At 45.9% G+C, this 45064-nt stretch carries 43 protein-coding genes (1 of these 43 only partly in view); 12 read left to right on the top strand and 31 right to left on the bottom strand.

What is annotated here, in order from left to right:
* Nucleotides 1-273: 273 nt before the first annotated feature.
* The 7 genes from P5G61_RS27155 to P5G61_RS27125 form a co-directional block, all read right to left on the bottom strand.
* Nucleotides 274-480: a DUF5316 family protein gene (locus tag P5G61_RS27155; RefSeq protein ID WP_301249345.1), complete on the bottom strand. Its 207-nt coding sequence runs from the start codon at nucleotides 478-480 to the stop codon at nucleotides 274-276.
* A 91-nt stretch (nucleotides 481-571) separates the two neighbouring features.
* Nucleotides 572-1333, bottom strand: a complete 762-nt coding sequence (locus tag P5G61_RS27150) for a hypothetical protein (RefSeq protein ID WP_301249344.1) — start codon at nucleotides 1331-1333, stop codon at nucleotides 572-574.
* 212 nt (nucleotides 1334-1545) lie between these two features.
* Nucleotides 1546-1968, bottom strand: coding sequence for a hypothetical protein (locus P5G61_RS27145; protein ID WP_301249343.1), 423 nt, complete (start codon nucleotides 1966-1968; stop codon nucleotides 1546-1548).
* A 235-nt stretch (nucleotides 1969-2203) separates the two neighbouring features.
* Nucleotides 2204-3010 (bottom strand): phosphonate ABC transporter, permease protein PhnE, encoded by an 807-nt coding sequence (gene phnE / locus P5G61_RS27140; RefSeq protein WP_094937132.1) that lies wholly within the window; start codon nucleotides 3008-3010, stop codon nucleotides 2204-2206.
* Nucleotides 3007-3870 carry a phosphonate ABC transporter, permease protein PhnE gene (gene phnE, locus P5G61_RS27135; RefSeq protein WP_236703666.1) on the bottom strand — a complete coding sequence of 288 codons (864 nt, stop codon included), beginning with the start codon at nucleotides 3868-3870 and terminating at the stop codon, nucleotides 3007-3009. Before phnE (P5G61_RS27135) ends, phnE (P5G61_RS27140) begins: the two co-directional genes overlap by 4 nt.
* On the bottom strand, nucleotides 3867-4667 hold the full coding sequence (phnC, locus tag P5G61_RS27130; protein WP_301249342.1) for a phosphonate ABC transporter ATP-binding protein: 801 nt from the start codon (nucleotides 4665-4667) through the stop codon (nucleotides 3867-3869). The genes phnE (P5G61_RS27135) and phnC overlap by 4 nt, the downstream gene beginning before the upstream one ends.
* Nucleotides 4668-4835: 168 nt before the next feature.
* On the bottom strand, nucleotides 4836-5819 hold the full coding sequence (locus P5G61_RS27125; RefSeq protein WP_024628882.1) for a phosphate/phosphite/phosphonate ABC transporter substrate-binding protein: 984 nt from the start codon (nucleotides 5817-5819) through the stop codon (nucleotides 4836-4838).
* A 240-nt stretch (nucleotides 5820-6059) separates the two neighbouring features.
* Here P5G61_RS27125 and P5G61_RS27120 point away from each other — a divergent pair, with 240 nt between their 5' ends.
* Nucleotides 6060-7814: a bifunctional metallophosphatase/5'-nucleotidase gene (locus P5G61_RS27120; RefSeq protein WP_301249341.1), complete on the top strand. Its 1755-nt coding sequence runs from the start codon at nucleotides 6060-6062 to the stop codon at nucleotides 7812-7814.
* Nucleotides 7815-7971: 157 nt separating this feature from the next.
* Here P5G61_RS27120 and P5G61_RS27115 read toward each other — a convergent pair whose 3' ends face one another.
* From P5G61_RS27115 to P5G61_RS27105, 3 genes are all read right to left on the bottom strand, one after another.
* Nucleotides 7972-8982, bottom strand: a complete 1011-nt coding sequence (locus P5G61_RS27115) for a Gfo/Idh/MocA family protein (RefSeq protein ID WP_301249339.1) — start codon at nucleotides 8980-8982, stop codon at nucleotides 7972-7974.
* A gap of 63 nt (nucleotides 8983-9045) precedes the next feature.
* Entirely contained in the window at nucleotides 9046-9894 is an 849-nt protein-coding gene (locus P5G61_RS27110; protein ID WP_301249337.1) for a sugar phosphate isomerase/epimerase family protein, read from the bottom strand.
* 50 nt (nucleotides 9895-9944) lie between these two features.
* Nucleotides 9945-10559, bottom strand: coding sequence for a carbohydrate-binding family 9-like protein (locus tag P5G61_RS27105; RefSeq protein ID WP_301249335.1), 615 nt, complete (start codon nucleotides 10557-10559; stop codon nucleotides 9945-9947).
* Between the two features lie 215 nt (nucleotides 10560-10774).
* Between P5G61_RS27105 and P5G61_RS27100 the strand changes: the two genes are divergently transcribed.
* The 3 genes from P5G61_RS27100 (at nucleotide 10775) to P5G61_RS27090 (ending at nucleotide 13295) form a co-directional block, all read left to right on the top strand.
* The gene (locus tag P5G61_RS27100) at nucleotides 10775-11680 is read left to right on the top strand and encodes an AraC family transcriptional regulator (RefSeq protein WP_301249334.1); all 906 of its coding nucleotides are present in this window, start codon (nucleotides 10775-10777) and stop codon (nucleotides 11678-11680) included.
* 330 nt (nucleotides 11681-12010) lie between these two features.
* Nucleotides 12011-12592 (top strand): RNA polymerase sigma factor, encoded by a 582-nt coding sequence (locus P5G61_RS27095; RefSeq protein WP_301249333.1) that lies wholly within the window; start codon nucleotides 12011-12013, stop codon nucleotides 12590-12592.
* Between the two features lie 97 nt (nucleotides 12593-12689).
* Complete coding sequence (locus tag P5G61_RS27090) at nucleotides 12690-13295, top strand: DUF4179 domain-containing protein (RefSeq protein ID WP_301249332.1); 606 nt, start codon at nucleotides 12690-12692, stop codon at nucleotides 13293-13295.
* Between the two features lie 136 nt (nucleotides 13296-13431).
* On the opposite strand, the gene P5G61_RS27085 is transcribed toward P5G61_RS27090, so the two are convergent.
* From P5G61_RS27085 to P5G61_RS27065, 5 genes are all read right to left on the bottom strand, one after another.
* Nucleotides 13432-14460, bottom strand: coding sequence for a LacI family DNA-binding transcriptional regulator (locus P5G61_RS27085; protein WP_301249331.1), 1029 nt, complete (start codon nucleotides 14458-14460; stop codon nucleotides 13432-13434).
* A 258-nt stretch (nucleotides 14461-14718) separates the two neighbouring features.
* Entirely contained in the window at nucleotides 14719-16062 is a 1344-nt protein-coding gene (locus tag P5G61_RS27080; RefSeq protein ID WP_301249330.1) for an ABC transporter substrate-binding protein, read from the bottom strand.
* 70 nt (nucleotides 16063-16132) lie between these two features.
* Nucleotides 16133-16966, bottom strand: a complete 834-nt coding sequence (locus tag P5G61_RS27075; RefSeq protein ID WP_024628892.1) for a carbohydrate ABC transporter permease — start codon at nucleotides 16964-16966, stop codon at nucleotides 16133-16135.
* Nucleotides 16967-16978: 12 nt separating this feature from the next.
* Nucleotides 16979-17869 carry a carbohydrate ABC transporter permease gene (locus P5G61_RS27070; RefSeq protein WP_301249329.1) on the bottom strand — a complete coding sequence of 297 codons (891 nt, stop codon included), beginning with the start codon at nucleotides 17867-17869 and terminating at the stop codon, nucleotides 16979-16981.
* Between the two features lie 11 nt (nucleotides 17870-17880).
* Nucleotides 17881-18981, bottom strand: coding sequence for a Gfo/Idh/MocA family protein (locus P5G61_RS27065; RefSeq protein WP_301249328.1), 1101 nt, complete (start codon nucleotides 18979-18981; stop codon nucleotides 17881-17883).
* Nucleotides 18982-19622: 641 nt separating this feature from the next.
* Between P5G61_RS27065 and P5G61_RS27060 the strand changes: the two genes are divergently transcribed.
* Nucleotides 19623-21611, top strand: coding sequence for a DUF4832 domain-containing protein (locus P5G61_RS27060; RefSeq protein WP_301249327.1), 1989 nt, complete (start codon nucleotides 19623-19625; stop codon nucleotides 21609-21611).
* Between the two features lie 119 nt (nucleotides 21612-21730).
* Here P5G61_RS27060 and P5G61_RS27055 read toward each other — a convergent pair whose 3' ends face one another.
* Nucleotides 21731-22294 carry a TetR/AcrR family transcriptional regulator gene (locus tag P5G61_RS27055; protein WP_301249326.1) on the bottom strand — a complete coding sequence of 188 codons (564 nt, stop codon included), beginning with the start codon at nucleotides 22292-22294 and terminating at the stop codon, nucleotides 21731-21733.
* A gap of 177 nt (nucleotides 22295-22471) precedes the next feature.
* Here P5G61_RS27055 and P5G61_RS27050 point away from each other — a divergent pair, with 177 nt between their 5' ends.
* Complete coding sequence (locus tag P5G61_RS27050) at nucleotides 22472-23488, top strand: NADP-dependent oxidoreductase (RefSeq protein ID WP_301249325.1); 1017 nt, start codon at nucleotides 22472-22474, stop codon at nucleotides 23486-23488.
* A gap of 61 nt (nucleotides 23489-23549) precedes the next feature.
* Here the strand turns inward: P5G61_RS27050 and P5G61_RS27045 are convergent, their stop codons facing one another.
* The 5 genes from P5G61_RS27045 to P5G61_RS27025 all read right to left on the bottom strand — a co-directional run bounded on the left by P5G61_RS27045 (nucleotide 23550) and on the right by P5G61_RS27025 (nucleotide 30692).
* A complete protein-coding gene (locus P5G61_RS27045) occupies nucleotides 23550-25391 on the bottom strand; it encodes an ABC transporter ATP-binding protein (protein WP_301249324.1) in 1842 nt (613 codons plus the stop codon).
* Nucleotides 25372-27210 (bottom strand): ABC transporter ATP-binding protein, encoded by a 1839-nt coding sequence (locus P5G61_RS27040; RefSeq protein WP_301249323.1) that lies wholly within the window; start codon nucleotides 27208-27210, stop codon nucleotides 25372-25374. Before P5G61_RS27040 ends, P5G61_RS27045 begins: the two co-directional genes overlap by 20 nt.
* Nucleotides 27211-27487: 277 nt before the next feature.
* Nucleotides 27488-28390 carry a hypothetical protein gene (locus tag P5G61_RS27035; RefSeq protein WP_301249322.1) on the bottom strand — a complete coding sequence of 301 codons (903 nt, stop codon included), beginning with the start codon at nucleotides 28388-28390 and terminating at the stop codon, nucleotides 27488-27490.
* 381 nt (nucleotides 28391-28771) lie between these two features.
* Entirely contained in the window at nucleotides 28772-29503 is a 732-nt protein-coding gene (locus P5G61_RS27030; RefSeq protein WP_301249321.1) for a nuclease-related domain-containing protein, read from the bottom strand.
* A 277-nt stretch (nucleotides 29504-29780) separates the two neighbouring features.
* Nucleotides 29781-30692, bottom strand: a complete 912-nt coding sequence (locus tag P5G61_RS27025; protein ID WP_301249349.1) for an NAD(P)-dependent oxidoreductase — start codon at nucleotides 30690-30692, stop codon at nucleotides 29781-29783.
* A gap of 178 nt (nucleotides 30693-30870) precedes the next feature.
* Here P5G61_RS27025 and P5G61_RS27020 point away from each other — a divergent pair, with 178 nt between their 5' ends.
* Genes P5G61_RS27020 through P5G61_RS27010 form a run of 3 tightly spaced genes read left to right on the top strand, consistent with a single transcriptional unit; the run spans nucleotide 30871 to nucleotide 34626 of the window.
* Entirely contained in the window at nucleotides 30871-32004 is a 1134-nt protein-coding gene (locus tag P5G61_RS27020; RefSeq protein WP_301249320.1) for an endospore germination permease, read from the top strand.
* Nucleotides 31964-33466, top strand: coding sequence for a spore germination protein (locus tag P5G61_RS27015; protein WP_301249319.1), 1503 nt, complete (start codon nucleotides 31964-31966; stop codon nucleotides 33464-33466). Before P5G61_RS27020 ends, P5G61_RS27015 begins: the two co-directional genes overlap by 41 nt.
* Nucleotides 33463-34626, top strand: a complete 1164-nt coding sequence (locus P5G61_RS27010; protein ID WP_301249318.1) for a Ger(x)C family spore germination protein — start codon at nucleotides 33463-33465, stop codon at nucleotides 34624-34626. The genes P5G61_RS27015 and P5G61_RS27010 overlap by 4 nt, the downstream gene beginning before the upstream one ends.
* A gap of 98 nt (nucleotides 34627-34724) precedes the next feature.
* Here P5G61_RS27010 and P5G61_RS27005 read toward each other — a convergent pair whose 3' ends face one another.
* The 3 genes from P5G61_RS27005 to P5G61_RS26995 are packed head-to-tail and all read right to left on the bottom strand — an operon-like array spanning nucleotide 34725 to nucleotide 36902.
* Complete coding sequence (locus tag P5G61_RS27005; RefSeq protein ID WP_301249317.1) at nucleotides 34725-35099, bottom strand: hypothetical protein; 375 nt, start codon at nucleotides 35097-35099, stop codon at nucleotides 34725-34727.
* A gap of 30 nt (nucleotides 35100-35129) precedes the next feature.
* Nucleotides 35130-35423, bottom strand: a complete 294-nt coding sequence (locus tag P5G61_RS27000) for a WXG100 family type VII secretion target (RefSeq protein WP_301249316.1) — start codon at nucleotides 35421-35423, stop codon at nucleotides 35130-35132.
* A 36-nt stretch (nucleotides 35424-35459) separates the two neighbouring features.
* Nucleotides 35460-36902, bottom strand: coding sequence for a hypothetical protein (locus P5G61_RS26995; protein WP_301249315.1), 1443 nt, complete (start codon nucleotides 36900-36902; stop codon nucleotides 35460-35462).
* A gap of 141 nt (nucleotides 36903-37043) precedes the next feature.
* On the opposite strand from P5G61_RS26995, the gene P5G61_RS26990 reads away from it, so the two are divergent.
* From P5G61_RS26990 to P5G61_RS26980, 3 genes are all read left to right on the top strand, one after another.
* Nucleotides 37044-37322, top strand: a complete 279-nt coding sequence (locus tag P5G61_RS26990; protein ID WP_301249314.1) for a hypothetical protein — start codon at nucleotides 37044-37046, stop codon at nucleotides 37320-37322.
* Between the two features lie 356 nt (nucleotides 37323-37678).
* Nucleotides 37679-38209 (top strand): hypothetical protein, encoded by a 531-nt coding sequence (locus P5G61_RS26985; RefSeq protein WP_024628910.1) that lies wholly within the window; start codon nucleotides 37679-37681, stop codon nucleotides 38207-38209.
* Between the two features lie 538 nt (nucleotides 38210-38747).
* The gene (locus P5G61_RS26980) at nucleotides 38748-39080 is read left to right on the top strand and encodes a hypothetical protein (protein ID WP_301249313.1); all 333 of its coding nucleotides are present in this window, start codon (nucleotides 38748-38750) and stop codon (nucleotides 39078-39080) included.
* 84 nt (nucleotides 39081-39164) lie between these two features.
* On the opposite strand, the gene P5G61_RS26975 is transcribed toward P5G61_RS26980, so the two are convergent.
* From P5G61_RS26975 to P5G61_RS26945, 7 genes are all read right to left on the bottom strand, one after another.
* A complete protein-coding gene (locus P5G61_RS26975) occupies nucleotides 39165-39446 on the bottom strand; it encodes a hypothetical protein (protein WP_301249312.1) in 282 nt (93 codons plus the stop codon).
* Nucleotides 39447-39672: 226 nt separating this feature from the next.
* Nucleotides 39673-40245 (bottom strand): hypothetical protein, encoded by a 573-nt coding sequence (locus P5G61_RS26970; protein WP_301249311.1) that lies wholly within the window; start codon nucleotides 40243-40245, stop codon nucleotides 39673-39675.
* Nucleotides 40246-40610: 365 nt separating this feature from the next.
* Nucleotides 40611-41714 carry a toxic anion resistance protein gene (locus P5G61_RS26965; RefSeq protein WP_301249310.1) on the bottom strand — a complete coding sequence of 368 codons (1104 nt, stop codon included), beginning with the start codon at nucleotides 41712-41714 and terminating at the stop codon, nucleotides 40611-40613.
* 15 nt (nucleotides 41715-41729) lie between these two features.
* Nucleotides 41730-42452, bottom strand: a complete 723-nt coding sequence (locus tag P5G61_RS26960; RefSeq protein ID WP_301249309.1) for a hypothetical protein — start codon at nucleotides 42450-42452, stop codon at nucleotides 41730-41732.
* A gap of 149 nt (nucleotides 42453-42601) precedes the next feature.
* Nucleotides 42602-43642: an ATP-grasp domain-containing protein gene (locus P5G61_RS26955; protein ID WP_301249308.1), complete on the bottom strand. Its 1041-nt coding sequence runs from the start codon at nucleotides 43640-43642 to the stop codon at nucleotides 42602-42604.
* Nucleotides 43639-44466, bottom strand: coding sequence for an HAD family hydrolase (locus P5G61_RS26950; protein WP_301249307.1), 828 nt, complete (start codon nucleotides 44464-44466; stop codon nucleotides 43639-43641). Before P5G61_RS26950 ends, P5G61_RS26955 begins: the two co-directional genes overlap by 4 nt.
* Nucleotides 44463-45064, bottom strand: the 3' portion of a protein-coding gene (locus P5G61_RS26945) for a cysteine protease StiP family protein (RefSeq protein ID WP_301249306.1). It continues 550 nt past the right edge of the window; only the last 602 of its 1152 coding nucleotides appear in the window; its start codon lies beyond the right edge, outside the window; it ends in the stop codon at nucleotides 44463-44465. The genes P5G61_RS26950 and P5G61_RS26945 overlap by 4 nt, the downstream gene beginning before the upstream one ends.

Raw genomic sequence — 45064 nt, 5'->3', positions numbered from 1 at the left:
CTTTCATTCTACACGAATCAGGCTATGAGCCATTTTTTTATTTCAGTAGGGTGTCGCACTTCATATTACAATCCGTCGTACGTAAAAACTCTAAATATTAGTTTAATAATACCGCCTTAGACGACGAAAGTTTTGAAGGGCTACATCAAACCTACAAACAATAGCTATTTCGGAACACTCAGTCCAGTCTGTGATCCTGAAAGTATCGTATTAGCGAGTACGCGGTACCACCCGTATACGATGTGGCTATCTTTTATTCTAGCTATCTTGCCCTTAGCTTACTAAAGATATTAAGCCCGCAATGGCGAACGAAAGAGCTCCAGCTAAAGCAGAGAACGTGCCAATTTTTTTTTTAATATTACGTTCTTTTTCATGCTCTGAATGAAAATTCCCTCTTTGTTGTGATCCAGTAGTCCATGCTCCAAAGCAAAGACCTGAAACAAAAAGGAGTACTATCCCACAATAGATAAAAAAATTCATTAGTTGATTCTCCTTAAAAACAAAGATGTTTTCTTTTGTTTAATGGTTTAAGGGAAGCCATGGTTGGCTTCCCTTAAAGAAGTACAAAAAATTATAATTGATGAATGAACAGAAGCTTCCATTTTGAACTGGTTCCTCTACTAAGTGAAACCTGAGATGTAACGCCAAAAGTGAGAAGCGAATCTTTTACTACATATTTCCAAGAAGTTGGAGCATTCGCTTGAAACGCATCTAAAGTTGTATTAATTTGTCCACTGGTTTGCTGTACAAGAAATCCAGCATCAAATGAATTACCAGTAGCACCATAAGTATAATTTCGATCAGTCATATTAATTGTAGTGTCATGTCTATTCCATCCACCAGAAACTTTAGTAAGCTTGTAAGTGTTTAAATTATTCTGTACGACCTTGTCATACGTAATTGTAGAATACGCCACAACTCCTCCACTAGAGTCAGGTTGTGTTTCATAACTTGAATTAGCTGCCAAAACAGCGATATTTGTCGTGCTGAAAGTTTCAGTTATCTCGTTTCCTTTTTGGACTACTTTGATTCTTTGGGTTGTTTCATATTGTTTTTCCAACACAAGTTCATCTGATTCAGTACTTTGTGTGAGTGAGCGAGCATTCGCAATCGATTTATCGGGCTCTAATGAGATAATTGATTGTTTGGATTCGTTTACTGGAATATCTGTTATTCCTTTTTCAGCGCGTTCAATAAGGGCATCAATATCGGTAATTTGTTCTTCTTCAAACAGTACCACTACTTCACGGGATGGATCAGCAGAAACATTTAAACTACCGAAAATCATTGATACAATAACTAGTGTTGAAAATAATTTCGTTATTTTTTTCATTATTATTCCTCCATACAAATAAATTGTAAGTCAGAAGAAGTTACCTCATCCTCCCTTCACTTGTATTGACTTATGATAATAATATTAAAGGTCTAAAATGTAACAATATAGGTTCAAAATAACCAAATTAACAAATTAATAACAGTTCAATTATACTGCGCAATTATGAAAACAAAACGTAATTTAGCATAAAATGACATAAAATGTCGAATTTACTTCTGTTGTTTTTCTCCTAGGATCAGTTTCTCTTCTAAATTGTTACCATCAATATCTGTCCACTCAATGACAATAGTTTGGTCTTCATTGCTACTGACTTGTGAACCTTTTGTTCGCGTTATAGGGATCTTTATAGAACTTGAGGGTGAATCATCTTCCTGTTTAATTATTCTCCCTTCATTTATATTAATTTTATATCCCTTAATATCTTCCCAATCACCATTTTTATATAATATGGTGTACTCTCCGTTTTCCTCTTTTCCATTTGTTACTGTAGTATCTAATTCTCCACTCCAATTTTTACTCTCTCCCATGAGATTAATTTTTGTTTGCAATTTTGAACAACCAGTAAGAGACATGGCGACTACTAAAATAATTATAGATATAGACACCCACAACACATTTTTATTTTCTCTCATAATTCCCTCCATTATTAGATTTATAACTATACAGTATCATAATATGAGCCTATTTCTAAAACAGTATTTCATATAGGTTCAACATTTTGCTGATATTGACTTCCTATAAAATACAAAAAGCAGCACCTGCTATTGCATGGGCTGCTCTTCCGATAGATCAACAATGGATTGAAACTTTTCCATCAAGTCTTTTATAATATTCGTTTTTATTAGCAAGCAAACTTTACTCTTTTCTTTATACCAGCTTCTTGCGAATATATCCCGAGATCAGATCAATGATCGTAATCATCACGATAATACCCAGCAGGATAATCCCTACTCGCGGCCAGTTCCGTGTGCTGAGTGCGAAGATCAGTGGTGTACCAATCCCCCCTGCCCCGATCACACCCAGAATGGTTGCGGAGCGCACATTAATCTCAAACCGATACAACGTGTAATTCAGGAATCCTGGCAAAACCTGTGGCAGTACAGCAAACCACAGCTGCTGCATGCGAGTCGCTCCGGAAGCGAGCAACGCTTCAGAAGGACCATAATCAATATTTTCCACTTCGTCAGCGAATAGCTTACCAAGCATCCCGATGGAATGCAGTCCAAGTGCAAGTACACCCGCAAAGGAACCTGGTCCTACCGCTTTGATGAACAGCAAAGCCATGATGATCTCAGGAAAGGTCCGAATGAAGCTAAGAACCATTTTGCCCGTACCCGATACAGGACGGTAGCTGCTCATATTCCGAGCAGACCAGAAAGCAAAAGGAATACACAGTACAGCGGAAATGACGGTACCCAGCACCGAGATCGCCAGTGTATCCAGCAATCCTCGCAGCAAATCCTCTCCCTCAGGCAGATAGACAAAGTCCCAATCCGGGGAGAAAATCCCGGCGATAATCGCCTTCATGATCTGACCTGCGGTTTCCTTGAAACCGGTAAACGGTATACCGGCAAGTGCCCAAGCGTATACAAGTATAAGCAAGATTACAATGACCCAGCGAAGCGGGTTCTTCCGTGGTTTGCGCCGGATTACGCTCGTTTCATTTTTCATCATAACAATTTCTCCCGCAGCTTAGTACTTACATAATCAATGATCAGAACAATGACAAGGGTAAACAGAATGATTACACTCGTTTTGTCATATTCCAGGAATCCAAGGGTTGCTTCATAATACAGTCCGATACCCCCTGCACCGACCAATCCAAGAATCGCAGCAGCGCGCACATTAATCTCAAAGGCATACAGCACATAAGAAGTAAACTGGGCAGCCAGTTGTGGCACCACACCATAAATAATCAGTTGAATCCGGTTCATGCCGACAGCAGTCATCGCTTCAAGCGGTCCCTGATCAATCGTTTCCAGCGTTTCGTAAGTCAGCTTGGCAATCAGTCCCACCGAGAAGACTGCAAGTGCCAAGATACCAGGAATCGGGCCCAGTCCAAATACAGCAACGAACAACGCCGCCAGCAGCAGATCTGGCACGGTACGAATCAGGTTCAATACAAAGCGGGCCGGATAGTAGATCCAGCGGCTGGGCATCAAATTACCTGCACAGATGATGGATACCGGAATCGCGATGATCGCACCGATCGTTGTTCCGATCAGTGCCATTCGAATGGTCTCCAGCATGCCCTGAACGATATTATCAAAGTATGTCCACCGCGGAGGAAACATCTCCTTCAGCAGGTCCAGCATGTTCGGGAAACCTTCAATCAGTTCGCTGAAGCTGGCATCGGTCTGTTTGGCACTTGCCCACAGCAACAACAAGATGATGACCAAGGTGAGCAAATGTTTGGTACGCCCCGGAGGTTTGGGACGGTGGATAGTCGAACCTGAGCCTGTGCCAGGACGCTTTCCCTTCCCTGATTCGTTCTGTAATGATCCATCTATCGATACGTTTACGGGTTGCTTCATACCAGAACTTCTCCCCGCTGTTCCTGTACAGCCTGTTTATCCAGCAGCTCATCTGCCAGAATAGGTCTGCCATAAATTTCTGCAAAACGCTCATCCGTTGCCTCGGATACCGGACCATCAAACACCACTTCGCCTGCACGCAATCCCACAATACGGGTAGCATACTCTCTGGCCAGATCAATAAAGTGAAGGTTAACGATGGTTGTAATGCCAAGATCCTGGTTGATGCGTTTCAGATCATCCATAACTTGTTTCGTTGTCAGCGGATCGAGTGAAGCGACAGGTTCATCTGCCAGAATGATTTTTGCTTCCTGTGCAAGTACGCGAGCTATCGCTACCCGTTGCTGTTGACCACCGGACAATTGATCCGCGCGCGAATAGGCTTTCTCCGCAATGTTCACCCGCTCCAGTGCTCCAAATGCAAGTTCCGTATCCTCTTTTGGAAAACGGCCCAAAATGGTACGCATGGTGGAATGATATCCCACACGTCCAGCAAGCACGTTGCGAAGCACGCTGGAACGTTTCACGAGATTGAAGCTCTGGAAGATCATACCGATATCCCGGCGAATCATGCGAAGTGACTTGCCATGGGCTTTCGTAATCGACTTGCCATTAATCAAAATCTCCCCTTCACTGATATCATGAAGTCGGTTAATGGAACGCAGAAGCGTCGATTTCCCCGCACCAGACAAACCTACTACGGCAATAAACTCTCCCTGTTTAAATTTCAGGTTAATATTATTCAGGCCCTTAGTGCCGTTAGCGTATGTTTTTGTTACATTCTGAAGCTCAATCATGGCAGTAGTCCTTCTTTCATTAATATGGTATTTCACAGGGTCACGCTGTAATGGGACAAGCCAGCGCAGCGTATGTCACGCTGAACTGGCCTGTCCGCTAATACGATGAAGTTATCCAATGAAAAGATAAGCAATGCAATCATTAACTATCTTTCTTTTAACAGAAAACTACTCGGTTTTTACTTTCTCGTTGTATTGACGAACGATATCAAACTTGCTGTCATCTGATTCTACATAACCTTCGTGTGTGTAGATTTCTTTGATGATTTCGTGACCTTGTGGATCTTTACCGATGTCGATAAATGCTTGTTTAATTTTTGCTGTCCAATCTGCATTCATGTCTGTACGTACTGCGATTGTATCGTTAGGAATTGGCTCAGTGAACGCGAGTACACGAGTATCTTCAAATACAGTCGGGTAGTCTTTCGCTACAGTGTTACGGGCATCTTGGAAAATCGCTGCGGCATCAACGTCACCGTTCAGTACTGCCAATACGCCTTGGTCATGGCCTTTAACCGTGATTGGCTGTACATCTTTCAAAGGATCAAGACCTCTGTCGAGCAACAATGCTGCCGGCCATACATAACCAGCGGAAGAAGTTACGTTTTGGTAGGCGATTTTTTTGCCTTTCAGGTCTTCAACGGATTGGATCGGTGAATCTTTCTTCACAATAATCATGGATTTATACGAATCTGCCAGTTGCTCAGTAGGAGCGCCAGTCTCATCATTTACACCAAAACGTTGTGCCTGAAGGATAACTTCAGCTGCGCCTTTTTCTTTGGCAAGTACATAAGCCGTCGGAGGCAAGAAACCTACGTCCACTTTATTGGAAGCCATTGCTTCAATAATTGTGTTGTAGTCTGTGGATACGCTGACCTTCACCGGGATACCCAATTTGTCGCCCAGCAGCTTCTCGAGCGGTTTTGCTTTAGCTTCGAGTGTATCTGCATTTTGTGATGGAACGAATTGTACAGTCAGCTCAGTCGGCACGTAACCTTCAGCGGCTTTATCTGTCTCTGCCGTGTCGGTACTGGATGAATTCGAGCTCGTATCAGCCCCGTTAGCCGAACCTGTTGTACTACTGTTAGACCCACATGCACTTAGAAACAGAACCAAAATCAACAATGGTAAAAATAAAGCAGACTTCTTCAAGCGAACACCCTCCAAAGGATTTCTATTTTTCATTACTTGTCTACTATAGTCTTCGAATATTTGCGCGATGTGAAACGAAATTTGGAGTTTTGTAAAGTTTCCTGTCAGGCTGTCAGAGCGGCTTTGATCTGTTAGAATAGCCTCATTACAGTTGATGATACTAGTAGAATCAGTGAATTCCTTTGTACTCCGGCTGTGATTTGATATGTTTAAACTTATATATTTAGAGGAGATTGTAAAATGACATCCATAACAACTACGTCAAGCTTCGACATCATGGTAACCAGTGACCTGCATGGGGCCATTCGTCCCATACATTACAATACCAATGCCTATCGTCCAGCCGGACTTGCTTTGCTCGCTTCGCTGATCCGGCGTGAACGGGAGCGTTCACCCGAACTGCTGCTCGTGGATAACGGTGATCTGTTGCAGGGTTCTCCTTTGGCCTCGTATGCTGCGTCCTTTGTTTCAGATCACGAAGTGCATCCCTTCATTAATGTGCTAAATGAACTGGGCTATGATGCGGCCGTGATGGGCAATCATGAATTCAATTACGGTCAGGATTTTCTGCGTAAAGCAGTTGAAGACTCCCACTTCCCTTGGCTGTCCGCCAATATTGTAGTGGATCGTCATAAGGAAGACCAGGGAAGAGAGGATGAGAGTTTAACGTCACAACACAGTGCCGATGATCAGCCATCGTACAAAACATATCAGGACAACACGACCGTAACCCATTCATATGGAGGGAATACTGAAAAAGAAGCACCTACCATTGCCCCTTTGGGAGCAGGCATACCCGCCTTCGGTCCTCCGTATCTGATCAAAACCTTGTCTTCAGGCGTCAAAATCGCTTTGCTGGGTGCAACGACACACTATATCCCAAACTGGGAGCATCCGAAGAATATAGAAGGATTACATTTCCTTGATGCTTTGGAGACCATTCGCGCATGGGTTGGCTATATTCGTGAACATGAACAACCGGATGTGCTCGTGGTCAGTTATCATGGTGGTTTTGAGAGCGATCTGGAGACAGGCGAACCTGCCGAGCGGTTAACCGGGGAAAATCAGGCGTACGCCATCTGCCGTGACATTGAAGGAATTGACGTTCTGCTCACCGGACATCAACACCGTCAGCTTACCGCAGACATTCATGGAGTGACTGTAATCCAGCCTGGGTTTAGTGGAAACGGTGTGGGTCATGTATCCGTTGAGTTGGACCGGTTATCGAATGGAAAGTGGCAGATTGCAGGAAAACAGGCTCGCTTGTTGCTTTTGGATGAAAATAGTGACGTTCAGCCTGATGCGGCTGTTATGAAGCTGACAGACGAGCTGGAAGCAAAAGCACAGGCATGGCTGGACCAGCCGATTGGCGAGGTAGCCGGAGACTTGTCCATCGCAGACCCTGCCGCACTGCGGCTCGCGGCACATCCCTTCATTGCTTTTGTACATCAGGTGCAGATGGAAGCGACAGGGGCTCAAATCTCCAATACCGCATTACTCAGCGAAGAAGCCCGTGGTTTCGGCTCCCTCATTACCGTTCGGGATGTGTTGTCCAATTTTATCTATCCCAATACATTAACGGTGATGGAGCTTAGCGGTCAGGACATTCGGGATGCATTAGAGCAAACGGCACGTTACTTTGAAGTGGAGGCTTCGGGCGAAGTTATCGTCAATCCCGCGTACATGCAGCCGAAACCACAGCATTATAATTACGACATGTGGGCAGGCATTGAATATGAGCTGGATATCTCCAAACCTGCGGGAAGTCGTGTGGTGAAGCTGGAACGTGAGGGCATACCTGTTGCAATGGACGCGACGTATTCTGTAGTGATGAACAGTTATCGCGCAGCAGGTGGCGGTGATTATGCGATGTATCCAGGCAAAAAGGTACTTCACGAAGGCGCCACCGATATGGCGGCACTGGTGGAGGATTATATTCGCAGGCATCAACCACTGACCGTGGAGCAGGCGAATAACTGGCAGGTTGTTGGATAGTGTTAAGTAATTTCTCTCATTGAAAAGGGTAAAAATGATTTCCTTAGAATAGTAAAATTAATTTTCTTCATCATTCCCCTCCTAAATTATGTATGATTATAGTTTATCAATAGAAATGAAAAGAGCAGAACCCGTATCACAGGTTCTGCTCTTTCTATTACAATGAAACCAATGCCCCGCGCTCATCCGCCGAACGCATCTCAGCTTCAATTAACTCAAGCGTGCCCGTTGCACTCTCCGGTGTACATACAGATACAGGCGTACCTGCTTGAACAGACTGGATAAAATATTTGAGCTGGTGATAGTATCCCGAGTCGGGTGACAGCTCGGCAACGAAGCCGGGAGCATTGTTCGGATTCACTTTCAGCTCACCGTTCTCAAAGACCAGATTCCCCTGCTCCAAATTAACGCGATACGTCATGGAGAAGCCATAGTCTCCCCCCAGCGTCCAATCGGCTTGGGCATTCAGCACTTTTCCATCAGGATATATATAATTGGTGGACACCGTATCATAGCCGCTTCCCGGAATGACGTTGCGAGCCAGCGTAGATACTTGATCCGGTTTACCAAACAGCCAGTGAATAATATCCGCATCATGGATGTGCATATCTAATATGCAGCCACCGCTTTTCTCGCCATCCAGGAACCACTCTTGAGGCAAACCTGAACCCCGGAAGAAATAACCTGCGTTTACCGATCCGTAACGACCGTCTTCCACAACTGATTTCAGATAGGCATAGGCTGGCCAGAAACGTAAACATTGACCAATCATCAGCGTTTTTCCGGTCGCTTTGGCGGTCTCTGCCATCTTCCAGCCTTCCGCCGAATGGCGCGCAACCGGCTTCTCGCACAGCACATGCATGCCTTTCTCCAGCAAGGAACAAGTTAGTTCAGCGTGCAATGGCGTAGGCAGCGTAATATCAATGATATCCAGTTCTTCATGCTCCAGCATTGCATCGATGTTGTCGTACAAACGATAAGGTGTGAGATCATATACCTCTTGCTCTGTCGCCATATTGCCGGCTGCTTTACCGTTCTTCAGTTCCTCTATTCTCAGATCGCAGATAGCTACCAACTCCACGGGTTCCCCTTCTGAGGCAAGGCGTACATAGTTATCAAAATGCATACGTCCCATAAACCCAAAACCGATCAATCCCACTTTTAACATGCTTCTACCTCCCGAATAAAAATAATTAATATATTCACATTAACGTTGTTAGATGTATTATTTCTATTCCTGAGAACGTCCAAGAATGGCATCCATCGCTTTGGATGTGTTGAATATGATCTGCTTTGAATGATGAGTGTACGGTGGAATCATCTCGGCCGTCACGTAGTTGTCGTAACCAATAGCCTGCAATGCCTCCATCACCGCCGGGTAATTCACATCTCCAGCCAGCAGGTCCACAAATCCGTGAAGTCCACCCGCTTGACGGCGGTAATCCTTGAAATGCACCTTTTTGATCCGATGACCGAGAATGCGAACCCACTGCTCCGGGTATCCGTTCTGTACCACATTGCCCACATCAAAATACGAACCTATATAATTGGAGTTAAAAGAATCAATAAAGGTACGCAGCTCTAGCGGCGACACCAGAAATTTGTTCCATACGTTCTCAATGCCAATCGATACGCCGGCACTTTCCGCATAAGGCAGCAGTTGTGCAATGGATTCTTGCGCCCGTTCGTAGGCGACCTCATAATCTGTTACTTCGCTGTCTGGAATAAAATCAACACCTACAGCACCCGGAATGACCAGAATGGTATCCACTCCAAAGGCCGAGGCAAGCTCCAGCTGTTTTTTACACACATCCAGTGCTTTCGTACGAACCTCCGGAGAAGCGCTCGTCATCGGGTAATCCCAGTACAATCCGGTTGCAAGTCCCGCGATCTCAAGTCCGGCTTCTTCGAGGCGCCCCTGAATATCACGAACCTCCTGATCCGTGGCAGACAGACTCAGCTCGCCTTCTCCATTAAGCGATAGTTCAATCCCCTCAAAGCCAGCCTGCTTCGCCGTCTGAATACAATCCGAAATGGAGGCATCTCCTGGAAACGACCATATGTTAATCCCTTTTTTCATGTCAAACCCCTCCTTCAAAATATGGAACCCTGTTCCTCCGCGGTGCATGGCTATCCCAAACGAAAATGACCAAAACGGGCAGGCAAATGAAAGTTTACAGCCCCCGTAGGCTGCCATGCCTGATATTCCCGATCTCCCTGCACATTCTCATCAATACGGTAAACGTTGACCCTCCAGCTTAACCCTTTGGTTAGGGGAGTCTTAAAGTTACTGGCGGGAATATGGATCGAATACACCCGATTACCCTGGCGATCCACTTCTACAGCCGTTTGCAAATCCTCTACCTGCCAAGTTACATCTGCTTTCAATTCGGAACCGTCGCCGTTATTGTGGATGAGTGCATCAAACACCACGTTGTGCGGGCTGACCTCCAGTTCGATGTAGTTGCTGCCATCGCCCTGTTCATCAATGAACAGTTCAACTACATCCTGTTCGTACAGCGGCTGATCCCTTTCCGTGAAATCAGATACGACGTGATCATCCTGGCATACAAAGCGAATATGCAAGTATTCGGGACTCCAGCCAATACGGACTTCCGTGGATTGATGAGGTGGTCTGCCTGTTACCGTGTCCACCAGTTCCACTGGAACACACCGTTCCCAATCCGCAGCCGAGGGGAATCCGCTCTGTGCAACAGACCTGAGTGGTTCGCAGCAATAATTCATGCTCCGTTCCACAGGGAGAGAGCGCATCTTCATCCTCCCCTTTTTTAGCTTAATCCGTGATGTTGTCTCTCTTGTTTGAACATGTGATAATACATATATTATAAATAATTTACGGGATCATTTATTTAGGAGATAAAGAGATTATTTGCACAATTCCGTTCAGTTTTAACTAGATATATTTTTGTCCAATCTCATTGAGAAAGGGATGGGGTTTCATGTCTCTCCAGCAAGCGGTATATCCTCTGCAACGAACCGCCCATTACAAGGAATGGTCTCCCAACGTGCATTACGCTCAGTTTCAAAGCCTTCCTCCCGGCAAGCTGGCCAAGCGGCGTCTGTATGATTTTGAACTTCTATATGTCTCTCAAGGTGAAGCTGCAACTTATATGAACGATAAACACCATATTTTGAAGGCAGGCCAGCTCATCATGCTACCTGCCGGGGTCTATCACCAGAATGAAGTGGTCTCCAGCCCGGAAGCACGTTTTATTGGCATTCATTTTGATTTTTTCAACGAATTGACCATTCAGACCGAGGCAGACATGGTTGTGAACGAGGAGACGGTTCAGCATCATAAATTCGGAGTGGAAGCTTGCGCAGAGGGCATGACGCCGCTATCTAACAACCCGGTGTATACCCCTTCTCCAGCTGCAGTGCAGCTTATGGAGCAATTGGTTCATGAATTTACGATGCGCCCACCGGGATATGAACTGGTATGCAAAGCCTTGATGCTACAACTATTGACCCACCTGCTTCGTTCATCCTGGCGAAGTTCGCCACGCCATGATTCGGTGCACGGAGATAAGCTGCTGGAACTCATGAAACGCATAGAGGTCGCCCCATCCGACCCGTGGAGCAATTCCAGCATCGCCAAACAATTAAATCTGAGTGTGGATCACATGGCCAAATTGTTCAAACAGATGGCGGGCATGCCACCCAACGAATATATTCAATCCATCCGCCTGAGCGAGGCACGCAAACTATTGCGGGAAACGGATCATTCCATTGAGGCTGTGGGTGTACAAAGCGGTTACCCGGACATTCACTATTTCAGCCGCATGTTCCGCAAATATGAGGGCATTTCACCACGGGAATACCGGAAATTGTCCAGAATGCTATAAAAAAGAGCAGCCTGCCAACCGGCAGGCTGCTCATGCTTTTTGAACTAATGTTTCCCATTAGTTGAATGATGTAATAATCAGAAACCATATCCAGTCCTCGTAAGCAATCATTAGCGTAATTCCCATGTGTTTAATGGGCTTGCACTATTGCTGGCAATCATACCAGAACTACTGCTTGACGAGGTTAAACAATGAATCACTATCGACCTCTCTACAGAGAGGGAGCCGAATGAACTCAAGACTATATGGGTTTTGGACTACACCAAAAAAAATGTCACAAAACGACTACTTGAGATTGTTATATAGACGAAAAGCAAAGGAGGTGATCGCTTGGAAGAAGCGAGACCTAGTACCGCAGCTACAGAGGAAATAGAGATTGCTGTTGCATTGGTGAAGGCAGGAAATCATGAAGCTTATACCTCTATCATTCACAGATTTGAAAAGCCCATGTACATCTATTGCTATCATCTGCTCAAAAATAGGGAAGAAGCTCAAGATGCCGTTCAAGAGATTTTTATCAAGGCTTATCAGGATATTCACCGGTACCAGCCTACTGTTTCCTTCTCAGCATGGTTGTACAAGCTTGCCTATCATCACAGCCTCAACCTACTAAAGAAACAGCATCGAAGGTTAAGAATTATGGCACACTTCAAGCAACAGGAGGAAACCCAGGAGCACATTCCAGAGCAGAAATCGGCTATAACTGAGCTGCTGGCCTATCTCACTCCTGAGGAAAGACACATTCTTCTGCTGAAAGCAGTGGAGCAATACAATTTTGAAGAGATTGCCCAAATCATGGACGGTAAACCAGCAACCGTGCGAAAAAAATATCAACGCTTGCGCCAGAAGCTCGTGGAACAAGCCACCAAACAACGAAGGGTAGGTGGATTATTTGCGCAATCAAACGAATGACAAGCAAATGGAGCATATTGAAGGCATAATTCGAGAAACCGAGACGCCACAGTTTAGTCTTAGTACACAAATTATGAATCGAATAGGAGAGAATTCCATGAATAAGACTACCAAACGAGGAAATATGCTTAAGAAAACATTGATCGCCGGCACTACTGCAGCAGCACTTGGACTAGGGATCATCAGTACTGGCTTTATCTCACCGGTAATGGCAGATGCGCTGGGCCAAATCCCTATGATAGGTAGTCTATTCCATAATAACGTGGATAACGGACTGAAGTCTGCTGCAGAGAATGGCCTTATTACCAAGCTTGACATAAGCGACGTCCATGAAGGCGTAACGTTGAGAGTTTCAGAGGTTTACCACGATGGAAGCAGCCTGTCGATTGCCCTTGAACGCGAAGGAGTAACCACGACAGAGGATCGGTTAGTTGGTCCCTCGGAAAATAGGGAAAAAGGCCTGCTCGTGACAGAAGAGCTTATTGTCCTGGTTAACGGCGAACAAGTCCTACCAAGTAGCATTATGCCATTGATCAAATCCGATCATACTGTACAAAAGAATGCAGCGTTGCTGAAACTATCAACCGATAACGACGCGCTGCCGCTCCCGGATCAATTTGAATTAACTCTCCAGGTTAAACTGGCAGGGATCGATGATACTTATGAATTCCAAGTGCCTGTGAGCAAGGCAGTAACACAATAACTTAGTACACAGCCCCTTCCGCTGAACAAACAGCAGAGGGGGTTTTTATTACACGAATTGATTTATACTTAAACCTAGCAAATGCAACATAAAAAATTCTACTGATTTCAGCATAATAGAATTGCCAAAAGCTATTCTATTCTATTTTGCCATCGGAAGACTGGCGGAAAATACAGCGGTACGGAACGATCATTTTGACAGCCACTTCATACTGGTGATCCAGATAATCGAGCAGCAGTTTAACCGCGAACATGCCCATCTCCAGCTTAGGCACATGGATTGTGGATAACGGCGGAGAGGTGAACTCGGATATCTCAATATTATCTACACCAAAAAAGGCGATGTCCTCCGGAATGCGGAGTCCCTGTTCGGTTGCAGCCCGCATGGCCGCAATCGCCATCATGTCACTGGCTGCAAATATGGCTGTAGGTCTGTTCGCATTGTTGGTAAATGCCTGCTTGGTGAATTCGTAGCTCAGCGAAACATCCCATTTCACATCGATTACCCAGTCATTATCAATAGTCAACCCTGCGTCAGTCATTGCGCGCCGATAACCAAGAAAACGTTTTTCCTCCAAAAAATCATTCTTGAATTCTGCCCCGCCAATATAGGCAATGATCCGATGCCCTTGAGCAATCAGATGATTCGTCGCCTCTCTGGCCGCCTCTTCCCGATCATAACCGACAACCGGAATGTCCGGGTCCGTAATATCTACACCCACAACAGTCCGCACGTTGGCCTTGAGCCAGCGATAGGCTTCCGGATCAATTCGTTCCACGACAATCATACCGTCAATCCGGTGTTCCTTCACCAGAGACTGCAGCTGCACGATATCCCCGTCATTCTCAATGCTATATACAAATTCCAGCCGCATGCCCGCTTCGGCAAGCTGCTTCTCAATGCCTTCCATAATGACTGAAAAATAAGGACTGTTGTATTTGTTCTGCGGAATGGCGACCACACAACCAATGGCATAAGCCGTTTTAGGTTCAATCTTCTTTTTCTTGGCGGGACGCTGTGAGCGATAACCCAACTCCTCGGCCGTATCCCAGATCTTTTTGCGGGTTTCATCGCTGACCGATCGATTGACATCGTTCTTCATCACACGTGAAACGGTAGAGATCGATACACCAACGCGGTCTGCAATATCCTTCAATTTTGCCATGTGAAGTCCCCACCTTTCCTTTACCTATGTATTTTAACCCCATTCATATTGGGGCAATTTTATCCCAGCTAACACAAATTTGCGGCAAATATAATTCTATATTTCTACTGGGCAGAAGTCAATGAAATGGTGTACAGACGCAGCCTTTTATAAAAATAAGCGACAGTCAGGGAGCTTGCTATCCCCCATAACTGCCGCAATTCTAATCCTTTTAAGAAAACGCATGAACGCATGAAACTCTTCCGCCTCTTTATCTTCTTATTGCATCTTGGAGGCCAAATCCTTCAGCGCTGCGTTCAGGTCACCATCTCCGGCAAGTGGAAGTTTGAGTGATTGCTCACCATACGTCCAGACCAGATCGGTTTTCTTGGTTGTAAAGGGAGATACAATACCATACTGCTGCGCATCCAGGAAGATTTTATTATCTTCGCCTACAGTAGCAATATAGGCATCCGCTGCGGCCTTGTTAGCCGGAATGGAGTATCCCTGCTTCGCCAGTTCAGTCTGTCCTTCCGGACCCGCAAGCCAAGCGAGCAGCTTGTAGGCCGCCTCTTCATGCTTGGTGTTGGAGCTAATTGCAAGACCTGCTGGCTGAACAACGGTCTGGTTGGTTTTGAATTTTGGCAAATAGGAGATACCATAATCCACGCCAGCCTCCTGGTAGTTGGTTGTATTCCAGCTGCCACCCGGATTCATTGCTACTTTGGATGTAGTGATCGCAAGATTCACCTGTCCACCTAAACCTTCAATCTGTGCAGGTGTGGTGTTAATCTTTTTGTTTTTGGTCATATCGATAAAATAGTTCAGCACTTCCATCGCTTCAGGTGTCTCAAGCGCAAGGGAACCATCGTCATTCACCAGCTTCGCTCCGTTGGACCACAGCTCTGGCTCCAGGAACCAATCCATCGTTGATCCTGGTGAAATGGACAAGCCCCACTGCACAATGTTACCGGCATCAAAACCCGCTTCGTCTGCGCTTTTCCCGTTCTTATCCAGCGTCAGCTTGGTTGCAATATCGGTAATTTCATCCCATGTTGGCTCAAGCGATGGAACCGGGGCCTTATGAGGATTGGTTGCTTCGTTCTCAAAAATCGCTTTGTTGTAATACCATACGATAACGTTGGCATCGATCGGCAAGGATACTTGTTTGCCCTTATATTGGTGAAGTCCCAGCAGACTTTTGTCCACGTTGTTCAGATCAAACTGATTTTCCGCCAACAAGCCGTCCAATTCCTTAAAAATGCCTAGCTCGGCGTATTTCTCTACGTATGCATAACTCGTTTTGAACACGTCCGGAAGAGTGCCCCCAGCTGCATTGGCTGTCAGTCCATCCCAGTAACTACCCCAATCCTTGCCTTCTAGCTTGACCTTAATATCGGTATTCGCCTTCATGAACTGATCCAGCAGTTCCTGTGTACGATGAAGCTCTTCAGCAGTTCCCCATTGGGAGTACGTAATCGTTACAGGCTCGTTCTGGCTGCTGCCGGAATCCGTGGAGTCGGCGTTTTCGGAAGATCCCCCGTTTCCACATCCACTGATCACCACCATCGTTGCTAGCACAAGTGCCCATACATTGAATAGCCGTTTACTCTTCGCTCTCATATACACAGCTCCCCTTTAAGTCATATCAATAAGTCCTGTTCACCTGAAAACCGGAAAGCAGGCAGCCACTCTACCCTTTGGTGCCCGTAAGCACCACCCCCTCGACGATATAACGTTGTGCGAACAGATACAGCAGACCAATAGGCACAATACTGATGAATGCCCCGGCAGCAAGTGCCGGCAAATCCTGGCTCGTCTGACCGATCAGCAGCTGCAAGCCCACACTCAGCGTGAACATCTCTGGGTTTTTGATATACAGGAACGGCCCCAGAAAGTCGAGCCACGAATTCACAAAGGCAAAAATAATAGTCGTCATAATAATCGGTTTGGACAGCGGCATAATGACGCGTGCATATACCGTCCAGCGATTGCCGCCGTCGAGATAGGTAGCCTCGTCCAGCTCCTGGGGAATGGTCATGAAAAACTGACGGAACAGGAAGATATAATAAGCGCCTCCGAGCCAGGCTGGCACAATGAGCGGCAACCAGGTATCAATCCAATTCAGCTTGGAAAAAAGGACATACGAGGGAATCATCATAATGGATGGAGGAATCATCAAGGTAACCAGTACCACTGGGAACAGAATATTCCGATACTTGGTTGCAAAGCGGGAAAAACCGTAAGCGACAAGTGAGCTTGAAACAACCGCGCCTGCCGCCACAAAAAAGGAAATGATAAATGAGTTCTGAATCCAATGCCACATCATCGGCTGTACAGCAAATAACCGTTCAAAGGCTTCCAGACTGAATGTATCCGGAAGAATGGTTGGAGGGACCTTGTAGGTTTCCGCTTTGGTTTTCAGCATGGTCGAGAGCATCCATACCAGAGGCCCTGCGAACAGCATTAATGCTGCGATCAGCATGGTATACTGAGATGCTTTTACCGCTATTTTTCGGCTGTTCATGTAACTCTCCTCCTATCGTTCTCCCTCGTAATACACAAAGCGGTTCGATACTTTCATCAGGATCAGGGTGACTAGCGAGATCACAGCGAACAGGAAAATCGATTGCGTCATCGCCATGCTGAATTTCAGATCGGTAAAGGCCGATTTATAAATGTTGTAGACAAACGTATAGGCGGAGTAGTTCGGTCCACCCTTGGATAGCAGCAGTGCTTCCGTAAACATCTGAAAGTTATACATCGTCTGAATAATGATGACAAACAGGATAGACGGACTGATCATCGGCAGCGTAATTTGGAAAAATCGGCGAATTCCGCTTGCCCCGTCAATTGCAGCAGCTTCATACAAATGTCTGGGTACATTTTTCAGTGCAGCCAGGAAGATCAGTACCCCACTGCCGGAGATCCAGACCTGAAGCATGATGATGACCGGCTTGATCGTATGTTCGCCGCCAATCCAGTCCACTTTGCCTATACCGAGCGCACCAAGTCCGGCATTCAGGATGCCAAATTCGGAGTTGAATACCAGCCGCCAGATAATGACCGTTGCCACAATAGGCACCAAGGTTGGCAAGTAGAAGAAGGTACGGAACAAGGCAATACCTTTGACATTAAAATTAAGCAGCATCGCCAGACCGAGCATGCCCGCCGTAACGATTGGAACACCGAATACAACGAAAAACATCGTGTTCATCAAGCTTTTCAAAAAGATAGGATCGTCCATCATGTGTGTAAAATTATCAACGCCGACAAAGTTGAAATTGGTTGCTCCCGGAAGCCTTGCATCGGTAAAGGCGTAGAAGACCGAGGTTCCGAAAGGAAACAGGAAAAAGGTAATAAATCCGATGATCCAAGGCAAAATGAAGAGAAAAAACAGCAGTGTGTCATATTTTCTCAACCTGTTCATGATGACACCCCTCAGCCTGAAATTTCTTCTAAATAAACGTACCGTTCTTCCAAAATGGATTTCTCTGCCGCCAGGGCAATAAGCAGTGCGTTACGACCAACCTGTGCACTCGCAAAAGGCTGTCTGCCTTCCTGTACACATTTTAGAAAATCAATGCGCTGGGTCTGTCCTCCGGTATGTCCACCCATGATGGAATCCGACGACACATCAATTTCTAGGTGGTCCTTCGTCCAGTCCTGCCCGCCAACGATATCAATCGTCTTGTCATTCCGCGCCACCATCTGACCGCCATTCTCTCCGATCAGGCCGATCTCAAGCCCTTCTCCCATCAGATTGCGCGGCTTCAAATACATGCACAGGCCCAGATTGGCTTTGCTGCCGTTATCGTAATCAATAGTGATAAAGGCGTGATCGACGATAGAGGTGTCCGAAATTTCTTTCGTCGGATAGTGACTGTATGAATTTTGAATCTGATTAGGCTCCCCTTGCTTCATGACATGCTGCCCTCCAGAGGCAAACACACGGACTGGCTTCGCCTGAATCATCCAGTTGAAAATATCGAAGTGATGACAATCCTTTTCTACAATCGCTCCCCCAGACTTTGTCTTGTCATAGAACCAATCCGCAGGTGGGAACGGGTCACGGAATTCCTTGCACCACATTAATTTCACATCGCCGAGACGTCCGTTCTCCAATTCCTTCTCCATCCGGCGATACAGATTTGAATACCGATAGACCAGCCCAATCTGCAATATTCGCCCCGACGCTTCAGCAGCTTCTATAATGGCATCGCAATCCTCAATGGTATGGGCAACCGGCTTCTCCAGAAATACATGCTTGCCAGCTTCCAGAAAAGCTACCGCCACTTCACGGTGCAAATAGTTCGGTACACTGATGACCACCGCATCCAAATCTTCCTTGGTGAGCAGTTCACGATAATCGCTTACGATGATGGGTTTACTGTTCTTGAGTTCAGCCACCGTACGTGCCACATTGGCCTCGTTCATATCACAGATATAACGAACCTCACTATCTTCAAGCAAATCAAAACCAATGCAATGATGTGACCCCATGTCTCCTACACCGATAAAAGCCATTTTTATCTTCCTCATGCTTACACTCTCCGTTGCTCGTAAATTTGCGGCAAATGCCATGAAGCCAATTCGATGTTAAGTAATCTAACAGGATAGTGACTATGTAACGATAGTAAAATAGTTTTAATTTCTTGTCAATCAATTTTGGCTAAATTTTTAATTATTTTGCGGCAACATATTCGTGATTTGTTTTACATACTACTAAACAGTATAACTCTTTATTTATCATAAATTAAGCGTTTACATTTTTGTTCTATTTTCATATACTTTAATTTGTATTCATTTTATTTGCGGCAAATATAATAACAAAATTATAATTACTTATGTTCAAAATCTAATGAAACACTCTTATTTTCAATCAAAAAGTCAATAAATCCTGGAAAAAAACCTGTTGAATCTCCTTTATTCATAACCTATAATGCAATTTAGACGCGGGACTCCAAATATAAAAACAACTTTTATATTTGCCGCAAATCAAAATATGATCTTTTAAGTTGTTTATTTCTCACTTACTCCCATGACTCTTACATAAAACGTCATAGATCTGCGATAATGTGGATTGGAAAGGAGCTGAGTTTCCCTATCTCCCCCTCATGAAGACACACGAGGAAGAGCAGATGAAGTCAACATCCAATATTTCATTATTCAGGAGGTAAACCGTGACAAGATTATTCGATCAAAGTAAGCTGACCCTTGGACTGTTTTTGGCTTTTGTCCTTACGATTACCCTGCTATTGCCTGCGGGAGCCTTACCAAAAGCCTCTGCTGCCACCATCACCATTGATGGCAATGTCAGCGACTGGAGTAGCGTTAGTGCTCTCACGACCAATAGTGGCACTGCCCAGACGCTCAAAGTGACCAATGATGGAACCAATCTCTACCTGCTCGTTCAAGGTTCAGGTCTGAGTACGACGATGGGCAACTTCTGGATCAATACCGATAACAATACGTCAACCGGCTACCAGGCAGCGGGCTGGGGAGCTACAGGTGTGGAGTGGCTGCTTGAAAATACAGGATTATATCGCTATGGCGGCAGCGGTACGGACTGGAGCTGGAGTTCTAACAGCACATTGACTACTTCCCAATTCTATCGCAGTGCATCCGTCATTGAGGTAGCAATTCCTCTCGCTACATTGCAAATCAGTGCAGGCAGCACGGTACGGGTCGGGTATATCGACAATAGCTCGGATACGTCGAGGCTGCCCACGGCGGGTCAAACACTGCCTGCTTACCTTCTGACTTCGGCTGGATCGGGCGGCGGGACAGGGAACACCGTCGTGAATCCCGTTGAGCTTGACAGCCCACTTAACAATCCGTTCAAAGGCTGGGCGCCTTCGGCCAAGAGCACGACATATGCACAACCGCACAGGCTCGTATATGCCGGAGTAACCTGGAAGGAACTTGAGTCTACCAAAGGCACCTATGATTTTAGCGCGATTGAGGCTGCCAACAATCTCGCCTACTGGAAAAGTAAAGGCGTCAAAGTGGTGTTTCGCTTCATTCTGGACAGCCCAACAGGACAGGCTCATCGGGATATTCCCGACTGGCTCTACAATGACATGATTGCCCGCGGAGAATCGCCTGGAACAGCTTACAACGATACAACTGGAGGCATGGGTACAGGCAACAACATGGGCTTCTCTCCCAACTACAACTCCACCTATCTGCAAGATCGGCACAAATTAGCCATTGAGGCCATTGCGGCAAGGTACAACACGAATGATCGCCCCGTCGCTTTTATCCAGATCGGTTCTCTCGGACACTGGGGCGAGTTCCATACTTGGCCGTATGTCGGACCGAATGGCGAGACCAATTACACAGGTGCTTTCCCTACCAATGATATTTCGAACAAGTTTGTTCAACATTATATCGATGCCTTTGCCGGCAAAGAGGACAAAATGCAGGTTCTGATCCGGCGCAGTATTGCCCTTGCCAAAACCAATAACAAAGGCATGGTCATGGGCATGTTCAACGATGTGTTTGGACATAAAGACAGTTTCGATGCCGATTGGGGCTGGTACACAGGCACCCAGAATGGCTATTGGGATGATATCGGCCAGCAGCAGCCAGCACATGCGAACTTCTGGGAGACACGCATCTCCGGCGGCGAATTTTACGGGGGCGCTTCCGGCATGCTTGCGGCATTAACCACGGGTAGCGGATTTACGGAAACGTTGCGTCAAACGGAGCTCAGCAAACCGAGCTGGCTGGGACCAAATTCCCCTGCCTCGCTCCCTCTGAATCATGCGTTACAGGCCAACATCGATGCACTCAAGAAAAGAATGGGTTACCACTTTGTCGTGAAGGAAATCTCGCATCCGTCCACCATTAGCGGAAGCACGTTTACGACAACGATCAAAGTAGAAAACAAAGGTGTACAGCACTTCCCATTTGCCTGGCCGGTTGAAATTCAACTGCGCAGTGGCAATACCGTGGTCGCCAAGAAAACAACAACCGTTAATCTGACGACATGGAAAACGGGTACCTACACCCTGACCGACTCCATTCCAGTCTCCGGTCTTGCTGCCGGAACCTATGATATCGCGATTGCGATCATTGATCCGGAAACGAATAAACCTGGCGTGGACTTTGCCAATACGAACAAGCTCACCGACGGCTCGTTCAAGCTGAGCAGTGTAACGAAGTAAACGGCATGACATGAAAAGAGCAGGAATAAGGGCCACAGCGCCCTTCGTTCCTGCTCTTTCTTTATTTTGATAACAATATCTATCCACCGAACATAACGATCAATAACCCCTCAACTCCCTTATACGTGAGGCACAGGTGTCATTTGATTGCGTTCCATCAGAATCCATAATTCATCAACCAATTCTTCTGCGGAGTACGGTTCGGCTGAGGTAATCCACCATTCAATCATGCCAGCCAGCGCGGAAGCAAGGAATTGAAGCATAATCTCCTTGTTCCTTCCCTGATTGATGCCAGTCATGTCGATTTGTTTATCCAGTCCTCTCAACAGAGCAGCCTGCAAGCGAGTTCGAAATTCCGGGACACTTTGATCATCCAGCACTGCACCATAGAATAGAGCATGTTCCTTCAGATACCGAAAACTGTGCAGCAGAGCTTCTTTGGAAGGAAATATGCCAGTCACTCCGCAGAAGAGACTGCTCTCGATCATTTCCACCAAATGGGATTTTATGCACTGATCCAACAAATCAAACTTGTCCATGAAATGCAAATAAACCGTTCCGCGACTTACATTGGCTCGATCTGCAATTTGATTAATCGTGATTTGCTCGAAATTTTTTTCGGACAGCAGTTGAATAAAAGCCTCTATAATCGATTCACGTGATTTTTGTATTCTTCTGTCCATACCTACTCCTTTTATTTATCGGATCTGAGACTAAACAAAACAGTGAATTGTGTTCATTATTATACACATTCCACTGTTTTAACAATTGTGGTCCAATCCCATTATAAGTACGATCATTATATTGAACGGCTGGAAACAAATCAACTGACAGCCAGCAATACCGAATGGAGGGCTATGATGAAAACAGTAGTGATAGAGAATTATGGAGGCTCAGAAGTTTTTGCGGAGCAGGAGCGCGATATACCACATATTAGTGATACACAGGTGCTCGTGGAGATGAGGGCAACCACCGTATCCTCAGCGGATCAACTGATCAGAACCGGAGCATTCCGGCATTTCATGCCCGTGCAATTCCCTCATGTTCTTGGAGTCGATATAACCGGAATCGTCGTGGCCACAGGGAGTAAGGTTACGCGTGCACAAATCGGGGATCGCGTTATTGCGGTGTCTCGTACAGGCGGTGGTTACGCCGAACATGTCGCTGTGGAAGAATGCGATCTTGCTGTGATAACGCAGTCCCTTTCCGATGCAGAAGCTGCTTCGGTCTCTGCGTCCGGCATGACGGCCTGGCAAGCCTTATTTCACTATGGCAAACTGCAGGCGGGACAGCGTATTCTGATCCACGCCGGTGCAGGTGGCGTAGGACACATCGCCATACAATTAGCCAAACAACACGGCGCTTATGTGATCACCACGGCTCGGGCCCATAATCATTCATTTGTTCTTCAGCTCGGTGCCGACGAAGTGATTGATTATACAACAACCGACTTTGCTGAGACTTTGAGTCCTGTTGATGTCGTGCTGGATATGGTTCGTGACCCGGTTGTCGATAAAGTCACGGGAATCGGAGCAACAGAACTGAAAAATTACAGCATATTAAAGAATAATGGGACGTTCATTTCCCTTGTAAATCCGGTGATTGCGAAGCAACCTCTCATCCGTGGAATTGATGCCCAGTTTGCCTTGATCAGCCCCAATGCTAACGACTGGGAAGCGTTTATCCAATGGATTCAGACGAATAAGCTCGATATACATGTAGACAACGTATTCCCTTTTACCCGCCAAGGTGTAGCCGAAGCTCATAAATATTACGACACCCGGAATAAGAGAGGCAAAATAATTATTCAGAGGGATGATATAACAGAACATCTATCTTCCATAGTTGCTCAAGAAACTGGGATGTCCCACTTATAGCAGCAAAAAGAGCAAGTACTCGAACACTTTCAAGGTTCAGTTACTTGCTCTTTTTTTACTACTATTGTGCCTTGTTCCGCAGCTGACTGTAATACAGCTCGCTGTAGAAGCCGCCCTGTTCGAGCAATGCGTCATGCGAGCCTTGCTCCAGCAGCTGACCATCCTTCAGTACAAGAATGCGATCGGCTTGGCGGATCGTGTTCAGCCTGTGGGCGATGACAAAGCTGGTGCGGCCTTGCATCAGGCGCTGCAGCCCTTCCTGGATTTTGATCTCCGTAACGGTATCAATACTGCTGGTCGCCTCGTCCAGTACAAGAATGGACGGGTCGGCCAGAATTGCCCGGGCAATGGCAAGCAGCTGTTTCTGCCCTTGGCTGATGCCGCTTCCGTCGGCCTGAAGCACTTTGTCGTACCCGTCCTTCATCCGCATGATAAAGGAGTGAGCATTCGCCAGCCTTGAAGCAGCCTCCACCTCTTCGTCGGTCGCATCCAGACGCCCGAAACGGATATTTTCCCGAATCGTGCCCTGGAACAGGAATGAATCTTGGAGTACAAATGCCATATGTGAGCGCAAATTCTCACGCCGAATAGTCGTAATGTCACGTCCATCCACTGTCAGCGTACCGGCTGTAGGATCGTAGAAGCGGGATAACAGCTGAATCAGGGTTGTTTTTCCGGCCCCCGTCGGGCCTACCAAAGCGATCATCTCACCCGGCTTCGCTTCAAAGTTAATCTCATGCAAAATATTGCGTCCTTCATCGTATCCAAAGGATACCTTGTCGAAGCGAACGGCTCCCTCCACCTTTTCGAGAGATACTGCTGCGCCTTCATCCTTCGCTTCCTCATCCTCATCCAGCACTTCGAACACTCGCTCTGCCCCCGCAATTGCAGACAGCAACGTATTCCACTGGTTCGCAAGATCATTAAGTGGACGGGTAAACTGACGGGCATATTCCACGAAGATGATAATTACCCCGACTGTAACGGAACCTTGAATCGCCAGGATCCCGCCGATGCCTGCAACAATTGCAAAACTAAGGTTATTTAGACCATTCATCAGCTTGGGAATAAAACCGGAGATCGTCTGCGCCCAGAAACCGGACAACCGGATTTTCGTATTTCGTTCCTCAAACCCGCGAATGACCCGCTCCTCCTGGGAGAAAGCCTTGATAATCTTCTGTCCGGACAACGTCTCCTCAATGTACCCATTGAGTTCGCCGAGATTACGCTGACGTTGCTTGAACAACGGCCCGGTTCTGCGTGTAATCCAACGCATGCCAATCGCCATCAGCGGTACAACGATAAATGTAAGCAAGGTCAGCAGCGGACTTAACCAGAGCATCACGCCAAACGTTCCGATCAGTGTTAACACACTGGAGAATATCTGGATGGCCGAGCTGTTCAATGTACCGCTGACATTCTCGATGTCGTTGGTAACCCGGCTCATAATCTCACCCTGTTGTCGCTTGCCGAAGAAAGGAATTGGCAGCTTGTGCAGATGGGAGAACAGATCATACCGCATACGGAATACCGTCTCCTGGGCAATTTCAATCATCCATATATTTTGCAGCCATGATGTCAGGGAAAAGAAAATATAGACTGCCACCAGACCGAATAAAAATGTCGTCCAGCTGGAACTCGTTGCTTCTCCATCAATGAATTTATCCACGGCCACACCGACCATATAAGGCCCCAGCAACGCAAGTGCGGAACTGGCAAATACCATCAGCAGCACCATCGTCAGCTTGACCTTGCGGCGAGCCAGATACGTCCAGATCCGGCCTAACGTACCGGACCAGTTCTTCGCCCGTGCCTTCGGCTTGCGACCTCCACCTGCCTTCAGCGTCTCGGGATCTAATGGCGGTGGAGGCTGACGGAAAGGTTCAATGAATGCTTTGAACATGTGGTGTACCCTCCCCGTATTGTGATTCATAGATTCGGCGATACAATTGGGAAGAATCCATCAGATCCTCGTGTTTCCCCTGTCCAATCAGACGCCCATCGTCCAGCAGCAGGATCAGATCAGCAGAAGTAGTTGAACTGATCTTCTGCGTAATAATAAACGTTGTACATGACAGCTCTTCCAGTGCATCCAGCAGCCTTGCTTCTGTAGCTACATCGAGAGCACTTGTACTATCATCCAGAATCAAAATGCTTGGACGACGAATCAATGCACGGGCAATCGAAAGCCGTTGTTTCTGTCCACCCGACAGATTGACTCCCCGCTGACCCAGCTGTGTATCGTAGCCATTCGGTAATTTCTCAATAGTCTCGTGAATCTGGGCACGCCTTGCTGCTTCCTTAATCTCTTCCAGCGTGGCGTCCTCCCGGCCCCAAGCAATGTTATCCCTTACCGATCCGGTAAAAAGAACGACCTCCTGTGGCACATAACCGATAGCTCCGCGCAATGTGGAAATATCCAACCGTTCTGCATCGTTGCCATCGATACGCACTTCGCCTTGATCTTCGGTATAGAGCCTTGGAATGAGCTGTACCAGGGAGGATTTACCTGAACCCGTAGCCCCCATGATCGCAATGCGCTCGCCTCGTTTGGCTGAGAACGTAATATCCTCCAGCACGGTAATTTCACTGCCCGGATAGCTGAACCCTACACCTTGAAAGTCAACTGCACCCTGGATAACAGGACTCCCTTTTCCTGCTTGCGCCAAATGACCTGCACTCGAGGATTCCCCTGATTGTCCTGGTTGTTCTGGTTGTCCTGATTGCTGTCCTACTTGCTCAGCTCTTCCTGATCCTCGATCATGTGCTGATTCTGATACATCCTCTGTATCAAAAACTTCATTAAGCCGCTGCGCCGAAGCGCTTGCTCTGGAGAAGGTCACCAGAATCCAAGATAGCGCAGACATGGCACCGATGGTGCGAAGCAAATAGTTAATGACAGCGACCACTTCACCCACGGTTGCACTTCCGGTGACGATATCACGCCGTCCGAACCATAGAACGGCGATGATACAGCCATTCATCATGAGCAGCATGAATGGCATCGTTGTCTCCGTCAGGCGCAGCGCGGAGATCGTGCCTTTCATCAGCTTGCCGCTATATCCGGCAAAACGTTCAATCTCGTGGCCCATCCGGACGAAGACACGGATCAGCCGAATGCCTGTCAGATTTTCCTGGATGACTCCGTTGACGGCATCCAGTCTGCGCTGCACATTGCGGAACAGCAGCGCTGCCTTTTTGATCATCCAGATCACAAACACGAGCAGCACAGGCACCATTACAACGAGCAGCAGACCCAGCTTCGGATTCACCACCACCGCCATGATCATGCTACCAATCACGACCAGCGGCACACGCGTCATGAAACGCAGACTCATAAACACCGTGTCCTGCACCTGTGTGACGTCCCCGGTCAATCGGGTAATAAGGGATGATGTTGTAAAACGATTAAACACCGCATAAGAGAACGCTTGCACTTTATCATACAGCTTCTCCCGCAGATCGTAACCGAAGCCGAGACTCGCATGTGACGCAAAAAACGAACTCGCAATACCCGCGGCAAACGCCACAACGGCACTGCCCACAAGCACCCCGCCCCATAGCCAAACCACTGACAGGTCGCCCTGCTGGATACCGTTATCAATGATTTTCGAGATCAAATAGGGTTGTGCCAATTCGACCGTCAATTCAATCAGCATCATGACCAGTGCTGCGATGGCGGCGACTCGGTACTTCTTCAAGTAGTACAACAGCTTGATCATAATCATTCCTCCGGCCCGGAGCGCTTTATGTTCGTGACGATTGGGTATGTTCACGCAGCCAGCTCCGTTAGTCTCTTCTTTCAATAACTCTATGTAAAATTTCACGTATCCAATACGCTTATTATATCGCATTTTGAACCTTCAAATCGCTAATATCTTCATTCCTTTTCTTTATTAACCTGAAATGGACGGTGAGGGAACAATCATCGGGTACAAAAAAACCTGAACAGGTTGCTCAGGCTTGTTGATTTTTCATACGATAGCATCAGCATCACATTTATTTGCCGTAGGTCTGTTCCAGTCGTTCTTCTTCATTGGTGGATAGCAAAATGTTGAGCAGCCCCATCGTGTTATTCGCTTCCGTTCTGGCTGACTTATACATCTCGGCAAATGCCGCCTCGTCCTGGACCGGATCGATAGCAGCCAGCTTGCCCCATACGTTGCGGGCTTTATCGTAGAGTTTCGTTAAGGTGATGTCATACGTATGCTGCGCGACAGGTGCCATCGAGTCGAACTCCGCTGCCGTCTTGAAAAATTCCATCGAGTCCGTAAAGGTCTGACTTGTGTAATCCTTGTTCTTCATGGCGTCCTCCGTGAGTAGCAGCGCCTGACGGGAGATAAACAACGTCTTGACCATGGCACGCTCCAGATTGGTCGCTTCTTCCCATGATACATAGGACACTTCTGGTGCCTGAACGGTTGTGAAAAAAGGAAAGGCATCATCAATCAATCGTTGTGAATCGGAATGGATCGGAATGCCTGTGTTCATGTTCACTACTGCATCACTGTAGTTGGCAATATTAATATTTTTGGAGCCTTCTTCACTGACCCGTCGCACCGGATGATCCTTAATCGGAATCCGAATATAGCCAAGCTTGTCGGCGTACTTCTGCTGTAACTCTTGGAGTGTGGAATCCAAGCCAATCTTGCCTTCATCTGATGAAGACCCTGTTGCAGCGGAATTCGAGGATGTGTCCGCAGCGTCAGCTTCATTCGTATCTGCTGACGACGTTTCAGTCGTTGATGTGTCGGCGCTATGGGTCGCTGTGGCTAAGGCACCAGCATCCTGGGCAGAATCCTTCGTTGCTGCTTCCTTTGCCCCACCACCACAGGCGGTCAGAACAGCTGCTAAGCTGAAAATGGCTGTAAACATCTTGATTCTATGGTTCCATCTCATCATGTAATCTTCCCCTTGTCTTATGTATGTATCCGACTACGTTAACCTCTACTTTACTGCATGAACAACCTGGTTCATAAATGCCATTTCCGATAACATGGATTATTCAGCATATAATCTGGTCTTTATTTTATCATAAGTTAAATACTGGGTGTATACGACAATATGCCTGCATCCTTATGTAAACCTCACCTATAACCTAATTTCACGAACAAAAATAAAAAACACGGTCATCCCTGAAAGGACAACCGTGTTTATGTGTATCCTGTGTACTTCATTACATCCAAACTTAATATCAAGTGGTAGACCGAAACGAAGAGTACAAACCAAAACCATTGCATTCCAATTCGTCGCACGTAATTGATGCAACAGGTTCAGGTTCCTTTATTTGATGCCTTTGGCCTTCTCCATATGCTCAGCCCGGATCTGGGGATCTGTGGAATTGACTGCGGTCAACAAGTTGTAGATCGCCTGAATATCCTGCTCTTTATATAACGTTTCGGGGACTTCAGCCTCAAGTCTTTCCGTTTTGCGCAGAATGGTCTCCACCAATTCATGATCATAGATAATCAGTTCATCCGAATTGACATAACGCACAGCGGGATCAACGCTGATCCGGCAGCGATTGGTGAAGGTCACCATCGAGACGAGACGTACTCTTTTATAATCACCAAGATGGGCCTGAATGGCCTCTACATGTCCCCTGTGCTGCATCAGTGGGTTATACATCTTGATTCGGCTGCTGCTAACGGTCCAGTTAGCCTCTCTTCGGCCGCCGCGGATCTCACCCGTCGTCAGGTTTCTTGTCTCAATGACAAAGATTCCCCGGGGACCAATGACGACATGATCAATCGATGAATAGCCTGAGCGGGACTTGGTATTGGCAACGAGCAAATCATTGAGAACTTTGTATTCACCAGGAAGACCATGCAGCTGCTGGGCAGTACTTGGTTCCTCTGGCTGACGGGTCCAATCCCCATCCGATTTTGCTTTGCGCCGACTGCGGACCATACGTGTAGGAATAGGCGCCGTTGACGGCAAAGATGAAGCGGAAGCTGTAATCTGGTTGGCAAGCTCTGGTTGTGTCTTGAACAGAGACAGGATTTTTTTGAACATGGGCAAGCTCCGTTCTATATAGTGTGAGTTACAGGTGACCGTTAAGGGGTTGAGATACATCCTTGCACATCCATTATGTATACTTCTATTACTTATGTCGGATAAAGAGGGGCAAAAATAAAGGGAAGAGGACCAAAATTCCGCGGATTAACTAAAGTATATACGATTCTTTAACCAATACTGTGACTTTAGACGCATACGAAAAGGGAGAATTTTAAAAAAACAGCGCATCCCTTTCTATATGAAGAAAAAGAACACGCTGTTTTGGTTGTGACAATTATGCCTGTAAATAGTATGTGTAAAGCACCTGTGTACCCTTCTCATCCAGACCGTTCCTGGAGATTTCCTGATACAAGGATTCGGCCAGCGCCAGTCCTGGCGTCTTCATGCCCATGGCTTTGGCGGATTCGAGAGCGATACCCATGTCTTTGATAAAATGTTTCACATAGAATCCAGGCTCATAATCGCCTGTGATCATACGCGGACCAAGATTGCTAAGCGACCAGCTTCCGGCTGCACCGGTAGCGATACTTTTCAGCACATTCTCCGCGTCCAGACCGGATGTCTTAGCATAGGCAAGTGCCTCGCATACACCCATCATGCCTGAAGCAATGGCGATCTGGTTGCACATTTTGGTATGCTGTCCTGCTCCCGCCTTGCCTTGCAGCACAATATTGGTACCCATCTGCTCGAACAACGGACGAACCGCTTCAAAGGCCTCCGAACTACCGCCAACCATAATGGACAGTTTGGCATCCCGTGCTCCAATATCTCCACCGGAAACCGGTGCATCCAATGCATGCAGTCCTTTGGCTTCAGCGGCTTCATAGATACGTGCAGCGAGCAGCGGACTGGATGTAGTCATATCAATTAGGAAAGATCCTGGTTTGGCGTTCGCCACGAGACCATCTTCGCCGAGATAAATCTCCTCGACATCCTTCGGATACCCCACCATCGTGATGATGACATCACACTCGGCTGCCAGTTTGCCTGGTGTGTCATGCCATACGGCACCTTCCTTCACCAATGCTTCCGCTTTGGCGGCCGTGCGCGTATAGACATGCAGCGGATAGCCTGCCTGCTGGATGTGACCTGCCATGCTTTTGCCCATCACGCCTGTACCGATAAAGCCAACTTTCGTCTCTCCAGGTGCCTTCGTCATTCTGGTCATCGTAGGTTTCCTCCTTATTTCTCTATGCTCCAGTTGGAACTTGTCTTCTAAACTTGCTATATCTGTATGTTAATGCTTTCGCGCGCGGCCGTCTATCTGTTTCCGCATTTCTGTCCAAAAACAATGAAACAGGAATCGAAATCCCATATGTTGTACAACCTAACGGAAACTTCCTTGAACGGAAAGGAGGATTCCCATGAGCCGTGAAAAGGGAGAAATCACGATATGGCTGTCCTTTTCCATTATTTTGTTAAGTGCAGGACTTGTATGCCATGTTCTATCCATTCCGGCGATTCTGGATTATGCAGGCAGAGATGGATGGCTATCGGTCGTGGCTGCTGCCCCTTTCTTCATGTTGTTTCTATGTATGATGTTTGTGATCATCCGACGGGTACGCGGACAGCGTTTGACGGACTGGATTACGCGGGAATTTGGTGCAATTCCTTCATGGATTTTCCGCATTACTGCTTCAATTTTGCTGCTTTCACTTGGCTCACATACCCTATATGAAACAACGAACTGGACGGTATCCACCTACCTGCAATTCACCCCACCTTACGTGCTCGCAGGCGGCGGTGCACTGGTTGCTGCTTGGGCGGCTGCCAAAGGCATACGTTCCATTGCCATGACCTCCAGCCTTTTGCTTCCCTTCGTGATCCTGCTTGGATACTTCGTGATGTCAGCCAACATGAAATATAAAGACTATGGACAGCTGTTCCCGATTATGGAATATGGTACCGGTCCTGTCCTGAGAGGCATGATCTATTCGCTTGCCGGACTGATGGAAATCTGGATTTTGATGCTGTTTCAACATGATATCAAAAGCAAAATTCGCTGGTGGCATCTTCTGCTGCTCGGGCTATTCATGCTCACTATGGCCATTGGCCCAACGTTGGGAGCCATCGTTGAGTTTGGTCCGGAGGAAGCCGCGAAACAACGAAATACCCCTTATGAGCAATGGAAGCTGGTGAATATCGGGAAATTGCTTCAGCACGTGGATTTCCTATCCATATACCAATGGCTGAGCGGTTCTTTTGCCAGAGTGGCCATCTCTATTTATCTTATTGTGGATCTGCTCAATTTTCGCAGACCGAAGAAACGGTACATTGCTGTTCTCATCGTCACTTTCATCATGTGCTCCATAGCGGTCCAGTGGTGGAGAATTGATTACGTCGACTATTATGTAAACCATATCCAATTTCCCGTCATGCTGGCTTATGTATCTGTCGTCACCATCCTGTTGACCCTGGCCGCACTTATTCACAAAAAAGACAAGGAGGCTCCTGCTCATGCCGCTCAAAACCACACCAAAGAGCCCTCATCGGACTGAACCATTCCGGATCAATCAGCATAATCTAACTACCTTTTTTGCCGGATCGGATGACGTCATTATTAGCAGGCACATGATGGGGGAGTCTCCCACACAGATTATCATTGTGTATTGCAGTGGTATGGTGGACAGCAAATCCATCTACGATATTATTCTTCCCGAATTGGCCCGTACCTACGAGATTACTCAGTTCGTTCGTACATCGGATATCGAGAAGTCCATCTCCCTTCAATGGTCCCGGATGGATTTACAGGACCCCGCATTGGGAACGGACCTTATGTCCCTGCGGGTATTTGAAGGTCATCTGCTCATTTGCATCCCTTCGCTTCAATCGATGTGGAGCATGGATATATCCAACATTCCTACCCGTTCGCCGGATGAATCGACTACGGAGGTATCCATCCGCGGAGCCCGTGATGGCTTTATCGAACGCCTGTCCGTTAATATCGCTTTAATTCGTACACGGCTGCGCACAGCCGAACTGGCCTGTAACATCGAATTGATGGGTTCGCGTTCCGTGACCAAGGTAGCCCTGATGTATATCAAAAATATTGCCAATCCCGAGCTGATCGATGATGTCAAGGATCGGCTGCGCAAAATCGACACGGAACGAGTCATGACCGCCAATGAACTGGAGGAATTATTGTCTCCTTCCAAAATCACGTTGTTTCCGGTCACCCATTACACAGGCAGACCCGATTTTGCAGCGGAATGTCTTCTGAACGGCCGCTTCATCCTCATCGTGGATGGCAATCCCAGCGCCATCATCGGCCCGGTGAATCTGTTTCTCCTTCTCAAATCACCCGAGGATGCCAGTTTTCCGTTCCTTCCGGTGAATGTGGGCCGCATGCTGCGCTTTATCGGGCTATTGGTGACCATATTCCTGCCCGGCTTCTATATTGCGCTGACTTCATTTCATATGGATCAGCTGCCTTTTCCGTTGGTGGCCACGATCTCGGTTGGACGAATGGGGCTGCCCATGGAGTCCGGGGTTGAGATGTTTCTCATTATGCTTCTCATGGAGCTGTTCCGGGAAGCGGGAGTAAGGCTACCGAGCGCCATCGGTCAAACGCTGACCGTTGTGGGCGGATTGATTATCGGGGATTCAGCCATCCGTGCAGGGATGGTTTCCCCGCTCATGATTGTCGTCATTGCCGTAACCGTGGTGGCCGGGGCTACTATTGTGAATCAGGTCTTGACCAGTTCTGTTCTGATTCTGCGCTTTTTCTGTTTTGTACTGGGGGCATCCCTCGGCATATACGGGTTCATTCTGTCCATCATCCTGTTCCTGATCTACCTGACCGATCTGAAATCGTTCGGCATTCCTTATCTGACGCCGCTAAGTCCGCTTCATTTCAAACAGGCTGTGGCCTCCTTATTCAAGCTGCCGAAGGGATGGCTGAAACGCAGACCTGTCTACCTGGAAACGCAGAATCCGCGCAAGGAAGGGAATGATCAATGAAGCGGCCTATACAACGATGGTTGCTAGGGCTACTAAGTCTCTCTCTTTGTTTCGTGACCAGCGGGTGTTGGAGTGCATATGAGATTCAACAGGTGGACTATGCCAAAGCGATTGGGATCGATTATAAGGACGGAATGTACCATATGTATGTTCAGAGCATGGACTTTGCCAGTGTAGCCAAAAGCGAAAGTTCAGCCAAAACGGCGGAATCCCCGCCGGTATGGGTTGGACATGCATCGGGAAAAACATTGAATCTGGCTGTAAACGAGCTGTTCCGAAGTTCCCAGCTTCATATCGCCTGGGGGCATGTGACCGCCATTGTTATGGCCGAAAGTATCCTGACAAGCAAGCATATCAAGGAAGTGTTCGACATGCTTGGACGTTTCCCGGAATCACGTTACACAACCTGGGTGTACGGCACTCGCGATCCGTTGGAAGATATTCTGAGTGCCACGTCGATCTTCAATATGTCGCCGCTGGACAGCATTCTGCATAACCCTCTTCCCTCATTTCTGGAAGAATCTCTGTTTCCTCCGGTGCTCAGTTTCAAACTCATTGCTACACATAACGATGCATCCACGACAACCTATCTGCCTTGCATCGCCATGAACAAGGAGCATTGGTCGCAGAACAAAAAAAATCATGAACTGTTTATCATTGACGGCGCTTTTTTTGAGAAAACAGGGGATGACTTTGAATATTTGCCCCATAACAAGCTCTCTGGTTACCACTGGCTGCTTAAAGATATGCGGCGTGCGCCATTGATTATTGAAAATGAAGGAACCATTTACGGTGTGCTCAGTGTCGGCTTGCCCAACATCAAGATTGTTCCTGTCGTTCGTGGAAATGAGGTTCGCTTCAACATTGATGCCAAGTACCTGACCGCCCTGTATGAATATCTCACCCCTATTTCCTATGATGATATGGTTCAAATTAGCGAGAAAACGTTACGGGATCAAATCTTGCAAACATATCGCGCAGGTCTGCAAAAAGGGGTTGATATCTATGGACTTCAGGAGAAGCTTTATCGCAAAAATCCGAGCCTGTGGCGTAAGTTATCCAATGATGGCTCCAAGATGATCCTTACGGAAGATTCCATTCAGAAGCTGAACATTCATATTACGATTCCATATACGGGTAAATTCCGTAGGAAGGTGTAACCCTCGCAACAAAACAAATCCCCTGCCGTATTGAACGGACAAGGGGATTGTTTGGTTGATGATGCGATTATTTTGCTTAGGGGGTGAGAAGGGTTTTCCTATTTCGAAGCATTCTGCCTATAGTACTCCATTATTCGCATGCGTGTGGTCAGAATCAGGGTCTGTGGCAGCAGCACCACAAATATAAAAAGCGGCACAATCAGCACTAGATGAGCGGCAAAATTTTCTGCGCCAAACGATGGTTTGGGAAGCTCAATGAAGTACCACCAGCACGGAATGGCAACCAGCCAGGTCAGTCCGGTAGAGATGAACAACTCCTTCACCCCGCTCCACAGAAAGCAGAACAACGCAAAAAATACAATTGGAACAGCCCAGGAATCCAATATTGGCCCCCAGCTCTGGAAGACAAAGATAATGGCAGGATACAGAAGATTAATGGTCCAGCGCCAGATTGGATTGTGGTAGATAAACATAATACCTCCTTGCTCGGCAAGTAAACGCATTTAATAAGGGGACTGAGCTTTACGTATATCTTCGCGGTCTGCCTCTTCCATTTTCCTTATATATCGTTCTAATTGCTCTTTATGTGCTTCTAACTCAGCTAATTTGGATGTAGTCCCTTCAAGAAATGTCGACATTTTTGCAGACAACTGTACTGCAGACTCTCCCTTCCAATCTTGCAGCCTCCCATATATGTTTCGCATCTGCTTTTCCTGTTGAATCAAGCGTTGCTGCAACTGTTCACACTGATGGATCGCTCTTCTCAGATCTGACAGAGAGACAGATATTCTCCCCATATGTACACCTCCTGTACGTTCATTGAAGCTAAACTATCATTGATCTGCCAGAATAAAATCCTGTCTTTTCCTTTCAATAAAATCTGCGATATCTGTAATTGATTCCTGATACCACCGATTGATCCGCTCCAACGTTGCCGTAGCATCATAGGCTATAGGAGTAAAGGATTGGCTCTCACTAGTTGAAATATGTGCTTGAAACATCTGAATTGAGGAACGCGCATCATTGGCAAAACCATGTAGACTATCCCGCATCTGTCGAGCAGCCTGTCCAAGCTCCTCAGGTGTTAACTGAATGGTGCTACCATGTCGGTCGCCAACATAGTACGCTGGGTCTTGTCTATTCATATCGACCGGACTTATTCCCAGTACTGACGCCGCGAGTTGGCCGAACCCTCCCATTGCAGAACCATGTTTCTCAACGAGCGTAGTCATGACTTCCTTAAACACTTCTCTCGCCTGCAACATCTCTGCATAGTTTTCCACTCTAGGCTGGCCTTCCACACGTTGCCCATCCATCGTATACAGTGTATTACTTATGTTCCCTTTTCCATCGAAAGTAAAATGATCCATACTATGCGTTCTCTGACCAACTAGCATGGAATCCAAAAACTTAGATAGCACACTCTGCTCTCCCGATATGGAAGGAACACGGACAAATTCAAACGACCACTTGTTACCAAACAGTCTTTGTTCCCACCACGTCTCCCGAGGTATCGGTAAGAACATAGGAATCATCTCGTATTTATTAGCATCTTCAAAAGTCGAATTGATATAATAAGTAGCACCGACATGCTGCTCCGCGCTTTTCACACCAGAACCTACAGAATCCCCTGGATGGACATAGGCCACATTCGTTTTCAGATAATCTCCGTTGCGAACCTTCTCTTGCAAATCATCAGGAAGCAAATGTACAATACTTGGCGGATTATAACTTGCTGAAGATATTCCATTACGAATCGCGACATATTCTGCCTGAGCTCCTCCTAGTGAGTGACCAGTCGTGGATATATCAGATTCTGGGAACTCTTCCTTGACTTTATCATAGAGGTTCATTGCCTGAACAAACTGATTATTTTGGTACCTGGATTCAGCTTCAATAAAAGGCATTTGTTGCTGCAGTGGTAGCGTCGAAATCTCTTCCTTATACTGCTCCATGTAATTGTGAGTTTCCTCTAAATTTTTGGTTCGATTACCCACAACATCACTTAAATCGGTCTCCCAGTCGGTTAATACACTCCATTTGGGACGATCAGGCGGTTCAGTTCCCCTATAACCAATAATTACTTGATTGTGATCTTCATTGTAAAAAACTGAAGCATCAAATCCCGAACCATTCGTATCGTGAAGCATTGCCCCCTTGGGTTCGACTATTGTCCAACCTGGAAGATTCTCGTTTTTGTATCCGGATGATGGTAAATCCCGTTTGTATACCTCATCCGCAATGGTCCAATAGGTCTTATCATTTATGTATGTCATGATCCCCCACCTTGTCTATTACAATAATTTGTATTAAAGTGTCTTTAGAGTTTATTTCCATAAAAGGAGAATTAATGCCCTATGAAAATAAAACCCGTAGCTCTGATCTTACTTATTTTTTTATTAGGAGGATGTTCAAGTATGTCTACCTCAGATAAGCAAAATATTGTAGAAACAGCTACACCAATAAGTGTTCAGTACATAAAGCAGTACTACAATGCGGACTTTATTGTAACGAGTCATGATATTGATGATCCTTCCATCCATTCACGGCTATACCTATACGGTCATATAACAGGACATGAGGATGAACGTATTACTGTTTCCTATAATTATGATACACAGGAGGTTCTCAGTGTAGAAGGACCAGGCTGGTTTATCGATAGCCGAAATCCGAAAAAGGAAGCACCTTCTTTCTGAGAAAAATCTGCAAAGAGGTACACCGATGTATTTTACACTTCGTTAGATTAGGACTGGGAGAGAACATCCCGGTCTTTTTTTAGTTGTTAGATGAAGTTGAATTGCAAAAATCATCTTTGTTTATATCTATTCATTATAAATCAATATCTACATACCCGAAAACATATGCTTACAAAAATAAGCAGAAAGTCTGTACTTTTAAGCTCAATGAGCCAGATATATGGATTGCTTATAGGACGTTCTTACCAGTCTCATCAGAGATATGCTTATTTCTGGGAAAGAAATGAAGAAATTAAGCATGATTATGGATATTATAGCTCATACTACCTTCAGGAAAATATTGAAGGAGTGACAACATGAGATTAAAAAGTATCTTCGCCGTTGGAGCCGTGTTAGCTTGCTCAACTCTGTTGTGGGGCTGTAGTAATGGCACTACGAATAATGCGTCCCCGCAGCAGAATAACACGGTCCAATCGGAGAGTTGGAGGGATCCCAAACGACTGGAAGCATCGCATCTGGAGGCTCTTGAGCGGATGGAAAAAGATCATATCCACCGGATGGTTTCGCTTAGTGCAAGTACTGATGGCGACAAAGTGATGACAACGCTTGAACGTTCTAGCCAGAAGCTGGAGGAAATGAGACCCCTCGCTGAAATGCTCCAGCACGAAGGCCACCCAACCTTATTACAGCGAATCCAGGAGATGTCTGGAGATATCGAAAGCTCCAAAACCGTGGTTGCTGAGATGAAACAATTACCACAGGACGGCAAAATCAAAATTCAGTCTGAAAACTCCGATTCTTTGCATCACATCAGCAGTTTTCACGATTACCACCAGTACGTGCAAGAGAAGATTCAGACTTTAAAGAAGGATGTTCAAACACATTAAACTATAATGATGACTTGAATGATGTCCATTTATACAAATTCAAAAACAAACAAAAGTTAGATCGGAAGGCTAATTCCTATCTAACTTTTTTCTTGTGAACAGGTATGGACATGTTATTCCTCAGCTTGCTGAAACTGATTATTTTCCAAATCCAAAAGTTAAAGTATATTATATAGTGTTAGATTCAAATACATAGGAGGTAGAAAGAATATTCTAAAAAAATGCATATCAATCATACTTTTACTCATATCTGTTTTGTTGGGAGGATGCAATACCATAACAAATCAAGGCGAGATTATTGAAGAAGCAACTCAAGTTGGGCAAAATTATTTTATAGATCAATACAGTACAGAAGTGCAGTTTACTGACCATAAGTTCATGCCAAAAGACCTTAGCCACAATATAAGTTAAGCGGACATGTCAAAGCAAATAAAGATACTGAAATCACAATTCTTATCAATTATGATACTTTCAAAGTCCAGAATGCCATTGTTCCCAAAGAGTTACTTAATAAAAAGAAAAATTAAGGAGTAATGGAGTGAATAACTTCAATAAAAAACATCTTACATTAGCATTCTTATTTGTATGGTTCAGTCTTACTTTCATCGTACTAAGCGGATGTATGTCAAGTGAACAGAAAGACATCCTTCAAAAAGCCGAAAAAGTCAGTCTCACTTATTTTAAAGAAAACTATGGGATTGATGTAGAATTCACAAATCACAAATTCATTCCGGCTGACTTATCTCATACGGTATCATTAACAGGACATGTGAAAGGCAACAAAGATCAAGAAGTATTCGCTATGGTTGATTATGATACCTATGAAATCAGAACAGGCTCAGTGCCTGATAATATCAAGCCTCTTAAATAAATGGATTTATTTCTTACTGAGAAGAAAGATATAAGTGCATCTTATACTAATCCGGTAAACTGTATTCCAAACACTCATCTTGGTTCATTCCACCCACAAGGAGACCCATATAAATATACTGAACAACACAACTGGCATAAGCGCCCCAGTGGCTAACATGATCCAAAGTGTTGCTGGCTTTACATCCTGAACGTACCGATCAAACCTGCGGAATCGTTCTTTCCGCCATCGAGCAAACTTAATTTGCCTGATCATTTGCTTCAATATTTTATACCGCTGCTTTCCCTCCTCCACTTCTTCCAGTGCACATCGCAACTCGTCATACAAACGGGCCTCTTCCTGCTCAGCCACTGTGCTTGTCGTCATTTTTCATTCCCTCCCTACGAAAATATATGAGAATTTAGGCTTCGGCGCACAGCTATCCACAACGATGCCTAAATCCCAGTCCCTATCCTATCAACACGTTAATGATCTTCAAAGTTTGAAATTTCACAAGAAAAAATATACACCAAAAAGCCCGGGCAAGCCTGGACTTGGTTTACTCACTTATTTATTCTTCTGATTTGCTTGCTAATATATCGGATTCACAACTCTACCATCTTTTGCTATTGAAATCTCCCATATGATTATCGTTGATATCCCCCAACTTATCAAACGTATTCTTGTAGATCCGAATAATCGATTGAACCTTACCAAAATCAGCATCTTCTGGTCCAATACCTTCCATAAACATTCTCTGAATAATTTGCTGGAAAAATTCCACTCTTGCATGGATCTGCTGCTGCTCCAGCTGAAGAATCTCTTCAAAACTATGATTTTCTATGTAATTCATCAGACCATCATCATCCTGATATGGCCGATCGGCAATTCGACGGTTTAATTCGAACTCTTCCGGTTCGTCGTCCGGTTGAAGATTTACGGTAGTTCGTAAATGGGAAAGCATAATCTTTTCTTTTGCAAGCATGACATGAAAATCCTTATTCTTCAGCAATTCCGCTACAATTAGGCTGCACATCTCCCGATTTTCGATAAGAATGCCGTCAAAAGGATGCAATGTCCAATTCCCATTGGACCAAAACAAATTAAAATTAAAAAACTGACTGCCGTATTTGTACTGAATGTTAATCTTAGTCTCATCAATAATCTCGAATGAAAATTCCAGCATGTTGAGTAAGCTCCTTCACACACTTCCAAAGTTTACCTTTATTCTATCAAACGCTCTTGAAAAAATACAGAAAATTAACAGTCATTCAGCTCCGCAATTGACTCAGCTTTCTCGCTACTGGCGACAATGATTAATACACAGACAATACCGATAATAACGAAGGTAAGCATAAATCTACCCCTTTCCTATGAAAAATGCACCATTCTGTACTTACCAGATTGTATGCAGGAGAGTTCAATGTATGCTTATTATTCCCGGGTGAGTATCCTTATAAACCAAATTTTATACTAACGTGAGGCTTTCTAAATATCTATTCTATAAATGCAAAAAGAGACGCCGCGGCGTCTCTGCTTCACAAAAAAAGATTAATCCAAATAAGAGCTCAATGAATTGGCATCAGGTTGACCTTTACCTTGAATGGCTGCAGCCTTCGGAGCCTCCAGTCCCAATCTCTCACTCATGCCTGCATTTAGTGCAGTCATCTTGGTTGTATAGTCATTGCAACTCTCGATAATGCGGCGATTGGACTGCTCAGACAGATCAAGGGCGGACATCAAGTCTCCGATTGCCTGATTGACGGATTCAATAGACATAGATGGTTTGGATAATAGGTCATTGGTCTTCTCCGTTGTGGTACGCAGCAATCTCGCATTTTCCTTAAATTGATCTTCTATTGTTTTGTTCGTGGCTTCCACAGCCGAAATAACCTTCTCCTGATCATTCAAAGCCATAGCAATCATCGCGGATACCGTAATCAGATTAGCGGTCTTGTCTATGGCGTTATTAACGGAATCAATTAGTTTGTCATTGTTGTCATTAATAATATCTGTCGCCGCAATCGCCTGATTATACAACATGATCATTTCGGTCATAGATTGTGTACGTGTAACCACTTTGCGCAATCCTCGCTCCAGATGTGCTTTACGGTTCTCATTTTCTGGCTTGGCAATCTCTGCCTCAAACAACCCTTTAAGCTGATTACCGAAAGAAATCTTCGTCTGTAGATTGTAAATCTCCTGGATAGAAGACCGTTTCAGCTGACGCATGTTAACGATACTCTCTTCCAAATTGTCCTTCCCATCGCGTAAACCGTTGATAATATTATCAATGTTGGTTCGAACAGATTGGTAACGATAAACATAGTTCTTCAATGGACTTTTGCGGAGTAACCGCCCCACAAAGCTAACATTTTTACTTTGTTGCAGACTTTCACACTCATCACGCAATTTCAATATCATGCTCGACACTTCAGCCCGGTTGCCAGACATTAGATCATTTACAGGACGATCCAGCATTTTTAGCGTTTGACCGGCCTTTTCCTGAGTTCTTACACCCAGCTTTCCTATATCATCCATTAGAGTATCCAGATGAACCACATCACTCTGCGATACCTTCTGAATCAATTGAGTTGCCTCCTGGTTAATCCGCTGCTGGTCATCCTGTTTTAATTGAACATATTCCGTTGCCATACTCAACCATGCCTCCTATAATTCGGAGCTATTATATCTTTGATGAATAAGCTCTGCTTTGTTCTGAAGCTCCAATAAATCTTTATGTTCTATTGTAGATACAATCTCGGAAATTTTTGAATCCACATCTTTCAATCCGTTTAATAACATCCGTCGGTTTGTACGCTTGGCTTCTCCACTCAGACGGAGGAATGGATTGATGAAACCATTTAGATCCTTCAAAACCAATCTGCGCAACGTATGGTTAATATCACCATTGTTTAGCTCCTTTAGTGCCGGAATGACTCGCTGTAATCTGGCAAATAGAGCTAACGATTTTTCGACAATTTCATTGTCCAGTTCATTTTTTTGCCCCTCAGAGATCACCATATCTTCCAACACTTCGAGATATTCAATGACAGGTCCAAAAACGGGGTCCTGCTCAAGCTGATCCTGCTGATGTCCCGGTACCATTGACTGTACTCTCTTATCGGATTTCTCATCCGTGCGTGGAACGATAGACTGCTCATGAGTGGTTCTCTCCAATTCTCCACCATGACCTTGACCTTTAACAGACCGTTGGGCAGCACTTGATGTTTCAATTTGTTGTTGTCGTTGCTGTGATGGAATCAATGCGCCCACCATTGTAGCGAGAGCAGGAATCGCCCATGAGACAGCTTCTGGAACAAAGGGACTGCTTGCAGCTGCTAGACCATAACCAATCAGCGCTCCCAATCCAATTTTTGTTTTGCGTAACATCTTCATCCTCCTGCCTGTAACAACACATTTGTATACAATGAACAAATGAAGACTACACTTGATCACTTCGTTGCTGTGTAACTTACAAGATCATCTAAATCGTATTGTAAAAAACCAGTCAGAAGGTGTCAATGTTTGGAAACTAATGTTTAATGGTTCATAACCTTCTGTGCATCCATAATGAGTGGCTGTTCTACATGACTTGCCAATATACCGTATTGAGGATAGAGAGGCCCCACCTCATGTCCCAGAGCCAGCTTCACAGCCAGATAAGGGAAATTGATTCCCGATAGACAGGATACATGTAGTCCTCCGGACATTCGTGGATTGATCTCCAGAAGTTTCGGGGTCTCCTTGCGATACTTCATCTGGATGTTAAAGTTATATGGAATACGATAAGCAGCAGCGACATCACTAGCAACTTTCAATAGTTCAGTATGCTCTTCAAGCCTTCTTAAACGCCCACCTGCTTTGCAGCGAGGGACAGCCGCCAGTAGTTTCCCTTCGCTGTCGGCTAGACAATCAATACTGTATTCATAACCTTCAAGGCGTTCCATGACCATAATATTTGGAAAGGATTCCACGGAAGAAAATGCACGGAATGCATCCTCAAAAGAGATACGGTTCTGGGTATGCCCGAACAACTCCTCTAGCGGATTGCGACTGTTATCGATCACCCTAAATCCCATCCCACCTTCACCGTTACATGGTTTGAAACACACCTCGTGCCCAGAGTCGGAGAGTACGTCATAGGCCTGTTTGAACTGTGATGCGTTGCTAACGGTGAAATAATCCGGGATGCTCAGAATTCCCAACTCACGCACGGATTCATAGAAACGATCCTTCTCCATCAATTGTTCCAGTAATTCCGTATCCGTGCAAACCAAGACTTTGGTTCCGATCTCTTCAAAGAGATCAACATGCTTGCTGATGTCCAGCATGTGGAGACGCGGAATAAATACATCGATCTGATGTCTACGGCAAAAATCTAGACAGAAATCAACATACTCTCTTCCCTTAACCTTCGGCTCCACTTCAGCATGGTCACAACCCTGAAGCGCCATGTTGTTCGGATCCGAATGCGTGCCGTAGATTTCGAATTCTAAACCATCTTCGTTGTTTCGTATCAGATTCATATAATGAAACGCCACCGAAAACCAACGATTAAAATAAATACGGGTCTTTTTCATGAGACAGCATCTCCTATCGCAACTTGATGTGTAGAACGGACATATTCCAATATCTCGTCGGCGGCAAATATACCGGATTTTTCGGTAAATCGGTAAGGGACCAACTTTGGATTTCGCTGTTTCTCCCGGTAAAGCTCACCATGACGTGGAGCAATAGCATAATCTGCAAAGTCGAGTAGAGAACGGTCCAATAGAGAATCCCCTGAAGCAATAACAGGCACATTTCCGATCTGATGTCGAACATATTCAACCGCAGCCCTTTTGTTCACTCCAGAAGGAACAAGGTAGAGCTTGCGCCCTTGAATGGAAGCCTCCCATCCTAGCGACTCCAAAGCCTGAATCTTCTCTGTGACTTGCTCTATTGGCATACGATCACGGTGGATCACAAAGGCAAAAAACAACTCATCACAGAGTCGCTCCCCCGCGACCCAGTCGCTATTTAGCACATCGCTAAACATCTGTCTCACCTCAACTGCTTCAGCCGAATGCTGTTGAAGTTGAGAACGGACATAATCATTCCAGGATTGGTCCACTTCCCCCTCAATGAGAACATTTCCCCCATTGCTGGTTACCGCATACGCGGGAATTACGTCCTGCTGAAAAATCTGAATGCGCCGGTACTGCTCTACTGTTCGTGTAGTTACAGGCATAAAAATGATATCCTCGGGAAGGGCTTTGAGCCGATTTAATGCTTCGTCTGACATAAAGGCTGATAATTCTCCGCGAATCCATTCGGCTGGAACTATTCCTGAGGCATCATCGGAAACCCCCATTGAACGGCGGGAATAGATCAGTGTCTGATCCAGGTCACTTGCATAGATCATTCGCTGCCCTCCCGTACAGATTGAATTATGCCGCAGCATGAATAGCTCAATCCGGGAAACACTTCAACGGGGACTCCCCGGTCTTCCGCGAGCAGCATAATATGTTTCAAATTGGGGTTGTTCGGGCGATCTATTAGGATTTTCCAAGGTACACGACGCAATAGTACGCGTGTAGTCTCTCCAATCCCCGGCTTGATCAGATTTACGTCTTGGATATCGAATGCATGTTGGATGGATTTGATATCCTCCATTCCCTGCCAAGTCACTTCTAGGGTATGAGATAGCGCTTCATCTGCTTGGTGTGATGCCTCTTGTTCCACCTTGGAGAAGTAACTTGCCACCTTGTCCACAAAAACAGTCGATAGATCGGAAGAAGCCCACTCCTTATACCACTTGGCCCCATGGAAGTCATCTGGCCCAATGAGGTCATCCCGTAGTACGGTCCGGCTCATCAGACCCGACACTGTCGAGTTCAGACATGCGCTTGGGATCAAATAATCTTCTCGGGTGCCATAGGTTGCCGAGCATTGCCCCGGATCAGCCAACACCGCAAGATCATCATCCAATTGGACACCATAACGTTCATTCAGGCTTTCAC

The organism is Paenibacillus vandeheii (assembly GCF_030433635.1).
Classification (GTDB): domain Bacteria; phylum Bacillota; class Bacilli; order Paenibacillales; family Paenibacillaceae; genus Paenibacillus; species Paenibacillus vandeheii.
Note: the sequence above shows the minus strand (reverse complement) of the source record. Positions and strands in the feature narration are given on the sequence as shown.

What these genes read in the sequence shown, in the direction of transcription:
- P5G61_RS26950 (WP_301249307.1), bottom strand. Translation starts at nt 44,466, where the DNA reads ATGATCTATGCAAGTGACCTGGATCAGACACTGATCTATTCCCGCCGT.
- P5G61_RS26970 (WP_301249311.1), bottom strand. Translation starts at nt 40,245, where the DNA reads ATGCTGGAATTTTCATTCGAGATTATTGATGAGACTAAGATTAACATT.
- P5G61_RS27150 (WP_301249344.1), bottom strand. Translation starts at nt 1,333, where the DNA reads ATGAAAAAAATAACGAAATTATTTTCAACACTAGTTATTGTATCAATG.
- P5G61_RS27120 (WP_301249341.1), top strand. Translation starts at nt 6,060, where the DNA reads ATGACATCCATAACAACTACGTCAAGCTTCGACATCATGGTAACCAGT.
- P5G61_RS26965 (WP_301249310.1), bottom strand. Translation starts at nt 41,714, where the DNA reads ATGGCAACGGAATATGTTCAATTAAAACAGGATGACCAGCAGCGGATT.
- phnC (WP_301249342.1), bottom strand. Translation starts at nt 4,667, where the DNA reads ATGATTGAGCTTCAGAATGTAACAAAAACATACGCTAACGGCACTAAG.
- P5G61_RS27040 (WP_301249323.1), bottom strand. Translation starts at nt 27,210, where the DNA reads ATGATCAAGCTGTTGTACTACTTGAAGAAGTACCGAGTCGCCGCCATC.
- P5G61_RS27090 (WP_301249332.1), top strand. Translation starts at nt 12,690, where the DNA reads ATGAATAAGACTACCAAACGAGGAAATATGCTTAAGAAAACATTGATC.
- P5G61_RS27005 (WP_301249317.1), bottom strand. Translation starts at nt 35,099, where the DNA reads ATGTTTATCTACCACAATCCAATCTGGCGCTGGACCATTAATCTTCTG.
- P5G61_RS27065 (WP_301249328.1), bottom strand. Translation starts at nt 18,981, where the DNA reads ATGAGGAAGATAAAAATGGCTTTTATCGGTGTAGGAGACATGGGGTCA.
- P5G61_RS26955 (WP_301249308.1), bottom strand. Translation starts at nt 43,642, where the DNA reads ATGAAAAAGACCCGTATTTATTTTAATCGTTGGTTTTCGGTGGCGTTT.
- P5G61_RS27050 (WP_301249325.1), top strand. Translation starts at nt 22,472, where the DNA reads ATGAAAACAGTAGTGATAGAGAATTATGGAGGCTCAGAAGTTTTTGCG.
- P5G61_RS27030 (WP_301249321.1), bottom strand. Translation starts at nt 29,503, where the DNA reads ATGTTCAAAAAAATCCTGTCTCTGTTCAAGACACAACCAGAGCTTGCC.
- P5G61_RS27155 (WP_301249345.1), bottom strand. Translation starts at nt 480, where the DNA reads ATGAATTTTTTTATCTATTGTGGGATAGTACTCCTTTTTGTTTCAGGT.
- P5G61_RS27145 (WP_301249343.1), bottom strand. Translation starts at nt 1,968, where the DNA reads ATGAGAGAAAATAAAAATGTGTTGTGGGTGTCTATATCTATAATTATT.
- P5G61_RS27110 (WP_301249337.1), bottom strand. Translation starts at nt 9,894, where the DNA reads ATGAAAAAAGGGATTAACATATGGTCGTTTCCAGGAGATGCCTCCATT.
- P5G61_RS26975 (WP_301249312.1), bottom strand. Translation starts at nt 39,446, where the DNA reads ATGACGACAAGCACAGTGGCTGAGCAGGAAGAGGCCCGTTTGTATGAC.
- P5G61_RS27015 (WP_301249319.1), top strand. Translation starts at nt 31,964, where the DNA reads ATGCCGCTCAAAACCACACCAAAGAGCCCTCATCGGACTGAACCATTC.
- P5G61_RS27000 (WP_301249316.1), bottom strand. Translation starts at nt 35,423, where the DNA reads ATGGGGAGAATATCTGTCTCTCTGTCAGATCTGAGAAGAGCGATCCAT.
- P5G61_RS26985 (WP_024628910.1), top strand. Translation starts at nt 37,679, where the DNA reads ATGAGATTAAAAAGTATCTTCGCCGTTGGAGCCGTGTTAGCTTGCTCA.
- P5G61_RS26990 (WP_301249314.1), top strand. Translation starts at nt 37,044, where the DNA reads ATGTCTACCTCAGATAAGCAAAATATTGTAGAAACAGCTACACCAATA.
- P5G61_RS26960 (WP_301249309.1), bottom strand. Translation starts at nt 42,452, where the DNA reads ATGTTACGCAAAACAAAAATTGGATTGGGAGCGCTGATTGGTTATGGT.
- P5G61_RS26995 (WP_301249315.1), bottom strand. Translation starts at nt 36,902, where the DNA reads ATGACATACATAAATGATAAGACCTATTGGACCATTGCGGATGAGGTA.
- P5G61_RS27080 (WP_301249330.1), bottom strand. Translation starts at nt 16,062, where the DNA reads ATGAGAGCGAAGAGTAAACGGCTATTCAATGTATGGGCACTTGTGCTA.
- P5G61_RS27020 (WP_301249320.1), top strand. Translation starts at nt 30,871, where the DNA reads ATGAGCCGTGAAAAGGGAGAAATCACGATATGGCTGTCCTTTTCCATT.
- phnE (WP_236703666.1), bottom strand. Translation starts at nt 3,870, where the DNA reads ATGAAGCAACCCGTAAACGTATCGATAGATGGATCATTACAGAACGAA.
- P5G61_RS27105 (WP_301249335.1), bottom strand. Translation starts at nt 10,559, where the DNA reads ATGAATTATTGCTGCGAACCACTCAGGTCTGTTGCACAGAGCGGATTC.
- P5G61_RS27100 (WP_301249334.1), top strand. Translation starts at nt 10,775, where the DNA reads ATGTCTCTCCAGCAAGCGGTATATCCTCTGCAACGAACCGCCCATTAC.
- P5G61_RS27035 (WP_301249322.1), bottom strand. Translation starts at nt 28,390, where the DNA reads ATGATGAGATGGAACCATAGAATCAAGATGTTTACAGCCATTTTCAGC.
- P5G61_RS27010 (WP_301249318.1), top strand. Translation starts at nt 33,463, where the DNA reads ATGAAGCGGCCTATACAACGATGGTTGCTAGGGCTACTAAGTCTCTCT.
- P5G61_RS27055 (WP_301249326.1), bottom strand. Translation starts at nt 22,294, where the DNA reads ATGGACAGAAGAATACAAAAATCACGTGAATCGATTATAGAGGCTTTT.
- P5G61_RS27085 (WP_301249331.1), bottom strand. Translation starts at nt 14,460, where the DNA reads ATGGCAAAATTGAAGGATATTGCAGACCGCGTTGGTGTATCGATCTCT.
- phnE (WP_094937132.1), bottom strand. Translation starts at nt 3,010, where the DNA reads ATGATGAAAAATGAAACGAGCGTAATCCGGCGCAAACCACGGAAGAAC.
- P5G61_RS27045 (WP_301249324.1), bottom strand. Translation starts at nt 25,391, where the DNA reads ATGTTCAAAGCATTCATTGAACCTTTCCGTCAGCCTCCACCGCCATTA.
- P5G61_RS27070 (WP_301249329.1), bottom strand. Translation starts at nt 17,869, where the DNA reads ATGAACAGGTTGAGAAAATATGACACACTGCTGTTTTTTCTCTTCATT.
- P5G61_RS27115 (WP_301249339.1), bottom strand. Translation starts at nt 8,982, where the DNA reads ATGTTAAAAGTGGGATTGATCGGTTTTGGGTTTATGGGACGTATGCAT.
- P5G61_RS27075 (WP_024628892.1), bottom strand. Translation starts at nt 16,966, where the DNA reads ATGAACAGCCGAAAAATAGCGGTAAAAGCATCTCAGTATACCATGCTG.